Origin of the sequence: Nocardiopsis sp. NPDC007018, assembly GCF_040635075.1 — a bacterium.
Taxonomy (GTDB): Bacteria; Actinomycetota; Actinomycetes; order Streptosporangiales; family Streptosporangiaceae; genus Nocardiopsis.
Map to the genome: position 1 here is coordinate 56,451 of NZ_JBEYHA010000017.1, position 57,285 is coordinate 113,735.

Here is a 57,285-nt window from a genome sequence, read left to right on the forward strand (position 1 = left end):
CAGGCGAACGCCGTGTCCGCGAGGGTGAACACGAAACCGCCGTGGGTGATGTCGTGGCCGTTGAGCATGAGCGGCCCCACGACCATCTCCACCACCGCGTACCCGTCCCGGGCCTCCACGAGCCGCATCCCCAGGCCCTTGGAGGCCCGGTCGGCCTCGAACATCCGCCACGCGGTCTCGTTGCGCCCCTGCGGCGCGGAGGCGCTCACGAGTCGAAGTCCACGGTCACGGTGTCGGTCCGCGGCAGCGACTGGCAGGCCAGGGCGTACCCGGACGCCACCTCGGCGGGGGTGAGCGCGTAGTTGCGGCGCATCGTCACCTCGCCGTCGCACACCTTGACCCGGCAGGTCCCGCACACCCCGCCCTTGCAGGCGAAGGGCAGGTCGGGGCGGTAGCGCTGCGCGGAGTCCAGTACCGGCACCCCCTGGGGCAGGGTCAGCGTCGTGGTGCGCCCGTCCAGGACGAGGGTGACCTCGCTCGCGGGTCCCTCCACCTCGGGGTCCTCGTGGCGGGCCTGCGGCGGCGGCTCGGCTCCCTCGACGAAGAACAGCTCCTGGTGGACGCGCTCCGCCTCCACCCCGTGGCGGGCGAGCACCTCTCGGGCGTCGGTGACCATCCCATAGGGCCCGCACAGCCACCAGTGGTCGACCGCGTCCGCGGCGACGACGCCGGACAGCAGGGCGTCCATTTTGGCGCCGTCCAGCCTGCCGGTGAACAGGTCGGACTCGCGCGGTTCCCTGGAGAGCACGTGGACCAGTTCGAACCGGGGCCCGAACGCGTCCTTGAGGTCGGCGATCTCGTCGGCGAACATCACGGTGTCGCTGCGCCGGTTGCCGTACAGCAGGGTGACGCGCGAGTCGGTGCGGCGCAGCAGCGAGGCCGCCATGGACAGCACCGGTGTGATGCCCGATCCGGCCGCGACGAGCACGTGCCGCGCGGCCTCGGTGAGGTCGGGGCTGAACCGCCCGGAGGGCGCCCCCACCTCGATCTCGTCACCGGGCGCGACCTCGCGGACGAGCCAGGTGGAGAACAGGCCTCCGGTGACCAGGCGCACGCCCACGCGGGGCGCCTCCCCCACCGCCGAGCAGATGGAGTAGCTGCGCCGCTCCTCCACGCCGTCGACCACCCGGCGCAGGGTCAGCGACTGCCCGGGGGCGAAGGCGAACTCCTCGGCGAGGTCGTCGGGGACGTCGAAGGTGACAGCGGCGGCGTCGTCGCACAGGCGCTCGACGTCGGCCACGCGCAGCCGGTGGAACGCGGCGCGGCCGCGTACCGGGGCCCCGGCGGTCGCGGTGACGGGTGTGGTCACGGTCAGATCTCCTTGACGTGCTCGAACGGTTCGAGGCAGGCCCGGCAGCGGTGCAGCGACTTACAGGAGGTCGCGCCGAACCGGGACAGTTCCTCTGTGTCGGCCGCGCCGCACAGCGGGCAGCGCGGGACGGTGCGGGTGGGCGCCAGGGTGAGGGGGACGGGTCCGGCCGGTCGCCGGGGCGCCTCCCCCGGAGCCGAGATGCCGTGCTCGGTGAGCTTGCGCCTGCCCTCGTCGGTGATCCAGTCGGTGGTCCAGGACGGGGAGAGCGCGGTGCGCACCTCGACCCGGTCGAACCCGGCGGCCCGCGCCGCGCGGTCCACGTCCACGCGCATCTCCGCCATGGCGGGGCACCCGGAGTAGGTGGGGGTGATCCACACGGCGGCGGTGCCGTCCGCCTCGACCCGGACCTCGCGCAGGATGCCGAGGTCGGCGAGGGTGAGCATGGGCAGTTCGGGGTCGGTGACCGAGGCGGCGGCCGCCCAGAGCCGTTCGGTGGCCCCGTCGACCTCGGTGGGCTCGGTGTGTGCCGTGGTTACCATGTCGCCTCCGGGTGTTCCCGGGCCACGCGCTGGAGCTCCTCCAGCAGCGGGGCGAGGTGCTCGGTGTGCGCCCCGTCGCGCCCCGCGGTCGCCTGGCCGGGGAACGGCGCCGGGGCGGGCAGGGTGGCGGCGGTCAGCACCCGGGTGACCACCTCGTGGACCTCCTCGCGCACAGAGGCCGGGTTCACTCCCACACTCCGCCCCGCGAGGGCGGCTTCGAGGGGGTGCGTGGCGAACAGCTCCCCGGTGAGCGGCCACACGTCGTCGACGGCGGCGCGCATCCGTTCGTGGGAGTAGGGGGTGCCGTCTCCCAGGCGCAGGACCCAGGCCACGGCGTACTCGCGGTGGTAGGCGAGCTCGTTGACGCCCTTGGCGGCGATGGCGGCCAGGACCGGGTCGGCGCTGTCGGTGAGGCGGGTGAACAGCGCCAACCGCCAGCTGGAGAGCACGAGCAGCGTGGTGACGGCCCGGGCGAAGTCACCGCGCGGAGCCTCGGCGAGGCGCACGTTGCGAAACTCCTCGGGGTCCCGGTGGTAGGCGAAGGCGTCCTCGTCGCGGCCGCTGCCGTCGGCCTGCCCGGCCCGGGCCAGCAGGAGCCGGGCCTGGCCGAGCAGGTCCAGGGCGATGTTGGCCAGGGCGACCTCCTCCTCCAGTTCGGGGGCGTCGGTCACCCACTGGACCAGGCGCTGTGACTGGACGAGCGCGTCGTCGCCGAGCATCTGGCAGTAGACCGCCAGGTCGGCTCCGTCCACTCCCGCGGGAAGGGTGGTGTCCACGCCCGCGAGCGCCTCGGTGAATCCGGTGCCGAAGGCCCAGCGGGCGTCGCCGTCGTGCTCCTCGGTCAGTCCGGTGAAAATGTTCTCGCCACTCATGCTTGTTCCTCGAAGAATCGTGCCGACCCGTACCCGCCCTCCCGCTAGATGTGCGGGACGTCCTCGGGGATGGGGTAGAAGGTCGGGTGGCGGTACACCTTGTCGCCGCTGGGCGCGAAGTAGGGGTCCTTCTCGTCGGGACTGGACGCCGTGACGTCCTCGGCGAGCACGACCCAGATACTCACGCCCTCGTTGCGCCGGGTGTAGAGGTTGCGGGCGTTGTGCAGCGCCATGGTGGCGTCGGGGGCGTGCAGCGAACCCACGTGCACGTGGTTGAGGCCGCGTTTGCCGCGGACGAAGACCTCGTAGAGCGGCCATTCGGGGCGGGGCGGGGCGGCGTCGTCGTTCCTGCTCATACCGTGGCCTCCCGGGCGCTCTGGTGGTGCTTCCTGGCGTGGGCGGTGGCGGCCTCGCGGACCCACGCGCCCCTCTCGTGTGCGGCGCGCCTGCGGGAGACGCGCTCGGCGTTCTTGGGGCCGTCGCCCCTGATGACCCGCTTGAGCTCGTCCCAGTCCGGGGTCCCGAAGTCGTGCTGGCCGCGCTCGGCGTTCCAGACCAGGTCGGGGTCGGGCAGCGTGACTCCGAGCCTCTCCGCCTGGGGGACGGTCATGTCGACGAACCGCTGGCGCAGGTCGTCGTTGGTGTCGATCTTGATGCCCCAGGTCATGGACTGGCGGGTGTTGGGCGAGTCGGCGTCGGGGGGGCCGAACATCATCAGCGACGGCCACCACCAGCGGTCGACGGCGTCCTGCACCATGCGGCGCTGGCCCTCGGTGCCCTCCATCATGCGCATGAGGAGTTCGTAGCCCTGCCGCTGGTGGAAGGACTCCTCCTTGCAGATGCGCACCATGGCGCGGGCGTAGGGGCCGAAGGAGGTGCGGCAGAGGGGGACCTGGTTGCAGATCGCGGCGCCGTCCACCAGCCAGCCGATGACGCCGACGTCGGCGTAGCTGAGCGAGGGGTAGTTGAAGATCGACGAGTACTTCTGGCGGCCCTCGATGAGCCGTTCGGTGAGGTCGTCGCGGTCCACGCCGAGGGTCTCGGCGGCCGCGTACAGGTAGAGGCCGTGCCCGGCCTCGTCCTGGACCTTGGCCAGGAGGATGGCCTTGCGACGCAGGCTGGGCGCGGACGCGATCCAGTCGCCCTCGGGCTGCATGCCGATGATCTCGGAGTGGGCGTGCTGGGAGACCTGGCGGACGAGGGTCCTGCGGTAGGCCTCGGGCATCCAGTCACGCGGCTCGATGCGCTGGTTGGCGGCGATCCGGGCGTCGAACTCCGCCTGGAGCGCCTCGTCCGCGCCGGGGGGCGCTTCCTGGGCCGTGGTCGGCATTGATCATTCCCCATTCATAACCGAACGTTCGGTCAGTAATTAGTATCCCCGGAGCCGGGGGCCCGGCGCAAGCCCCCGGGACCCCGGAATCCGGGCAGGTCACCGTCGCCGCCCACCCCGGCTCCGGCGCACCGGCGGTCGACCGTGCGACGGAACCGGCCCCGCCCGCCGGTACCGGGCGGCACCGGCGGGCCCGGGCCGCTACCTCCCGGTGAAGACCGGCCTCTCCTTGTTCAGGAAGGACGAGACGGCGCCGACGTGGTCGGCGGTCACCCCGAGCTGGTTCTGGAGGTCGGCCTCCTCCTCCAGCAGCTCGCGTAGATCGCTCTGCCCCTCCGCCGCCGAACGCACCTCGCGTTTGGCCGCCACGAACGCCGCCGTGGGCCCCGAAGCGAGCTGGACGGCCACCTCACGGGCGCGCGTCTGCCACTCCTGGTCGTCCACGACCTCCGTGACCAGGCCCAGCTCCAGGGCGCGCTCGGCACCGAACACGGTGCCCAGCAGCATGAGCTCCATGGCACGCGCCTGGCCGAGCGAGCGCACCAGCCGGTAGGCCAGACCGGAGTCCGAGGCCAGCCCGATCCCGGTGAACGCGGTGCCGAACTTGGCGCGGCCAGCGGCCACCCGTACGTCACCGGCCAGGGCGAACCCCAGCCCGGCGCCCACGCACGCGCCGCCGATCCCGACCACGACAGGCACCTGCACGCTCTCCAGGGCCAGAACGATCCGGTTGTAGTGCTCGCGCACCGTACTGAGCGCCTGGTCGGGGGTCTCCTCCAGAATCCGCGCGTGCTCCGCCAGATCCTGCCCCAGGCAGAACGCCCGGTCCGAACCCAGGAACAACACGGCGCGGGCGGTGGTGGACTCCGCCGCCCGGGTCACCGCCTCCAGCAGCTCCTCCTTCGCACGCCGGGTCAGCCCCGGGCGGTTGAGCCTGATGGTGGCGACCCCGTCGACCTCGCCGAACTCCGCGGCCCTGTCCTCACTCACGCCTTGTCTCCCTTGTCCCAGAGGTGGAATCCCTCGCCGCTCTTGCGGCCGAGCCTGCCCTCGGCGACCTTACGGCGCAGGAGCTCGGGGGGCGAGAACCGGTCCCCCAGTTCGCCCGCCAGGTACTCGGCGATGGCCAGGCGGACGTCGAGCCCGACCAGGTCGGTGAGCCTGAGCGGGCCCATCGGGTGGCGGTAGCCGAGTTCCATGGCGGTGTCGATGTCGGCGGGCGAGGCCACGCCCTCCTCCACCATGCGGATGGCCTCCAGCCCCAGCATGACGCCCAGGCGGCTGGTGGCGAACCCGGGGGCGTCCCGGACCACGATCTCGGTCTTGCCGAGGGCGCCGACCCAGCCGCGCACCGTCTCCAGGACGGCGGGGTCGGTTTCGGGCGTGGTCACGATCTCCACGAGCTTGGAGGCGGGGACCGGGTTGAAGAAGTGCGTGCCCAGGAACCGGCCGGGACGCTTGAGGGCCGCCGCCAGTTCGGTGACCGACAGGGAGCTGGTGTTGGAGGCCAGGACGGTGTCCTCGCCCACGGCCACCTCGGCGGCGGTGAGCACCGCGATCTTCAACGCGGGCCGCTCCGGGACGGCCTCGACGACGAGGCCGGTGTCGGCGGGCAGCTCCGAGGCGTCGGTGACGGTGCCCAGACGGGCCAGGTAGTCGGCGGGGGCCGCCTCGATCTTGCCGCGTTCCCGGGCCTTGTCGAGCCCGGCCGACACCCGGCCCACCCCCGCCTCGGCGGCGTCCGTCGTGGCCTCGACCAGCACCACGCGCGCCCCGGCCATGAGGAACTGCTGGACGATCCCGGCGCCCATGGTGCCGCCGCCGATGACGGCGACGGTGTCGGGCACGCCCTGCGGGGTGATCTCGCTCAACGCTTCTTCCTCTCCAGGAAACGGGTCATACGGTCGTGCTTGTCGGCGCTCTCGAACAGCACCGCCTGGGTGAGGTCGTCGGCCAAGGGGTGCGCTCCCTCGGCGTCCAGCACCAGCTTGGTCATGCGCAGGGCGGTCGCCGATGAGGCGGCCATCCGGTCGATCAGGGCGTGCGCGCGCTCGCGCAGCTCCTCGGCGGGGACGACCTCGGCCACCAGCCCGTGGCGCAGCGCCGCCTCGGCGTCCAGGCGGTACCCGCCCAACAGCACCTGTTTGGCCACCGAGGCGCCCACGAGGTCCCTGAGCCGCCAGCACGCCCCCGCCCCGGCGATGATGCCCAGCCCCGGTTCGGGCTGGGCGAACACGACGGTGGGGGTGGCGATACGGATGTCGCAGGCGTAGGAGAGCTCCGCGCCCCCACCGAGCGCGAACCCGTCGACGGCCGCCACCGTGGGGGCGGTGAGGCGGTGCAGCCGCTCGAACAGACGGCTGTTGATCCCGGCCAGGGCCTCCTCACGGCCGCGTTCGCGCAGCTCGGCGATGTCGGCACCGCCCGCGAACACGGTGCCGTGGCCGGTCAGCAGAAGGGGGCGGGGATCGGCCTCGATCCGGGAGCACACCTCGTGCAGCTCGGCGATCATCCGCCCGTTGATGGCGTTGCGTGCCTCGGGGCGGTGCAGTTCCACCACCGCGCGGTCCTCGCACCAGTCGACGCGCAGGGTCTCGAAGTCCATGGTCGGGCCGTCCTCGGTGGGGTGGGGGGCGGTGCTCTCCGGCCCGGAGCGGTCCGGAGCGGTGCCGCCGGTGTCGGAACGCGGCGTCACGGGCGCTCCACCAGCAGTGCGGTGCCCTGGCCGACGCCCACGCACAGGGTGGCCAGGCCCCTCCGGGCGTCCTCGCGCTCCATGCGGTTCACCAGTGTGACGACCAGACGCGCACCGGAGGAGCCCAAGGGGTGGCCCAGGGCGATCGCGCCGCCGTCCGCGTTGACGCGTGACTCGTCCAGGTCGAGCCGTCGCAGCACGCCCAGCGCCTGGGCGGCGAAGGCCTCGTTGAGCTCGACCGCGCCGACCTCGTCCAGCGTCCACCCGGCCCGGCCGAGGACCTTGCGGGTGGCCGGAACCGGCCCCAGTCCCATGACCTGCGGGTCCACTCCGGCCGAGGCGGCCGCGACGACCCGGGCGCGGGGGGTCAGGCCGTACCTGCGCACGGCCTCGCCGCTGGCCAGGACCAGCGCGGAGGCGCCGTCGGAGAGCGAGGACGAGTTGCCCGCCGTGACGATGCCGCCCTGGCGGAAGACCGGGCGGAGCTGGGCGAGGCTCTCCATGGTGGAGCCGGGGCGCGGGCCCTCGTCCCGGGTCACCTCCTGGGTCTGCCCCTTGCGGCCGCGCACGGTGACGGGGACGATCTCGTTCGCGAACCGGCCCGCCTCGGCTGCGGCCACGGCCCGCTGGTGGCTCCGCAGAGCGAAGGCGTCGCACTCCTCACGGGTGAGGCCCTCCAGGGCGGCGACCTCCTCCGCCGTCTCGCCCATTGACAGGGTGTAGCGCAGCTCGTCGGGTGAGGCGCCGGGCGGTGTGTCGGCGTCGGCGTCGGCGAAGCGCGGGTTGGTGAAGCGCCAGCCCAGAGAGGTGTCGGCGACCTCGCCGGGCTTGGCCCAGGCGGTGCCGGGCTTGGCCATCACCCAGGGCGCGCGGGTCATGGACTCCACCCCGCCCGCGACCACGAGATCGGCCTCGCCCGCGCGGATGGCCTGCGCGGCCGAGGCGACGGCGGTGAGACCGCTGGCGCACAGCCGGTTGACGGTGTAGCCCGGGACCGAGGTGGGCAGCCCGGCGAGGAGGGCCGCCATGCGGGCGACGTTGCGGTTGTCCTCCCCCGCCTGGTTGGCGGCGCCGAGGATGACCTCGTCCACGGCCTCGCCGGGCACCCCGGCGCGGCGGACCGCCTCGGCCACCGCTCCGGCGGCGAGGTCGTCGGGTCGGACGGCCGACAGGGCGCCCCCGTAACGGCCCTGGGGGGTGCGCACCCCGTCGACCACGTAGACGTCGCTCACGAACGGCCTCCCTTGCTGGTGGCGGTGGCCTGTGCCACCGTCCTGTGTGAACTGATCAACACGTCTCCTTGACACGGCCACACGGAGACTGAATAAATGCATTAGTAACCGAACGTTCGGTCAGTAAGCAAGTCGGTCCCCTCCACGGACCGGCGAAGACCCACCTCGGCGCGGTCGCACCGCCAGAACGTGCGCCGCGGCTCAGCACGGCGGACCCCGCCCCCCTCTCACGGGACGGCCGACCGAGCCCGGCCCGGCGGAAACACCGTGCACAGTACCCGGAGAGGCCCATGGCAAGCCAGGACACCACCACGCAGTCGGCCGGAACCGCCCTCCAGAAGCGTCTCGGGCAGGCCCCCGCGCCCGAGACCCTGGACCCGGCCGAGCGCATGAGTGTCGACGAGCTGCGCTCCCTCCAGTTCGAGCGCCTGCGCTGGACCCTGGAGCACGCCTACACGAACGTGCCCCTCTACCGGCGCAAGTTCGACGAGGCCGGGGTGCGCCCCGAGGACCTCGGGTCACTGGAGGACCTCGCCCTCTTCCCGCACACCACCAAGGCCGACCTGCGCGACAACTACCCGTTCGGGATGTTCGCGGTACCGCAGGAGCGGGTCAGCCGCGTCCACGCCTCCAGCGGCACCACCGGCCAGCCCACCGTGGTCGGCTACACGCGCGAGGACATCGACACCTGGGCCACCGTCGTGGCGCGCTCGATCCGCGCCTCCGGGGGCCGCCCCGGCCACAAGGTCCACGTCTCCTACGGGTACGGCCTGTTCACCGGCGGCCTCGGCGCCCACTACGGCGCCGAGAAGCTCGGCTGCACGGTCATTCCCGCCTCCGGCGGCCAGACCGCCAAGCAGGTCCAGCTCATCCAGGACTTCCGGCCCGAGATCATCATGGTCACGCCCAGTTACATGCTGACCCTGATGGACGAGTTCGAGCGCCAGGGCATCGACCCCCGCACGACCTCGCTCAAGGTGGGGATCTTCGGCGCCGAACCCTGGACCGAGCGGATGCGCCTGGAGATCGAGGAGCGCTTCGACATCAACGCCGTGGACATCTACGGCCTCTCCGAGGTGATGGGGCCGGGCGTGGCCAACGAGTGCGTGGAGACCAAGGACGGCCTGCACGTGTGGGAGGACCACTTCCTCCCCGAGGTACTCGACCCGGTCACGCAGGACGTGCTGCCCGACGGCGAGAACGGCGAACTGGTCTTCACCTCGCTGACCAAGCAGGCCATGCCGGTCATCCGCTACCGCACGCGCGACCTCACCACCCTGCGCCCGGGCACGGCCCGCCCGATGCGCCGCATGGACAAGATCACCGGCCGCAGCGACGACATGATCATCCTGCGCGGGGTCAACGTCTTCCCGACCCAGATCGAGGAGATCGTGCTCGGCCTGGACGGGCTCGCCCCGCACTTCCAGCTGGTGCTCACCAAGGAGGGCCGCCTGGACCGCATGGCCGTCAGGGTGGAGGCGTCCCCGGACTGCACCTCCGACCGGCGCACCGTCCTGAGCCGGGAGATCACCGCGACCATCAAGGACCGGGTGGGCGTGAGCGTGACCGTGGACGTGGTAGATCCCGAGCAGATCGAGCGTTCGGTGGGTAAGTTCCGCCGCATCGTCGACCAGCGCCCCAAGGGGTGACCACGGGAACGCCCCCGGCCGCACCCACCACCGCCCGTGATCACAGGGCGTGCGTGGGGCGGTGGTCCCGGGGGCTGCTCCCCAACAGCCGCGCGAAGGCCGCGGAGAACGCGGCCGGACTCCCGTACCCCAGGTCCGCGGCCACCCGGGCGACCGCCTCCCCCCGAGCCAGGGCGGGCAGCGAACGCAGCACGCAGGCGCGCTGACGCCACCGCGCGAAGCCCATCCCGGTCTCGGCCCGGAACAACCGGTTCACCGTGCGCTCGCTCACGTGCAGCCGCCCCGCCCACCGCGCGAGCGGGTCGTGCACGCGCGGTTGCTCCAGGAACTCCTCGCACAGAACGCGTAGGCCCTCGTGGCGCGGCAGGGGAAGGTCCAACGGCAGCGGCACCAGGCCCCTCAGCTCGTACAACAACAGCTCGACCAGGGCCGCGTCACGCCCGTGCCGGTCGTGGCGCGGCTCGATGTCCACCGCCGCCGACAACAGCTCCCGCAGGAGCGGGGACACCTCCACCACCTGACAGCGGACCGGGAACCACGGCACCGAGGCGGGTTCCACGTACAGGCTCCGGGTACTGACCCCCTCCATCGTCACCTCGTGGTCCGTCCCGGCGGGCACGAGCACCGCGCGCTGCGGCGGCACGGTCCACGCCCCGTCGTCGGTGACCACGCGCATCACCCCGGTCGACCCGTACAGGAACTGGGCGCGGCGGTGCCGGTGCCGGGCCAGGACGAACCCGGGCGGGTAGTCGGTGCCGATCGCCAGCACGGGCCGGTCGACGTGGTCCACTTCGGCGATGGGGACGTTACGCACGGAAGCCGACACTAACGTGTCCGTTGCGCGATCGTTCCCGTCCACTCATCGAATGCGCGCCACGACCGTGGTCCCTACGGTGGTGCGGGTGCTCTCCTCGACCCTTCTCCTCCTGGCCCTGGGCTGCCTGACCGGCGTCACCACGGTGGTGTTCGGCTTCGGCGGCGGCTTCGTGACCGTCCCGGTCGTGTACGCCGTCACCCTGGCCCGTGCCGAACCGGGCGTGGACGCCATGGCGGTGGCCGTGGCCACCTCCACCGCCGTCATGGTGGTCAACTCCCTGAGCGCCACCTGGGCCCAGCACCGTGCCGGGCGGCTGCGCCGGGCGTATCTGTGGCCCCTGGCCGCGCCCATCGGCCTGGGGTCGGCCGCCGGAGCCCTGGCCGCCACCTTGGCGGGCGGCACGGCCCAGCACGCCCTGTTCGTGGCCTACCTGGCGGTGACCATCGCCGACAGCGTGCTGCGCCGGGGATTCCTCACCCCGTCGCCGGGGAGCACACCCCGAGTCCCGCGCCCCGGAGCGACCCGAGCGGTCGGGTTGGGGATCGGCGCCGTCACCGGGTTCCTGGGCGTGGGCGGCAGCGTCATGACCGTGCCCCTACTGCGCCGACGCGGCCTGTCCATGGGCGAGGCCACGGCGACGGCCAACCCGCTCACCGTGCCGGTCGCGCTGGCCGGGACCCTGGTGTACGCGCTGTGCGGTACCGGTGGCGCCGGGACCGCCCACGGGCACCTGGGTTCGGTGGACCTCGCGGCCGGTGCCCTGCTCCTCACCGGTTCCCTGCCCACCATCGCCGTGGTCCGCCGCGTCACGGGCCGGATTCCCGACCGCGCGCACGCCGTGTCGTACGTGATCCTGCTGACCGTGGTGCTGGTCGTGTTCCTGGTCCTGTGAGGTGGCGGTCCGCCCAGCAGACCCGGTGTGTTGGGGAAGCGGTGCTCTGTTGTCCCGCCCCGTGAGTCCTCTGGTGCGGCGCGTACGGGGTGACGGCCCCCGAAAACGGTTCGTGGCCCCCGACTCCGCCCCGATAGGTTGCGGCCACCACGATCCGCCAAAGGGGGAGACCCAGGTGAAGCACTCCAGCGAGGAGTTCGCCCGCATCGCCGAGCGCGGCACCGTCCTGCGCTGCCAGGTCGGCTCCGTCGTCCACGGCCTCAACCTCGAAGGCCAGAACGACCGTGACGAGATGGGGATCTGCGTCGAACCGCCCGAATACGTCATCGGCCTGCGCTCCTTCGAGCAGTTCATCCTCCGCGACCAGGGCGAACACGCCCGGTCCGGTCCGGGAGACCTGGACCTGACCGTCTACTCGCTGCGCAAGTGGACCCGTCTTGCTCTGGAGGGCAACCCCACCATCCTGCTGCCGCTCTTCGTCCCCGAGGAGGAGATCGTCACCCTCACCCCCGTCGGCCGCGAGCTGCGCGCCAACGCCCACCGCTTCCTGTCCCGGCGCGCGGGTGAGCGCTTCCTCGGCTACCTGCGCGCCCAACGCGACCGTATGGCGGGCACCCGGGGCGGCAGGCACACCAACCGTCCCGAACTGGTCGAGAGGCACGGCTTCGACACGAAGTACGCGTATCACATGGTCCGGCTGGGCCTCCAGGGCGTGGAACTGATGGAGTCCGGTGGCATCACCCTGCCCATGCCCGAGCCCGACCGGGACTGGCTCCTGGCACTGCGCCGGGGCGAGCACACCCGAGACGAGGCCCTGGAACGGACCGGGGAGCTGGAGGGACGCCTGGAGGATCTGTGCCGGACCTCCCCCCTGCCCGCGGCACCCGACACCGGCTGGGCCGACGCCTGGCTGGTCCGGTCCTATCAGCGGTTCTGGAACGAGAGCTGAACCACGCTGGTCAGAGCGGCGACCCGAGGCGGCGTCCCCGCGACGGAGAGATAGGGTGATCCACCGAAGAGGTAACATGCCGCGCCCGAGACTCCGGGTGTCCCGGTGTGCCGGGCGCCGGGGGAAACGGCCCACGGCGCCCGGGGGACGACACAGTGAAGGAAGCACCATGATCGGAACCATCGCGTTCGTGCTCATGATCGTCAGCCTGTCCATGATGATCATCTCGGGCCTCATCGCGACCCTCGTGAAGACCCGCTAGGGTCCGGACGTCCCGACACCGGGTTGACGGGTGCGCCACGCGTGCGCGCGGGCGCCCGTCACCCGTCGTCCGCCGACGGCGTGAGGTAGGGGGGATGCCAACGGAGCCGCCGCGTGACAGGGTGAAGGCGGCCCGTTACCGGGGCCACACCCCCGCTCGCGAAGGACCCCCATGCTCACCCTCCCCTCCGCCGCCACGGCGCTCCCCCGACGTACCGGGCCGGTTCTGACGGCCCTGATCCTCGCCGGTTCACTCCTGTCCGCGCTCTCCCCCGCCGCCCCGGCCGCGGCCGAGGACGGACCCGACACGGCGCGCGCCACCTGGATGGCACCGATCCCCGACGGCACCAGCCTGGCCGCGCTGTCGATCCCGGGCACCCACGACACCGGTGCCTGGACCGGCACCGTGTGGTCGCGCACCCAGGACCTCACGCTCTCCGAGCAGCTCGGCTCCGGGGTGCGTTTCCTGGACGTGCGCACCCGCCACTACCGGGACGCCTTCCCCATCCACCACGGTGTCGAGTACCTGAACCTGAACTTCACCGACGTGGTCACCGACATCGGGGCGTTCCTCGACGCGAACCCCTCCGAAACCGTGCTCATGCGGATGAAGAAGGAGCACACCGAGGAGGAGAACACCCGGAGCTACGAGGAGACCCTCGACCACTACATCGAGGAGAACCCGGACACCCGGGACATCCTGGGAGAGCGGCTGTGGGTTCCCGAGCAGGGCGTCGACCGCGTGCCCGACCTCGGCGAGGTCCGGGGGCGGATCGTCATCGTGCAGGACTTCGCGGCCTCCCGTGACTACGGCGTCCACTGGAACGGCTCCTCGCTGGACATCCAGGACGACTACCGCGTGCCCACCCTCTTCGACATCCCCGCCAAGTGGGACAAGGCCCGCACGCACTTCGACCGGACCGCCGACGGCGCCGACGAAACCCTGTACGTCAACCACCTCAGCGGCAGCGGAGCCCCCTGGGCCAACCCCCGCGAGGTCGCCTGGGGCGGGCTGGGCATCCGGGGCGTGAACCCGCGCGCCGTCGACCACCTGCGCCCGGTGTCGGCGCCCCGTACCGGCGTGGTGGTCATGGACTTCCCCAGCCAGGAGCTGACCGACCTGGTCATCGCACACAACCCCGGCTGAGTCGTCCGCGCGCGGGCCGTCGGTGCGGATCACCCGTTCCGCACCGGCGCTCGCGCGGGCCCCGAAGACGCGGGGACCTCAGGTCGGACGCACGGCGAGGGGGTGGTAGACGCGCTCCAGATCCCCGAGGGCGTCCGTGACGGCCGCCCCGAGGCTGTTGCGGATGTGGGAGCGCACCAGAGCGGCGGCGGCCGTACCGTCACCGGCGACGACGAGTTCCAAGATCCTGTGATGCTGGTTCAGGTCGAGGGTGCGCGGCTCGGCGCCCGCGGGCAGTTCCAGGCCGATCCGCCGGTAGCGGTCGGCCTTGTCCCACAGGTCGTCCAGCAGCCCGATCATCACCTTGTTGTGGGAGGCGGTATAGATGGCCCGGTGGAAGGCCCGATGGGCGGCGATGGCGTCCTCTCCCCAGGTACGGGTGACCGGCAGGAGCGCGTCGGCCGCCGACCGCATCGCGGCGATCTCCCCCTCCGTCCTGCGGAGGGCGGCGAGCTCGGTGGCCGACGGTTCCAGCGAGAAGCGGGCCTCCAACAGTTCACGCGCCTCGGAGGCGCTCATGGGAGCCACCCGCACGTCACGGTGAGCGTCCATCTCGACCCACCTCTCACTGACCAGGCGCCTGATCGCCTCGCGCAGAGGGGTGATGCTCATCCCCAGCTCCTCGGCCAGGGCGTACTGCGACAGACGTGACCCCGGGACGAGCTCTCCGACGGTGATACGGCGACGCAGTTCGGTGTAGGCCAGCCCGCCCTTGCTGGAGAAGGCGTTCTCGCTGGTCATGGTGACCTCTCTCCTCTTTTCCCCACCCACGGTCTTGTGACCCCCGTCTCATTCAGCTTAGACTCCGCCCCGTACTTATAAGAGCCTTATAAGTCCCTGCCGCAGAGAGAAGTCCATGAGAATCGTTTCCGCCCATGCCGGCACCATCCCCATCAGCTCATCGATGCGCAACGCCTACATCGACTTCAGCAACATGGACTGCACGATCCTCGCGCTGGTCAGTGACGTGGTGGTCGACGGCAGACCCCTGGTGGGCTACGGCTTCAACTCCAACGGCCGTTACAACGCCACGGCCATCCTGAACGAGCGGGTGCTGCCACGGTTGCGCAACGCCGCCGCGGAGGAACTGCTGGACGAGCACGGCGCGCTCTCCCCCGCCCAGGCGTGGGAGGTCGTGATGCGCAACGAGAAGCCCGGCGGACACGGTGAACGCTCCGTCGCCGTCGGCGTGGTCGACATGGCGCTGCACGACCTCGCCGCCAAGGCCGCGGGGGTGCCGCTGTACCGGTGGATCTCCGATCACTACGGGGACGGCGACCCCGACGAGGACGTCTTCGTCTACGCCGCCGGCGGCTACTACGCGCCCGGCAAGACCCTGGACGACCTGCGGGACGAGATGCGGGGCTTCCTCGACGCCGGGTACGAGATCGTCAAGATGAAGATCGGCGGCGCCGACCTGGCCGAGGACCTCAGGCGCATCGAGGCGGTCATCGACGTCCTGGGCGGTGACGGCTCCCGCCTGATGGTCGACGTCAACGGGAGGTTCGACCTGCGTACCGCCCTGGACTACGGCCGAGCCATCGACCAGTACGGCCTCTTCTGGTACGAGGAGGTCGGCGACCCGCTGGACTACCGTCTCAACGCGACGCTGTCGGAGGAGTACCGCCATCCCATCGCGACCGGCGAGAACCTCTTCTCGTTGCAGGACGCCCGGAACCTCATCCGCTATGGGGGGATGCGCCCGGACCGCGACTTCATCCAGGTCGACCCGGCACTGAGCTACGGGCTCACCGAGTACCGCCGTGTCCTGGCCATGCTCGACCAGCACGGCTGGTCCTCCCGCCGGTGCGTCCCGCACGGCGGGCACCAGTTCTCCCTGCACATCGCCTCGGCCCTCAAACTCGGCGGCAACGAGTCCTACCCCGGAGAGTTCCAGCCGACCGGTGGCTTCACCGACGACGCGGTGATCACGCACGGCCGCGTGGCGCCGGGTGAACTCCCGGGCATCGGGCTCGAAGGCAAGGCGGAGTTCCACAAGGTCCTCCGGAGCCTGCACGACTGACCGACCGAGAGCGAGGGCGCCGGACACGGGCGGCCGACCCGCCCTCACCCGGGCGGCGTCGAGGCGACGCGCACCGACTCCCTGACCACGAGTGCCGCCTGGGACCCGGTTCCACCCCCGAACCGATCTCCGCAACCACGCCGAGCCGAAGAACCAGAGAAGGTACCGCAATGGCACACTCCTATCCGCATTCCCTCTGGTGGAGCCTGTGGGTGTCACACCGGCAGATCAAGGACCTACTGACGTTCTCCAAGCGCGGGACGCCGCGACGGAAGGTGCCGGTGCCGTCCGCGGCGGGCGGGGGCGCCGGTGCCGCCGAAGCGCCCGGCGATCCCGGGCCCCCGGAGTCGGACCAGGAGGCCGACGGCTCCGACCCCGGGTACACGCCCGCGCGGCTCATCGGCCTGGTCCTCGGGCCGCTGCTGTTCCTGATCACGCTGCTGGTCTTCGAACCCGCGGGGCTCTCCCCCGAGGGCAGGGCGGTCCTCGCCACCACCCTCTGGGTCGCTACCTGGTGGATCACCGAGGCGATCCCCATCCCGGTCACGTCCCTGCTCCCCATCGTGCTCCTGCCGCTCACCGGCGCGCTGGACGGGGACACCGTGTTCTCGGCCTACGGCAACGACATCATCTTCCTCTTCCTGGGCGGGTTCTCCATCGCGATCGCCATGGAGAAGTGGAACCTCCACCAACGGATCGCCCTCACCATCGTCTCGGCGATCGGCACGAGCCCGCGCCGGATCATTCTCGGCTTCATGGTCGCGACCGGATTCCTGTCGATGTGGGTCTCCAACACGGCCGCCACGATGATGATGATCCCCGTGGGGCTGGCGGTCGCCTACCAGGCCGCCCGTTCGCTGCGCGGCGGGGAGTTCGCCGACGACCTGCCGAAGTTCGAGAAGTCGATGGTCTTCGGCATCGGGTACGCGGCCACCATCGGCGGCCTCGGAACGCTGATCGGCACACCGCCGCTGGCCATCCTCGCCGCGACCTCCGGAGAGCTCTTCGGCCAGACCATCTCGTTCGGCGGATGGATGATGTTCGGCGTCCCGATCGCCGCCCTCCTCCTCGCCTTCACCTGGTTCTACCTGACGGGCATCAAGTTCAGGGTCGGGTTCAAGCACCTTCCCGGCGGCAAGGAGATCATCCGGGAGGAGAGGAGGTCCCTCGGCAGGACGTCCACCGAGGAGAAGGTCGTGTTCGGCGTCTTCCTCACCGCCGCGTTCCTGTGGGTGACCCGCTCCTTCCTCTGGGAGGACCTCCTTCCGGGCATCAGCGACGGAGTGATCGCGATCGCCGCGATGGCGGCCCTGTTCACGTTGCCGACCCGTGGTCGCAGGGACAAGAGAATCCTCCAGTGGGAGGACTCGAAGCGCATCCCCTGGGGCATCCTCCTGCTGTTCGGTGGCGGACTGGCCATCGCGGCCGGGTTCGTCGAGACCGGCCTCTCCTCGTGGATCGGCGCACAGCTGCGCACGCTCGACGGGATCAGCGTGGTGCTGATCATCATCATCTCCACCGCGCTCGTGCTGTTCCTCACGGAGATCACCTCGAACGCCGCGACGGCGACGATGATCCTCCCGGTCATGGCCGCCTTCGCGGTCTCCCTGAACATTCATCCGTACGCGTTGATGGTCCCCTGCGCGATGGCCGCGAACTGCGCGTTCATGCTCCCGGTGGGAACCCCGCCGAACGCGATCATGTTCGGCACCGGGAAACTGACGATCATGGAGATGGTCAGGGCCGGGTTCTGGTTGAACTGGGTCGCACTGGCCCTCATCGCCGGGAGCGTCCTCTACGTCCTGCCATGGATGTGGGGCATCGATCTGATGACCGTGCCCCCCGGCTTCCTGTGACCGGGCCGGCGGCGGTCTCCCGAACCGCGCGGTCACGACACGCCGGCCACGAACGGTGTCCCGGCTGACGCCGTCGCCCCGCCGTGACCGCCACGAGGGCTGGTCAGCCCGGTGGCGTGCGGCCCGAGCGGCGGCACGACCCGCCACCGTCAGCGGCACCACGCCGCTCGGGAACCGACCAACCGCACGACCCCGGCCCGTGCCCGCGCCACCCGCATCGTGGGGGTGACGCGGGCACGACGCTGATGGTCGCCGGTGCGGATCACCCACCCACCGCGTTCCGCCCCGGCGCTCTCCGGAGTACGGACTCAGACCCTTTCCTCGTGCGTGAACTCGGCATGCTCTCTTGGAAAGAGTGCGCGCCCCGAAGCCCCACCTTTATGTCGTAGATTTCCTACTGACACAGTCCACCCTGAACTCGGGCCCCCTGGTGGAGCTTCCCGTCGCCGTGCGGGCTGGCGCCGGTTGACTGCTGGTACTCGTGCCGATGCTCCTCCGGAACCGGTTGGCTCGGGCCCGCTGGTCATCGCGCTCGCCCCGCTTCCGATGGATGGCCCGGCACACGGAGCGGGCCGAGCTGCTTCGAAGCTCGTTCTTCTGAGCGGCCTCCGCGACCGGCGGCGCCCGGCCACGGGCCGCAATCTCTGTCCGTGCGGCCACCAGTGCACGGCCATGAACGCCTTGCTCACCCGGAGTTCGGGGTTCCCTCTGTGATCCGGTGACATTTCCGGCCCATCGGACACGAGTTCTCGTTCGGGCGACGGTGCTCCCCCGCCGCGCTGACACCCGCGTCCGCTCGCCCTCCCACCGCGCGGCACGCTCCGCACCGTCGACTTTCCGGACATAGGGGGCGGGTATCGGCGTTCCGTGGGTACGCGGGTGCCCGTCTCCCTAGGCTCACTCCGACATACCCCCCGTTCGCGGAAGCCCCTCCCCTTCCGCCTAGGAGAGTCATGCCACCGGAACCGGAGTCCGAGCTCCCCCGCAACCCGTACCGCGCCCTGGTCCTGTTGTCCCTGGCCGCCCTGTCCGGCCACCGGGACTCTCCCGGCCTGCTGGAGGAGGCGCACCGTCTGGTGACCGGCGCCCTGCCGCGCGGCCGCCGCCATCCGCGCCCGCGCGAGTACGCCAGGACCCGACGGCGGGTCCTGCGCAGATCGCTCCACCCCCGCCGCTGGCACCCGCGGGGACGAGCGGGACTGCGGGTCACGCCCGTGGACGGGAGCGGCGGCGAGGTCCGCGCCCTGGAACCCCTGGAGGGCCTGGACTCCCCCGCCCGGGCGGCCTACGTCCTGATGCGCCTGGAGGGCCTGGACGCGCGGGGCACCACGGCGCTCCTGGCGTCCGTCGGGGTCCGCGACGCCGCGGGCGCGGTGGACCGCGCCCGAGCCCTGCCGGCCACACCGCCCCTGCCCGACCCCACCGTCGTGCGGGTGAGCGGCCGGGGTTCCTGGCTGCACCGGCGGGGGCTGCTGACGGCCGCCGGAGGACTCGTCCTCGCGGTGATGGCCCTGGGGCTCACCACCGCCGACCCGGACGGGGGTACGCACTTCGCGACACCGGTCTCCTCCTCGCCCCGCCTGGCCGGGGCCACCGCCCCGGACGCGTGGCGGGAGAGCTTCCGGCTCGACCTGACCTCCTGGCACCCCCGCGGTGACGCCGTGGACGACGGCGCCCTCACCCGGCGGGCCCTCACGGCCTGGTCCGAACAGGAGGCCGAGGAGCGGGGGGTGGCCCCCGGCGAGCCCCGGATACTGTTCGCGGGCACGGTGGCCGACCGTGAGGTGGTGCTGCTGCACGACGGCCCCCGGGTCGCCCGCTACACCCGCCGGGACGCCGGGGACGGGCGCGCCGCCACGGAACTGGTGGAGGTGTACGCCGAGCCCGGCAACGGAGTGGCCAACTGGCCCGCGCTGCGTCTGGCCGACACCGACGAGGGCACCCACTACCTGTTGCCCCCGTGGGTGACGGAGGCGGACTCCTCTCCTCTGGGAGGGGCCGAGCCGGAGTGGACGCCGGTCGACCAGCGGGACGGGGTGACCGGGGCACTCGCCACCGGCGACCACTGCGGTGCCGGACCGGTCCTACGCCTGCGGGCGCCCGAGGTCGCGCACGGAGAGCCCTACGCCGCCGTCGACCTTGGCGGCTGGGACACCGCCCATCTGGGGTACATGCCGCCCCCGCCCTCGGAGATCCGGCGCCTGGGACCGCACGAGGTCCTGGAGTCGGAGCGCGGTTTCGGCCTGTGGGGAGACCTGGCGTGCGCGGGCGAGCTGCCGGAGGAGCCCGTGCGGACGGCCACCGCGTGGGAGTTCGCGGTCCAGGAGCTGCCCGGCGGCGGCGAGGGCAGGTGGGTCTGCGTGCGCTTCGGCGGGCACGACGGCGGCGGGCTGGCCCGCGCGGTACTGGTGACGCGGACCTCCGAGGGCACCCGGGCCGCGGTGGCCGGTGAGCGCGAGGGCGGCTGGGCGTGCAGCAACCTCGACCGCCAGGTGGCGGCGGGCACGTGGTGGCGCGACGACGAGAGCCGCTGGCACTACCTGGCCGCGGCCTCGCGCGAGGTCGACTCACTCTCCGTGTCTGGCGGGGCCGAGGGCGAGGCGGAGGACGGCGAGGGGGTGCTGGCGGTCTCCGGGCCCCGTTCGGAGGAGCCCCCCGCGGCACCGACCTCCCTGACCGCCCTCGACGCGCGCGACGAGGAGATGACCGTCCTGTCGCCCTGAGTCGGCGCCCCCGCCCCAGGGGGCGCCCCACCGGCCACCCGCCGGGCGCCGCGTCCCCGGCGCCGTGGCCGATTCCGGCCATCCTCACGTGAGGGTGCACGTGCAACGGTACCGACGGTGGTATCACTGGGAACAGAGTCCCCCACCCGGTCGGGGACGCCAGCGCTCCGTCAACCGGGTGTACCAGGTCGGGTTCGCTTTGCCGCGAACCTCCCGCGATCCCATGGCGCGGCCGCACCGGAGACGGACGCGGCACCGCGTTCGGCCACGCGCTGTAGTTAGGGTGAACGTATGTCGATTTGGGCGCGGGGAGACCGTACCGGGCGGGTCGGGGAGGCCCTCCTGATGCTGGAGGGTCAGGGGATCATCGACGGGCTGGAGTTCCTGCCCGCCGAGGAGAAGCCCTACCGTGTGCGCATCCCGGCCGGGATCGTGCACATGGACGAGGACGAGGCCTCCATGTTCGCGTTCGGGGCGGTCGTCGGCTCGTTCGGCAAACTGGCCCGGCAGCGGTCCTGAGCCCCGGGGCCCGGACCGCGGGCCTACCTGCGGCCCATGACGCGCAGAATCGCGTCGAGCAGCAGGTCCCGCACCATCGCCCGGTGCTCGGGGGTGCCCGGAACCGTCAGCTCGTTGTTGAACGTGGACAGGCACAGCCCCACGGTCATCTCGGCGAGCGGCAGGGCCGGGCGCCCGTCCCTGGGCAGTTCCTCGACGAAGCGCGCCACCTCGATCGCCTCGCGGACCGCCTCGGTCCAGGGTTCGGTGCGCTCGCGCCACCACAGGCTCTGCTCCCCCGGTTCCGAACCCAGGCCGGAGGCGGCGGCCAGCAGGGCTCCCGACTCCAGCCACAGCGCCATCCAGGCGTCCACGAGGCGTCCCATGTAGCCGTCGATGGACTCCATCCGGCCGAAGGTGAGGTCCACCTGGGAGGCGAAGGCGGTCAGGCGCACGTCGACGGCGGCCTGGAGTACCTGGTTCTTGTGGTTGTAGTACCGGTAGACGGTGGAGCGGTCGATGTCGACGCCCTCGGTGATCTCCTTGTACGTGATCTGGCTGAACGGTTTGGCACGCAGTAGTTCCACCAGGCTGTTCTGCAACTGGAGCATGCGCTGAGCGGCCCTGAGGCTCCCGCTGGTCCCCGAACCCGTGTCCCGCGGCAGCGTCATACCCGATCCGTCCGTCATGAGCCTGCGCGGCCCCCGTGTGCCAACGCCCACCAGCTTGCCCCAGATCGGAACGGATGCCAACACGCCGTTGGGCTGCCAGGGAACCCTGTGGGCGCGGGGTCCGGGTACCACTCGGCCCCGTGTCCGGGCCTCCCCTCCCCCGCGCACCACGGGCCGGTCCGCTGCGGGCCCCGGCGCCCCTACTCCCGGCGGGCCCGGTGCGCGGCGACGTGGTCGCGGTACCAGTGGTAGCTGTCCTTGGGGTGGCGTTCCAGGCTGTCGTAGTCCACGCGCACCAGGCCGAACCGGCGCTCGTAGCCGTAGGCCCACTCGAAGTTGTCCAGCAGCGACCACACGAAGTAGCCCCGCACGTCCACTCCCGCGCGGATCGCGCGCCCGAGGGCGTCGAGGTGCTCGTTCAGGTAGGCGATGCGGTCCGTGTCTCGGACGCGGCCCCCGGCGTCGGGCTCGTCCGGTTCGGCCGAGCCGTTCTCCGTGACCAGGATCGGCGGCAGCCCCGGGTACCGACGGTCGAGGTCCACCAGCAGCTCCTCGAAGCTCTCCGGAACCACGGGCCAACCCATGGTGGTGGTCCGGTACCCGTCGAGGTCCACCTGTTCGGCGCCCACGTCCACGGCGGTGCGCAGGGCAGGGTCGGGTTCGGTGTGCGGGGCGGCGCGGAACATGAGCGGCCGGTAGAAGTTGACTCCGAGGAAGTCCAGGGGGCGGCCGATGGTCTCCAGGTCCCCTTCCTCGCGATGGGGCATGTCGGCCAGCGGCCCCCAGACCTCGCGCTCGTTGTCTGGGTAGGCACCGGTGAACAGGGGGTCGAACCAGGTCCGGTTGTGCAGGGTCCGCACGCGTTCGACGGCGGCGCGGTCGGCCTCGGAGCCGGTGGCGGGAATCAGGTGGTCGGGGTTGAGCGTGATGCCGACCTGGCCTGCCCCGGCGTCGCGGAGCTCCGCGACGGCGTGGCCGTGGGCGAGGAGGAGGTGGTGGGCGGCGGCCAGGGCGCCGGCGCCCTCCCGGGTGCCCGGCGCGTGTCGGCCGACCGCGTGCCCGACGAAGGCGCTGCAGAAGGGCTCGTTGAGGGTGATCCAGCGGTCGACGCGGTCGCCGAGGCGGTCGGCGACGATCCTCGTGTAGTCGGCGAAGCGGTGCGCGGTGTCACGGACCCGCCAACCGCCCGTCTCCTCCAGTGCCTGCGGCAGGTCCCAGTGGTAGAGGGTGAGGACGGGTGCGACTCCCGCCTCCAGGAGGGCGTCGACGAGGCGGTCGTAGAAGGCCAGGCCCCGGTGGTGGGGGCGGCCACGGCCGTCGGGCTGGACCCGGGGCCAGGAGACCGAGAACCGGTAGAGGTCCACGCCGAGCCCGGCGATCAGGGCGACGTCCTCGGCGTAGCGGTGGTAGTGGTCGCAGGCGACGTCGCCGCTCTCGCCCCGGGCCACGCGCCCGGGCGTGCGGCAGTAGGCGTCCCAGATGGACGGCCCTCGGCCGTCCTCGGCGGCCGCCCCCTCGACCTGGTAGGCGGCGGTGGCGGTGCCGAACAGCAGGTGCGGGGGCAGGTGTGGCGCGTTCATGGGTGGGCCCTTCGTTGTGGGAGCGCTCCCAGTCTGACTTCCCGCCCGCCCCCGGGGCAACCCCCCGCGAACCAGGACCGCGCGGGGGCCGTCACAGTCCCGTGTGCGCCCCCGCGACCGCAGGCGCACAGGGAAAGGGAACCCATGAGCTACACCGACTACTCGCAGATCTTCTTCAGCAGGGACGGTCGCCAGGACCGCCGAATCCGCGCGCTCCAGGACGACCTCAGCAACGCGTACTCGCAGATGCATCGCGAGCGCAGCCGGATGCGGTCCGAACTGAGCCGGGTGCGGGGCACTTTGGAGCAGCGGTTGGACCGGGTGTCGGCGACCCTGGACGCCTTCATCGAACTCAGCGACGTGCGCGCCACCCTGTCGATGTTCGACCACGCCGCCATCGCCCGCCACCGCACCCTCCAGCTCCTCGACGGCACCCCGATGCCCAGCCTGGATCTGCGGGACGTCCCCGGGTACTGGCTGGTCCCGGCCGCCCGCGGCCTGCACTCCCTGCTGGCCGACGACGTCTCGCGCGCACGCCTGCACTTCGACGAGGCCTCCCGGATCGACGCCCCGCGCGCCCGGAGCTTCGCCGCGCTCTCCTGTGCCCTCACCCGCGCCGAGCACGCCCGCAGCCTCGGGGAGAGCGTGTCGGCCGACCTGCTCCCCCGCCTTCCCGGCCCCGACACCCAGGTGACCCGCGGCCAGCGCGCCCTGTGGATGCTCACCGCCGACGGCTCCTTCGGCGACGACGCCCGCGAACACCTGCTGCTGTCCACGCTGCGCGGCTGGTCGGCGGAGGGCGAGCGGGCTCCCGCGGTCGACGCGTGGTCGGTGCCCGACACCGGCGGCCGGGTCCGGGGGCCCAACGGCAGGAACTCCCCGCGCGTCTCGGCCACCGCCGATCCGCAGCGAAGGGCCGCCCGTGGGCTGGCCGAACTACGGGAGCGGATCACCGGGATCACCGCCCCGGACGGCGGGATCGGCTCACCCGAGGCGCTCAGTCCGGACCGGGACAGCTCCGACTTCCTCTGGGAGACCCTGCGACTGCTCGTGGAGGAGGGCAGCCGGGAGGAGGCCCCGCTCCTGGTCGAGGCCAACCGCCTGCGCGCGGTGATCGAGAACAACGGCGAGGCGGGCACCCCGGCCGCCTGGGGCGACGACGTCGGCACCGCGGGCTCCCTGCTGTCGCGGGACCTGACCCGGGAGGACGCGCCCCCGCACCGCCGGACGTTCTCGCTGGTACTCCTGCGCACCGCCGTCCTGGACACGGCCCAGGACCTGGCCGCTCGGGCGGGGGAGCAGTTCCCGGCCGCGACCGACCTGCGGCTCCACGGGACGACGGTCACCCTCACGTCCTCCGGCGCCGACCGCCAGCAGGTGGAGGAGGCCCGACGGCGACTGCGTCAGCGGGCCGCCTCCGAGGGCGGCACCGGCGGGGTCCTGTGGGGCGTGGCCGCCGTCACCGGCGTCATGCTGCTGTTGTCCCTGGCGACCGGTAACGCCGTCCTGTGGACCCTGACCGTGGCGGGGGCGGCCGCGGCCGCCTACGTCTTCTTCGCGGCCGAGCGGGAGAAGGGCGACGCCGAGGCCGTGCTCCGGCTCCAGGAGCGCAAGCTGGACCAGCAGGTCGAGGAGGCGGTCCAGGAGTGGCGCCGGACCCGGGTCGAGGCCGAGGAACACGCCGCCGAGGCCCACCGCGAGCTGGAGGCGATCCGTTCCCTGCTCGACCCGTGAGCCCCGGCGCCGAGGGCCTCACAGCCAGTCGTTGCGCCGGAAGAGGAGGTAGAGCAGGAGCGAGGAGAGGAACATGAAGGTCAGGACCAACGGCCAACTGAACACCCAGTGGAACCCGGGCTGCGGGGCGATGTTCATCCCGAAGATCGACGCGATGAGCGTGGGGACGACCAGGATGCCGCCCCAGGACGACACCTTCTTCATCGCCTCGTTCTGGGCCCGGTCGACGAGGTTGCTCTCCACGGTCATGATGTTGCCGAGCAGCTGACGGAAGCCCTCCACGTGGTCCTGGGCCGAGGCCACGTGGTCGGCCACGTCGCGCAGGTGCTCGCGCAGCTCGTCGCGGTGGCTCTCGCCCGGCTTGGGCATGTTCGGCCCGAACCGTTCGGGGCGGTCCAGCGGGGCCATGATCTCCTCCAGGACCCGCCCGAGCGGGTCGACGGCCCGTTGCAGCAGGATGATCTCCCGGGCCAGCCGGTAGGTGCGCCGGGAGGCGTTCCTGGCTCCCGACAGGACCGCGCTCTCCACCTCGTCGATGTCCTCCTGAAGGGCCGCGACGACGGGAGCGTAGTCGTCCACCACCCGGTCCAGGACGGCGTAGATCACGCCGAGGGCGCCGTGCCCCATCAGGTGCGGGTTGGCCTCCAGCCGTGCGCGAATCCGTTCGACGTCCACGGAGGGGTCGTGGCGGACGGTGATGACCACGTCGCTCTTGCCGAAGACGTGCACCTCGCCGACCCGCACCGTCTCCTCCCGTTCGTCGTAGGCCGCGGGGCGCAACACCAGGAAGAACACGTCGCCGTAGATCTCGGCCTTGGGCCTTTGGTGGGCGACGATCGCGTCCTCCACCGCCAGACGGGGCAGGTCGAACTCGCGGGCGGCCTCCAACAGCTGGTCGCGGTTGGGTTCGGTGAGGCTGACCCAGACCCCGAGTGAGGGGTCGGCCCGCACGGCGGCGTGGGCCTCGGCGAGGGTGGCCGCCTCGTGCTGGCGTTCACCGGACCGGTACAGCGAGATCCGGCACTCGCCAGGTGGCGCGTCCGTCGGGAGCGCCGCCTTCGCGCGTCCCAGCGCCATGGTGCGTTCGGGCGCGGAATCGGTCATGGTGTGCCCTTCCCTGCCTGGCCTGACCTGCCCGATCCTGACGCGGGCGGGGCCGTGGAGACGGCCCGACACGCCGGGTCGCCGGGGAGGGCTCACGGCGGCGGCTCTCCGGGGCCGGGCCGCCCCCGGGCCCGGTCCCGCAGCCCCGAGGCCCGCAGGGTGATGTTGAGCCGTCCCTCCAGGCCCAGAGCGGGGTCGGCGGTGCCCGGTCGCGTACGCGGGACCCCGTGGAAGGCCAGACGGGAGGGGCCTCCGAAGACGAACAGGTCGCCGCTGCGGAGTTCGACGTCGGTGTAGGGACGGGTGCGGGTCTCGGTGTTGCCGAACCTGAAGACGCAGGTGTCGCCGAGGCTGATCGAGACCACCGGCGCCGGGGAGCGTTCGTCGCGGTCCTGGTGCATGCCCATGCGCGCGTGGGCGTCGTAGAAGTTGACCAGGGCCACGTCGTAGGGGTCGCCGTCGTGGGGGGTGCCGTAGGCGTCCCGAACGGCGCGCGCCGCCAGGTCGCCGAGCAGGTCCGGAAAGGGCTGGACGGGGGTGCCGTCGGGGAGCCGACGGGCGTAGGAGGAGCCGCCGCGGCGGCCCGCCCCCGGGCCGCCCTCCGCCTCCGGTCCAGGGGCGTACGGGTTGGGTCCGGGGCTCCAGTGCCACCCGAGGGAGGTCATCGAGACGCTCATGACGCCGCCGCGCGGCATCGGATGGCGGCGTGTTCCGGCCGGTCCCCGGGCCCACCCCCGGCACCGGCGGACCAGGTCGGCCTGGTCCCGCGCGGGAAGCCAGCCGGGCAGGTGGACCGCCCCCGGGGCGACGGTGACCGGGGGTCGTGCGAACAGCGCGTCGTCCATGGGACCATCATGCCCGTTCGCGACGGCGTCCCCGGCGCGGGCGGTCCGGACCCGGAACCGGGCGGGCCCGCGGGTCAGCGACGCAGGAGGTCGCGGATGTTGACCACCAGGAGCACGACCACGATGAGCACGATCGGGACGGTGACGGCGATACGCCAGTCCGCGACGAAGGCCGCCACCACCCCCACGACCAGCCCCACGACCACCGCCGCGATCGCGATGCCGGTCAGGTACTGGACGAACTTGCGGCGGGCGACGGAGTCGATCGCGGCGAACGCGAGCACCACGCCGAGCATGGCCCACAGCGTCATCTGGCCGTCGAGCAGGAACAGCGTCAGCGCCAGCGAGATGAGCAGCAGCGGTGTGCTCAGCGCGACCCACAGGTGGAGGAAGCGGTTGGCGCGCTGCTCACCGGAGGCGTAGGGCATGTGCGGCGCCCTCAGGTGGCCCGTGGGTGAGGGCACGAGCGGCGTGTCGCTGGCCAGGGCCCGCAGGAGGGTGTCGCGCTCGTCGGCGAGCAAGACGCGCTTCTCGTAGACCTCGGCGAGCTCCTTCTCCAGGACCTCGATCCGCTGGGCGTACTCGCGGGCGCGCGGCCGGGAGGCGGCCTCCCGTTGCAGGGCCATGCGGGCGGAGTCCAGTTGGCGCAGGCCGTCGCGACGGCTGACGACGTCGCCGTCGAGCCCGCGCAGGCGCGTCTCCAGGCCGCGCACGTGGGAGCGGAGTTCGGAGCGGGCGGCGCTCTCGGTCGGTGCGACCTTCTGGAGTCCGACCCACGCGAGCGGGTCGGCCCAGGAGCGGCGGATGGTGCCGTCGCGTTCGTAGCGGGGGCCGCTGGGGGCGCGCTCCCCCTCGAAGAAGTCGCGGGTGTCGCGGCCCCACAGGCCGCGGAAACCGTTCACCCAGGGGGTGTCGTCGTCGATGAGGACGGCGTTCCACTCGCGGTCGCCGCCAGGGCCGAGGCGCTCACCGTCACCGCGCGCGTAGTCGACGAAGGGCACGCCGATGCCGTGCCGGTTGATGGCCGCGTCGGCGCGGAACAGCCGCTCGGAAATCCGCCGCCAGCCGCGTACCAGACCGCGCAGGAAGGAGGGGTCGACCTGGATGAGGTAGTCGCCGGGGAGCATCTGGTGTGAGTGCGAGCCCGCTCCGACGTAGATGACCGGGTGCGACCCGTCCCGGTGCAGGTCCGGGTCGGCCCAGGAGCGCCGCAGGTCGTCGCCGTGGTACTCGTGCGAGGACGCGCCGACCCAGACCGGGCGCGTGGTGCCGTCGGGGTTCTCCACCACGTAGACGGTGACGCGCTCCCAGTCGGCCTCGTGGTCGTTGACCCCGCCGTAGATGGTGCGCCAGTCGTTCATCGCGTAGAAGAACCAGTACTGGAGGACGACGTAGCCGCCTTCGCGGGTCACACGGCCGTAGTAGGTGGCTCCGCCGTTGTCCACGCGCTCGCGGTAGCGGGTGACCGCCGCGAAGGTCACGCCGCCGGGGACGGCGCCCCGGATGAGCAGGGAGAGCTTCATGAGGATGTCGAGGACGCGGCCGAGGACGCCGACGGCGGCGAGGCGGCCGCTCTTGGGGATGACCGAGCGGGCCATGCCCCTGAACCGGCGGGCCTCCTCCCGCAGGGACTCCTCCTGGACGAAGCGCAGGTGCTTGTGGCGGCCCGGCCACTCCTCCTCGGCCCGGGCGAGCCGGTCGAGGGTGAGCTCTCCGGCGGGGACGATGACGCTCTCGCGTCCGCCGGGCTCCTCGATCCAGAGGCTGCAGTTGCGTACGTAGGCGTCCACGTCGGTGGGGAAGAAGAGTTCCCCCTTGGTGCACATGAGCACGGGTTCGTGGGCGCGCAGGAGTTCGAGGTCAGATGTGGCCGCCATGATTCGGACCAAGGTAGTACATGGAGGGGCGGCCGCGCGCGCCGAGGAGCGGTTCGGCGCGGTGGCGCGCGTCATGTCGCCGCCGCGCCGGGAGGGCCGTGGCAGCGGGCCCGACGCGCGGTCGTCCACACCACCGGCGGACGTCACTTGCCCGAACGGAAAGTGAGTGCGAGCATAGAAACATGACAGCGATCGAAGGAGCCCCCATGCGCCGCGAGGACGCCTACGACGCCCTGGAGCGGGCCCGGTTACTGGACGCGAGGATTCGCCCGAGGGGCCGTTGGTACACGCTCTACGGTGTCGTCTTCGGCCTGACGAGCGCGGTCCTTCTGCTGATCGTCGGGATCACCGGGACGGTCACGGGGGTCGTGGTGGGCCTGGCGCTCTACGCGGCCGTGCTCGGTGCCCTGATCGTCTACAGCGTGCGCCAGCCCGTGAAGCCGTTGGACTACGCCAGGCTGCACAACTGGGGCATGGCGGGGTGGACCCTGGTCTACACCGTCGCGATCGTGGCCGGGTCGGTGTTCTTCCGGGGCGAGCCGCTGTGGTGGGTGCCGATGGCCGTGCTGAGCGCCGTCCCCACGACCGTGGTCGGGCTCGTCGTCCTGCGCCGCAGCGGGAGAGGCCGGTGAACCACCCGCGCAGCAGACTGGACGAGGTGATCCACTCCCCCGTCCGGTTCTCCATCGTCGCGGCACTGGCCTCGGCCAGCCAGGTCGAGTTCCGGGTCCTACGGGACACGGTGGAGGTCAGCGACTCCGTGCTGTCCAAGCAGATCGCGACGCTGGAGGAGGCCGGGTACGTGGGGGTGAGCAAGTTCCGGGTCGGCCGCCGGACCCGGACCTCCCTGACCCTCACCCCTCAGGGGAGGGAGGCCTTCGAGCAGCACGTGCGGGCCCTGCGGGACATCGTCTCGGGCGCGGACCTGCGCCTACCCGCGGGCCTGCACCTGCCGGAGACCACCTGAGCCGTACCCGGCCGCGAGGCGTCGCGCCGCTCCCCGCGCGGCGGCGCCCCGCGCTCGGGACGGGCTGGCGGTTCCCCGCCGCGCCGCCCCCGGTAGGCGCACGGCGCGTGAGCGGCCAGGTGTGAGGACGCCCCCGGCTCCCGCCTCGCCGCGCGGGAAACGGGCTGGCGGTTCCCCGCCGCGCCGCGTCCGCCCTCTTGGGGGCACGCGGCGGGGAACCGGGTTCGGGCGGCCCGTGAAGGCCGGTGGGCGGGGCCCGGACGCCGGGGAGGACGACGGGGTCACGGAGCGCTCGGGGCGGCGGACGCCACCGGCTCGGCCCGCCCGGCGCCCGGCCCCGTGCCCGGGTCCGCGGTGAGCGCGGTCCCGGACTCCTCGGCGGCGCCCACAGTCACTCTCGGACACTCGTCGGTAGGCGGGGCGCCCGCCCCGGCCTCCCCTGCCGCCCCGGCGGGGGACCGGCGCACACGCACGGTCTCGCGCCGGGGGACGGCGGGGCGCGATCCGCGGTCGCCCCGCGCGGCACCCACGCCCGCGACCACCACCAGCCCCATGCCCACCAGCTGCACGGCGACGGGCGCCTGACCGATGACGATCATGCCCATCACCAGTGCCACGGCCGGTTCGAGGCTGCTGAAGGTGCTGTAGGCGGTACGGCTCATCCGCTGGAGGGCGACCATCTCCAGCAGGAACGGCACCATCGGGAAGAGCAGGGCGATGAGCAGGGTGAACGCGATGAGCCCGAGGTCGGGCTCGGCGACGGCGGCCGGCGCCCCCAGCGGCGCGGTGACCAGCGCGCCCACGGTCATCGCCAGGGCCAGGCCGTGCACCGCGCCGAACCCGGCCCCGACCCGCTGGGTGAGGACGATGTAGCCGACGACGCAGACGGCACCGGCCAGCGCGAAGCCGATGCCCGCGAGGTCGAGTTCGCTCTGCCACGGGCGGGTCAGGCAGACCACGCCGACCACCGCCGCGACGATCCACACGAGTTCCCTGCGGCGGCGCATGGCCGCGACGGCGACCACGAGGGTGCCGAGGAACTCGATGGAGGTGGCGGTGCCGAGCTCGATGCGTGCCGTCGCCTCGGAGTAGAAGAGCATCATCCCCGCGCTCGCTGTGCCCAGGATCACCACCGCACCCAGCTCTCGCGGGGTCGCCGCGCGCACGGCCCGCCACAGGGAGGGGCCGCCCAGTGCCAGGAGCAGGAGCGCCGCCCACGTCAGCCGGAGCCAGGTGACCGTCGCCGGGCTCGCCTGGTCGAAGGCGGTCACGGCCAGGGCGCTGCCCGTGTGCAGCGTGAACATGGCGACGAGCAGCATCAACGGTGCCGGGACCTGAATCCGGGCATGACGGGGCGAGGTGAGGAAGGAGCGGATCACCCGACCATTGGACTCATTTCATTCGTTTCTGTCCACGGACTGATGGTTGATGAACCATGTACTTTTGGTTGATGGACTTCACCCGGCTCCGCCTGCTCGTCGAACTGGAGCGACTCGGCACGATGGCGGCCGTGTCCGAGGTCACAGGCATGAGCACGTCGGCCGTCTCGAAACACTTCGCCGTCCTGGAGAGGGAGGCGGGCGTGCCGCTCCTGGCCCCGGACGGCCGCCGGGTGCGCCTCACCCCGGCGGGGCGCCGACTCGCCGAGCACGCCGTGGACATCCTCGCCCGGGTGGAGGCCGCCCAGGCCGAGTTCGACGGCGACACCGACCCCGTCGGCCGCGTCGACCTGGTGATGTACACGTCGGCCGCGCCCGTCGTCCTGCCCGCCCTGCGCCGCCTGCGCCGCGACCACCCCGGGATCGACATTCGCCTCACCGAGTACGAGTCGGACCAGGCGCTGGATCTGCTCCAGGACGGAGGGGCGGACCTGGGGGTGGTGTACCAGTACAGTCTTCTCCCCCGGGAATTCCCGGGCACGCTGACGGTGTACCCGGTGGGCACCGAGGCCCTCCTGCTCTCCCAACCCTCCCAGGGCGCGGACAGCCGGACGCTGACCCGGCGCCGCCTGCGCGAACTGGCCGACGCCTCATGGATCGCCAGCCCCTTCCGGGGCGACGAGGAGGCCCTCCTCCAGCGGATGTGCGCCGACGCCGGGTTCACCCCGCGCATCCGGCACCGGGTGGACACCCTGGAGCTGTTCGAGGAACTGGTGGCCACCGGGGTGGGTGTGGGGGTCGTGCCCAGGTTGTCGACCAGTACGCGGCGCGGGGTGGCCCACGCGCCCCTGGGCGAACTGGGCGGGGTGCGGCAGGTCTACCTCGCGGGGCGCACCGGCGGCTGGGCCTGGCGCCCGATCCGCGTCGTCGCCTCCTATTTGCACCAGGCGGCCGAGGACGTCCTCGACGAGGTGCCCGCCCTGCCCTTCTGAGCCCGAGGGCGCGGACGGCCGGCTGCGCCCGACCGGTCAGCCCGCGATGGCGAAGGGTCCGACCGAGGGGACCGGAACCTTGCTGGCGGCCTCACGGATCGCGGTGAGCAGCGGTTCGGGGGTGGACCCGGCCCGCGACAGCACGATGATGTGGCGGCGCGCGGTCTCGCGCACCCCGCGTACGACGATCTGCGGGTGGTTCAGCCCGGTCCAGGCCAGTCGCGGCATGAGGGCGACCCCCAACCCCGCCTGGACCATGGAGAACACCGCGCTGAAGTCGTCGACCGTGTGCACGACCCGCGGCTGGAAGCCGGCCTGGTTGGCGGCGGCGGTCACGCACGAGTTCCAGGCGGTACCCGCTCCGGACATGATCCAGTCCTCGTCGGCCAGGTCCTCCGCCAGGTGCAGGCTGGTACGCGTGGCCAGCGGGTGCTGGTAGGGCAGGATCGCGTCGAAGAGCTCGACCATCACCGGGTCGCCGCGAAAGTCCGGGTCGCCCGCCGGGGGCAGGTGGCTGGTGGACATGGTGACGGCCACGTCGAGTCGGCCGGAGCGCACCATCTCGGCGCTCTCCTCGGGTTCGGCCTGGACGACCTCGAAGGTCCAGCCGGGGTGGCTGGTGCGCAGCCGGGCCAGGGCGGGGGCGACGAGGTCGCTGATGCCGGTGGAGAAGGAGCCGACCCGGACGACACCGCGGTCGCCGTCGGCGTACTCGGCGAGGTCGGCGGCGGCGCGCTCCATCTCCGCGAAGATCACGTGCGCGCGCTTGAGGAGCACCCGGGCGGCACCGGTGAGCAGGAAACGGCGGCCCTGGCGTTCGACGAGGGGGACCCCGGCCTCCTTGGCCAGGGCGGCGAGCTGTTGGGAAACCGCCGACGGGGTGACGTTGAGCGCCTCCGCGGTGGCGGCCACCGTGCGGTGGTGGTCAAGGGCCTGAAGGAGCTGCAACCGCCGAACGTCGATCATGCGTTCCAATTTAGGACAGAACGGACAGGTTTCGATCGTGTTCCGGTCTGATGACCCGCACTTTGATGGTGATTCCGTACACATCGTCCACCGGAGCCCGGGCCGACACGTGAGAAGCCGCGGCGAAGAAAGATTCGATATTTTTCCTTCATGGGCATGTCGTGCACGCTTTTTTTCCGTGTCGCACCTGTTCCGATTGATACCGGCACGTACAGTCAGATCCACAGCTCAACCAAGGAGGCGCAGAGCGCGACTCCCGGGGGATCGCACCCCCTGCTGGTGGAACGGGTGAGAAGAACATGCAAACTTCGCTGATGACCAAACCTCGTTCGTCGAACGTCGGCGTTCTCGGCTTCCGTTACCTCGGCGCCCACGAGGTGGAGGAGCTGGCGGACCTGTGGGGCGCCCTGCACCAGCAGCACCGGGTGAGCGCACCGCACCTGGAGGACATCATCAGCGCGGTGAGTCTGGACGAGTCGTGGCGTCGCCGCAGGTCCCAGTACCTGGCCTGGCTCCGCGACCCCGACACCATGGCGATCCTCGCCGAGCACGACGGCGACCTGGCCGGGTACGCCATGGTCACGGTCCGCGAGAGCGCCCAGGGCAGCTGGGACCGGGGCGAGCGGGTCGCCGTGGTGCAGACCTTCGCGATCGACCCCGAGTACACGGGTCTCGGCGTGGGCTCCAAGCTCCTGGAGGAGGTCCGGCGCCAGCTCGCCTCGATGGGCGTCCGGGACATCGAGTTCTCCGCCCTGGCCACCGCCTCCGAGGACATCAGCTTCCTGGAGCAGGAGGGCTTCCGCCCCTTCGTCACCACGATGGTGTGCCGCGTGGACGGGTTCGGCGCCCACGATTAGACACTCCCGACCGACCGCCTCCGGCCGCCGTCGCCCGCCGGGTCGGTACCGGTCCCTTGATCCAGCCCCCGCGCGGTCCTACCCACGTCCCGCGCGGGGGCTTCTCGCGTCCGGCGACACCCCGCGACACACCCCGGCACAGGCGGGGCGCGAACCGCTACGCTCGGGCCCGTGGCCTCCTCCGACTCCAGCACCTGCATCTTTCCCGGCTGTTCGCGCCCGGTCCCCCGCGGCTCCTCCCCGGGTCGTCCTCCGCAGTACTGCGACCTGCCCGAACACACCCGCTGGCGGGCGTGGAAGGAGCGTCAGCGCCTGGCGCAGGAGGCGGAGAACGCCGAGGAGGCGGCCCGGGCCGAACCGGACGAGCGGGCCCAGCCCGCGGCGCCCGCCCGCGCCGAACCCGTGACCGCCGCCCGGCTGCGCGCCGACGACCTCCTCACCCGGTTCGCCGTCCAGGCCGAGCAGCTCGGCGCCACCCTGGAGTCGGCCACCGAGGCCTTCGCGACGATGTCCGACCCGGCCGCGGCCGAGGCCCAGGTGGAGGCGGCCCGGCTGGCCGCGGCCCGACAGGTGTCCGAAGCCGACTCCGCGCGGCTGGAGGCGGAGAACCGCCGCCGCGAGGCCGAGGCGGCCCGCCGGTCCGCGGAGGAGACCACGGCCGCCGCCGTGTCCGCCACCCAGGAGGCCGAGCGCATGGCGGAGGACGCCCTGCGCCGCAGGGACGACGCCGAGACCGAACGGGACCGGCAGGCGGAGGTGGCCCGTACCGCCGCGGCCGAACGCGACGCGGCGGTCGCCGAGGCCCACGCCGGGCTGGCCGCGGCCGAGCGCCGGGTCACCGAGACCTCCGAACGGGCCCGTACCGAACTCCTGCGGGAGAGGGCCGAGTCCGCGGAACTCCTGGAAAGCGTCCGGGCGGAGGCCGACGCCCTGCGCGCCGAACTGGCCGAGCAGTCCCGCCGCCGGGACGAGGCCGAACTCGCCGAGCGCGGTGCCCGGGCCCGGGCCGAGGACGCCGAGGAGCGGGCCGGTCGTCACGCCCGGACCCTGGAGGAGGAGCGCTCCCGCTTCGACACGGAGCTGGACCGCGCCCACCAGCGGCTGGAGTCAGACCGCGTGGCCGCCGGAGCGGAGCGCGCCAGGCTCACCGCCGAGCTGGAACGGCTGACCCACGAGCTGGAGGCCCAGCGCCGCAACGCGGAGATCACCCTGACCGAGGCCCGTGAGGCGGCGGCCGCGCGCCTGTCCGTGGCGGAACAGGCACGGGACCGCGCCCTGGAGCGGGCCGAGCGCGCCGAGCGGTCGGAGGCCCAGCTCAGGCAGGCTGCCGAGACCGTACCCCCGAGTGCCTGATAGCGCACATCCGCCACCTACGTGCCCTTTCGTCACGATGTATCGGCTTAGGATGGCCACGTGCGAGATCTGGGAACCACTGGCGAGACCGGCCCGATGAACCTGGGCGGGAGCGAGTCCGCGAGAGCCCCGGAGCGCGTCACGGTGGGTGAGCGCCCGCGACCGCGCGTCGACCTCAAGGCGGTCTTCGGCCTGGAGGCGGGCCCCTGGGCCTGGACGACCGCGCTCCAGGCGGCCGTCGCCATGACGGTGTCCTTCGCCCTGGCCTCGGTCATCTTCGGACCCCAGGTCGGCACGCTGGCCGCCCTGGGCTCCATGACCGTCCTGTACGAGAAGAAGACCCCCTACGCCTACCGTGCGGCCGCACTGGCCCTGGTCGGCCTGGGCTTCGTGGCGGCGGTCACCGTCAACTCGCTGGCGGCCTCGCTCTCGCCGTGGGCGGCGGTGGCCTCCATCGGGCTGACGGCGGGGATCGCCACCTGGGTGTGCGCCGCCTGGCGGGTGGACAAGCCCGGCACCATGTTCTTCGTCCTGGTCGCCACCATCTCCACGATCGCCCCCGGCGGTCTGGCCGAAGTCCCCCTGCACGCGCTGGTCGCCGCCCTGGGCGCCGCGGTGGGGTGGACGGTCTCGATGTCGGGCGCGCCGTTGCGCGCCCGACACCCCGAGTACAAGGCGGTGTCCGCGGCCTACCGCGAGCTGGCCACGCTGTTGCGCGCGGTGGGAACCGCCGAGCTCGACCACGCGCAGCACGCGGCGTCGGTCGCGCTCGCCGACGCGTGGCGGATCGTGCTCCTCGGCCAGACCCGCGGCTACCGCACCACGGCCGAGGCCGCCCGGCTGCGGGCGCTGCTGCGCTGGGTGTCCGACATCCACCTGGCCGCGACCCAGGTGTGCATGGCCCGGCCCACGCCGCTGCCCCAGGAGGCCGCGGAGTTCGCCGACCGGATGGCGTTGGCCGTCGCCGACCCGGCGGGCGCCCCCGACCCCGACTCGTTGGACGAGCTGCGCCGGGGCATGCGCCCCCGTTCCCTGGAGGCGCGGCTGTACAACCTGCTGTCGCGTGCGGCCCAGTCCGCGCGACGCGGGTCCGAGGACGAGGAGGACTCCCGGCGCACCGCCGACCTGCACGACGACCGCTACCCGGCGCTGTGGAGCTCGCTGCGGTCGAGCCTGAGCGGCGACTCCCTGATCCGCCCGACCGCGCTGCGCATGTGGTTGACGGTGACCCTCGCGGGCGCGTTCGGGCTGTCCATGGGGCTGGACCACTACTACTGGGTGGCCCTGACCACCACCGCGGTCCTCCAGGGCGGCAACGTGGTGCTGACCCTGAACCGGTCGGTGCAGAGGTCGCTGGGCACCCTGCTGGGTGTGCTGGGCGGTGTCGCACTGCTCGGCTTCGACCTGCCGCTGGTCGTGGTGATCGTCCTGGCCGGGCTGCTCCAGGGCGCCACGCAGCTGGTGGTGGGCCGCAACTTCTTCTACGGCTCGGTGCTGTTGACGCCGATGGCGCTCATGCTGTCGTACACCGCCAACCCCTACCCGGTGGCCGAGCTGGCGGGGTCCCGGATCATCGACACCCTGGTGGGTTCGGCGTTCGGCATGGCGGGCGCTCTGCTGCTGTGGCGCAGCGCGTCGGCGACCCGGCTGCCGCAGGCCATCGCGAAGGTCCTGGAGAGCACCCGGCAGTGCATGATGGCGGTGCTCGACCAGGACGTGGAGATCACCGAGGAGCGCCGCTACCGGCTGCGCCGCGACATGCGGGCGGCCCTGGTCAGCCTGCGCGGTGTGTACGACAGCGCGATCGGCGACGTCCCCCGCGCGGCCTCCACCCGCCCGCTGTGGCCGGTGGTGGTGGCCACCCAGCGCATCGGCTACCTGGCGCTGGCCGCGCTGTCCCAGGACCGCAGCCCGGACCCGGCGGGCACCATCACCCTCCAACGCGTGGACCTGGCCTTCCACGAGCTCATCTCGGCCATGAGGGAGCGACGCACGCCGAGGCTGGGCGCCCTGCCCCGGCTGCCCGCCTACCCGAGGATCAACATGGAACTGCGGGCGCTGGCCAACGCGATGACCAGCGCGGTGGCCCAGGACGAGCGCTCCGCCCAGCAGGAGGCCGAACGCCGGGCCCAGCGCGAGCGGCGCCGCGCCCAGAAGGACGTGGACGCCGACCTGTAGGGGGCCGGGCCCGGAACGGCGCGCCTCAGGGGACCACGGCGAAGGCCCGAACGGGGAAGGCCGCCATCCCCCTGACCTTGGCGGGGACGGCGTGGAACCGGAACCCCTCCTCCGGCAGCCGGTCGAGCAGGCACAGGTGGGTGACGATGGGGACGCCCGCGGCGAGGAGCACCGCCTGGGCGGGCCTGGCCCCCTCGGTGGCGGGGGCGGTGTCGTCGACGCTGACCGAGTCGATGCCGACCAGGACGGCACCGGCCTCGACCAGGGTCTTGGCGGCCGTCTCCGTGAGGTGCGGGTGGTCGAACGACCCGTAGGCCTCGGTACGCCAGTGCCGGTCCCAGCCGGTGCGGACCAGGACGGCCCGGCCCCGTAGATCGAGCCCGGCGAAGGACTCGGGGCCGATCCCGCGCGCTCCGGTGGCAACGACCACCACCCCGGGCAGGTCGGCGACGCGTTCCAGGTCGAGGTCGGCGGGGTCGGCCCCGTCCCGGTACCGGTGCGCGGGGATCTCGACGTGGGTACCGGTCGCTCCGACCAGGGTGACGCGACCGCTGCTGTCGCCGTGCCCGGGGACGCCCCCCGCGACGGTGGTGCTCTCCTCGACCACCGGTCGTGGCAGGCCGGGGCAGGTGCTCATCCCGTCGGTGATCTGGTGGCTGACGTCGACCAGTTGCGCCATGGCTGTGTTCCTCGCTCGCGTCCGGAGGGGACCCCCGACCGGGATCAGAGGTCTAGACCATCACCCTAGCGCGCGTGCCCCAGGTCACGGCAGTGGTCGACGGCACCGAACTTCGACGGACCTGCGCCGACGGCCCGTCCCGAACCCGGATAGGCTCTGGTGGCGCGTCGCGGCGGCCGCCCCCTGCCGGAGCCCGCACGCCCGCGCCGTCCCCGCGTATCCCGCGAACCACCGAGAAGGGGCTACCTGTGTCACCGTACGGAGCGGCCAAGGCCGTCGTCGCACCCGTCACCCGCGTGGTGTGGCCCCAGAGGGTGGAGGGCGCCCACCTGGTTCCGGAGGACGGGCCGGTGATCCTGGCCTCCAACCACCTGTCGAACATCGACCCCCTCTTCCTGGGCCTGGCCTGTTCCCGCCAGGTGCGGTTCATCGCGAAGAAGGAGCTCTTCGACGAGAGCACGTTCCCGCGCAGGCTCCTCTCGCGCGCCCTGAAGCTGCTGGGGCCGGTCTCGGTCGACCGCCGCCCGGGGCAGAGCTCGCAGGAGGCGATGAACAACAGCGTCGAGGTCATCAAGGGCGGCGAGGTGTTCGGCATCTTCCCCGAGGGCTCCCGTTCCCCTGACGGGCGCCTGTACAAGGGCCAGACCGGCCTGGCGTGGCTGGCGCTGAGCACGGGGGCGCCTGTGGTGCCGGTGGCGCTCACGGGGACCGACCGCATCCTCCCGCCCGGCCGCAGGGTCCCGTCGTTCAACCGTGTGGGCGTGCGTTTCGGGGAGCCCGTCGACCTGTCACCCTGGGAGGGGAAGGCGGACCGGGCCAAGGCCCGGCGCGAGTCGACGGACGCGATCATGGCGGCGATCGCGAAGCTGTCCGGGCAGGAGCAGATCTCCCGGTACGCTTCCTCAGTCAAGGCGGAGCTGGAGAAGTAGTGACTTTCCCCACAGGCCGCTCGGGGCTGAATCGGCCTTGACGGGGCGTTGACCCCAGACTGAAGGCCCCTTGCGGCGAGGTCGGACCCGGCCCCCGCCTGGAACGCGGCCTCGGGGCGGCGGCGCGGAGCCCTTCCCCTCCCCGGCGGGAAGAGAAGAATTCCCTACCCTTATAGTAGGTTTTTCCGATGGCGACATCGGATAGATTAGGCAAGCCTTACCTATGGCGTCCGACCCTGGCGCGAAGACTTGGAGCTGTGCGATGACGCGACCACTGCGAGTGGGAATCGTTGGTGCGGGCCCCGCGGGAATCTACGCCGCGGACCTGCTCACCAAGGACGAGACCCTGTCCTCGTGCGGCACGTCCGTCAGCATCGACATCCTCGACAAGCTGCCCTCCCCCTACGGCCTGGTCCGCTACGGCGTGGCCCCGGACCACCCCCGGATCAAGCAGATCCAGGGTGCCCTGCACAAGATCCTGGACAAGCCGGAGATCACCTTCTACGGCAACGTCGAGTACGGCGTGGACCTCAAGCTGGAGGACCTGCGTCGGCACTACGACGCCGTCGTCTTCGCCACCGGCAGCGACCGCGACCGCCCCCTGGACATCCCCGGCGTGGACCTGCCCGGCAGCCACGGCGCCGCCGACTTCGTCTTCTGGTACGACTCCCACCCGGACGTGGCCCCCTCCTGGCACGTGGACGGCACCAGCGTGGCCGTGATCGGCGCGGGCAACGTGGCCGTGGACGTCGCGCGCATCCTCGCCAAGGACGCCGACGACCTGCTGTCCACCGACATCACCGACAACGTGTACGAGGGCCTGCGCGCCAAGCGGATCACCGACGTGCACGTCTTCGCCCGCCGGGGTATCGCCCAGTGCAAGGCCACCCCGATGGAGCTGCGCGAGCTCGACAAGCAGCCCGGCGTCGAGGTCCTGGTGTACGCCGAGGACTTCGAGATGGACGAGGGCAGCCTCCGGGCCTGCGAGGAGTCCAACCAGGTCAAGACCAACGTCAAGGTCCTCCAGAACTGGGCGATCCGCGACGAGCGCGGGGCCGAGCGCCGCCTGCACCTGCACTTCCTGCACTCGCCCGTGGAGATCCTCGGCGAGGACCGGGTCAGCGGCATCCGCACCGAGCGCATGGAGCTGACCGGGGACGGCAGCGTCAAGGGCACCGGCGAGTACGTGGACACCGAGGTCCAGGCCGTCTACCGGGCCATCGGCTACCTGGGCTCGCCCCTGGCCGACCTGCCCTTCGACGAGGAGCGCGGGGTCGTCCCCAACTCCGGCGGCCGCGTCCTGGACCTGGACGAGCGCCACGTCGACGGCGTCTACGCCACCGGCTGGATCAAACGCGGCCCGGTCGGCCTCATCGGCCACACCAAGGGCGACGCCCTGGAGACCGTGACCAACCTGGTCGCGGACCGTGAGACCTTCACCCCCGCCGCGGAGCCCGACCCCTCGGCCTTCCGCTCCCTGCTCGCCGAGCGCGGTGTCGAATACACCACCTGGGAGGGCTGGCAGCGCATCGAGGCCCGCGAGGAGGAGCTGGGCGCCGAGCGCGGCCGTAAGCGCCTCAAGCTGCTCACCCGCGAGGAACAGACCAGCGTCGCACGCCAGGCCTAAGGGCGTGTGAGCTTCCCGGCCGGTCCCGTACCCCTTTGCGGGACCGGCCCTTCGTTCTCCCCCGTGCCACACGTGAGATTGCGCATGGGGTTCTCCTCCATCGCGTGGAACAACTCCTCGGACGTATGGGTTAGAGTCACTGTTGGTCGGTGTGGTAGCAAGTGTCCCCCGGGCCTCAACAATTGCCTTCGCGGAATACCGCGTCCGGCACCCGCCCTTCGCGGACGGGCTGATCGGACGGCCAGGAGCCCCGTTGTGCCCCGCGCCGAGAGGCGACCGCCATGCCGACCTCATCCTCGTGCCCCGCTCCCACCGAGGTGGGAGCGGGGCATCGTGGTCTCTCCAGGAAAACGTAACGAAGGACGGTCAGGCGTGGACGAACGGTCCCCCCGGCAGCCGGATTCCTCCGGGCCGCCCGAGGATTCCGACGGTACAGAGGCGCGTCGACCGCGCCCGGAGAACCCCTACCGCATCCCGGAACGGCCCTCGGGCGCCCGCCCCTCGGACACCGGGAACTTCGGGCTGGGACACCCGCGCCCGATGGACCCGCCGGTGGCACCGGCGCCCGAGCCCGGCACGTACTCCGAGCCCTGGGGCTCCCCCGTGCACGATGACGGGGCGCCCTCACCCGACCCGCGCGAGGAGGCGGACGCCCCCTACCGGGGCACCCACCAGGCCTCCGGCACCGGGTCCGCCACCGACGACTCCCACGAGCCGTGGGGGACTCCCGTCGCACCGCGGCCCTCCGAGCGGGACCGGGGTGTCACCGGCGACCCCGAGGGCTCTGTGGCGGGCTGGTCCGGGTCGCCCGAACCCCGGGAGCCGTGGGGCGCTCCGTCCGACGCGCGGCCCGCCGTCGAGGACCGGGGTCCGCTCGACGCTCCCGCCCCGTGGGAGACCTCCGCGCCGTCCTCCTCCAGCGAGGACTGGAACACCACCGCCCCGGCCGAACCCACCACCAACAGCTGGGGCACCCCCGAACCGTCACCCGGCTCGCGCGAGTCCTGGGACACCACGGCGGACACACCCTCCTCCCCCGCACCGTGGGACACCTCCGCACCGCCCTCCTCCAGCGAGGACTGGAACACCACCGCCCCGGCAGAGCCCGCCACCGGCGGCTGGGGCACCCCCGAACCGGCGGACGACACCTCCGGCGGGTGGAACGCGCCCTCGGGACCGCAGGCCTCCCTGTCCGGGAAAGGGGACGTCCCGTCGGGACCGCAGGAGGCTGCGCGGGCCTGGGACTCCCCGTCCGACACACCGTCCGGCGGCTGGGGCACCCCCGAACCGTCACCCGGCTCACGTGAGTCCTGGGACACCACGGCGGACACACCCTCCTCCCCCGCGCCATGGGACACCTCCGCACCGCCCTCCTCCAGCGAGGACTGGAACACCACCGCCCCGGCGGAGCCCGCCACCGGCGGCTGGGGCACCCCCGTACCGGCACCCGGTACCCGGGACGAGTGGGAGTCCCCCTCCGGCGCGCCCTCGGCTGGAGGGGGCTGGGGCACCCCCGTACCCGCACCGGGGACCCGGGAGGGCGCCGACGCCTCCGACGAGGAACCCTACGAGCCGTGGGGCACACCGGTCGCGCCCAGGCCCCGCGACACGGCCGCGCCCGTCTCCCAGGAGGGGTGGCCGCAGACCGCCCGGGGCCACGAGGCCCAGGGCGGCCCTCCGGGGTCTTGGGAGACCCCGTACGCCGGGCAGCCCGCCTACGAGGGCGACACCCCCTACCCCGGTACCGCCTCCGAGCCGCCCTCAGGGGACGAGCCCCAGCCGCAGGGCCGCGACGGCGCGGGCGAGGGCTACGAGTACCTCTACGGTGCCGCGGGCGCCCCGAGCGGCCCCGAGGGTCCGCGCGGCCCCGGAGGACCCGACGACGGCCATGACTATGACGGCTACGACGACGGCCCCCCGCCCAGGAAGTCCAGGCGGGGTCTGGTCATCGGCGTGGTCGCGGCCGTGGTGGTGCTGGCGCTGGTCGGCGCCGGAGCCGGTTGGTACGTCTACACGTTGCCGCAGCCCGAGGAGGCCACGGCCGAGTTCGAGGCGGCCTGGGAGGAACAGGACTACGGCCGTCTGGCCGCCGTCACCCGGGGCGCCGACGCCGAGGCGATCCTCGGCGGAATCGACTCGGGTCTGGGCGTGAGTGGCGTCGACGTCGAGATCGGCGCGCCCACCACGGACGGCGGTACCGGAAGTGCCCCCTACGAGGTGACGCTCTCGCTGACCAACGCCAGCGACTTCGGTTGGGAGGGCGAGCTGCCGTTGGTCCGCGAGGACGGCGCGTGGCTGGTCGAGTTCTCCCCCGAGGTCGCCTACCCCGGGCTGGCTGAGGGCCAGACCCTGACCCGCACGGCCGTGTGGGGCGAGCGCGGCCAGGTCCTGGCCGCCGACGGCACCCGCCTGGACGCCCCCGACGTGTCCGGATCGATCCAGATGATCGTGGGCGAGCTGGGTGAGGCCGACGAGGAGGACGTCGAGCGGTTGGGTCCGGCCTACAACGTGGGCGACACCATCGGCAAGACCGGTCTCCAGCGCACCTACGAGGAGCGTCTGGCCGGTGAGGCCGCCACCACGATCGTCATGGTGGACACCGCCGAGATCGAGGACGGACAGGCCCCGGAGGTGACCGAGGAGAACACCGTCGCGTCCCTGGACGGCTCCGACGGCGAGTCGATCACCACCAGCTTCGACATGGGCGTCCAGAGCGCCGCCGCGAACGCGATCATCGACGCCGACGACCCCGCCGGTCTGGTGGCGGTGCGCCCCTCCACGGGTGAGGTCCTGGCGGCGGTGAACGTCCCGGGCGGGTTCAACCGGGCCTTCGAGGGCCAGTACGCGCCGGGTTCGTCGTTCAAGATCGTCACCTACAGCGCGCTGCTGGACAACGGCCTGTCGGTCGACGCGACGATGGACTGCCCCGAGGAGTACGAGCTGGGCGGGTGGCCGTTCCGCAACGCGGGCGGTGCCGAGTACGGCCAGCAGTCGGTGACCGAGGCGTTCGCGACGTCCTGCAACACCTCCCTGGTGCACGAGATCGGTCAGGTCCTCAGCCCGGAGACGCTCCAGGCCAGCGCGGAGCAGTTCGGCATGAACGCCCCGCTGGACCTCGGCGTGAGCACGCACGAGCCCAGTTTCCCGCCCGTGGACAGCACCACGATGATGGGCGCCCAGGGCATCGGCCAGGGCCAGATCCTCACGTCGCCGCTGCACATGGCGACCGTGCCCGCCGCCGTGGCGGACGGTTCGTGGCGCGCCCCGGTGCTGGTCACCGAGCCCGCCCGGGACGACCTGCGCGACCCCACGCCCATCGCGAACGCGCAGGCCCTGCGTCCGATGATGCGGGCGGTGGTCACCGAGGGCACCGCGAAGGACGCCGGTTTCCAGGGTGAGGTGTTCGGCAAGACGGGAACCGCCGAGTACGGCACCGCCGACGACGCGGACGAGGACGGCGAGCTGCCCAGTCACGCGTGGATGGTGGGGTACAAGGGCGACGTGGCCTTCGCCCTGGTGGTCGATGGCGGTGGCGGCGGCGGTTCGGTCGCCGGTCCGCTCGCGGCCGCGTTCACCAACGCGCTCTAGCCGCGGACGCGGTCGGCCCCGTCCGGGAGTTCCGGGCGGGGCCTTGGCCGTGGTGGCGCCGCGGCCCGGTTGTCGGTGGTCGCGGCGGCCCGTTTCAGTCGGCGGGCGCGGGTATGCGGTCCGCCGTGCCGCCCTCCGGCGCCGGGTCGGCGTCCTGGGAGTTCTCGGCGGGGCGCGGTGTGTCCGGCTGCTGGGCGCTCGGCGTGAGCACGAACAGCAGGACGAGGAGACCGGCGGTGACGGCGGCGATCAGTCCGCAGGCGACCCAGGGTCTCCAGCTCGTCAGGCCGGGGTCGACGGGGGCGTCGGGATCATCGCTCCCGAAGGCCTCCAGGCGTCCGGCCAGGGCCGGAGCCTCCTCGCTGAGCTGTCGCTCTATTTCCGCGAGGATGCGTCGTTCGTGCTCTCGCAGGGACATGGAACCCTCCTCGGTCACTGAGGGAAGGACTGTCGTCGCCGGATGTTCTACAGTCTCCCCCGCGAGTAGGCCGGATATCCAAGGGTCCGTCGGATTTCCGTACCATTTTTTCACGTTTGACGTGGAATGAAGCGTTTGTTCCGTGATGTGAGAACGGTGTGTCACGGACGCCGCTGGGAGACCGGGCGGCCTCCTCCGTGGCCGCCCCCCGCCCGGCGCCGACCTCACCCCGGATAGCACTCCACCTCGGTCGCCTTCACCCCCGCCCACACCGGATCGCCCCGGGACAGCCCCAGCTCCGCCAGGGCGGCCGGAGTGATGTCCGCCGCCAGGGCCAGCGTGCCGCCCAGGTGCACGCGGACCTGGTCGCCGAAGCGCTCGATCCCCTCCACCCTCAGGCGCCACACGTTGCGCGTGCTGCCGTGGGGGTGTTCCGGGTACAACGCCACCGCGCGCGGCGGGAAGGCCACCAGAGCCGGGCCCTCGTGGGGTTCGCGGACCGACACCCGGGCGGTGTCCGCCAGAGCCGCCCGATCCCGGTTCCGCGCCCCCGCCTCCTCGGCGGGTTCCAGGCGCACCGTCCGCCCCTCGCCCACCCCTCGGAAGAGGTTGAGCCCCACCAGCCGGGCGACGTAGGAGGTGCGCGGGCGGCGTGCCACCTCCGCGGGATCGCCCCGCTGCACGACCCGGCCGTCCTCGATCACCGCGATGCGGTCGGCCAGCACCATGGCGTCGAGCGGGTCGTGGGTGACCAGCACCGTTACCCCGTCGAAGTCCTCCAGCAGGTGCCTCAGACGCGCCCGCACGTCGATCCGGGTGCTGGCGTCCAGGGCGGCCATGGGCTCGTCGAGCAGGAGCAGGCGCGGCCGGACCGCCAGAGCACGGGCCAGCGCCACCCGCTGGGCCTGCCCGCCGGAGAGCTCGCGCGGTCGGGAGCGGGCCTGGTCGGCCAGGCCCATGTGGTCGAGCAGCGCCGCCGCCCGGGCACGGGCTCGCGCTCGGCCCTCGCCCTGGCAGCGCGGCCCGAAGGCCACGTTGTCGAGGGCGCTCAGGTGCTCGAAGAGGAGGTAGTCCTGGAAGACCATGCCGATGGGCCGGTGTTCGACCGCGGTGGTGGTCTCGTCGGCGCCGTCCAGGAGCAGGCGCCCGCCGGTCAGCGGGACGAGTCCGGCCAGGGCGCGCAGGGCCGAGGACTTGCCCGCCCCATTGGGGCCCAGCAGGGCGATGATCTCCCCCGGTCGCGCGGTCAGCGCCACGTCCAGGGTGAAGTCGCCGCGAGTCAGCCGCAGCTCGGCGTCGAGCCCGCTCGCCGGGGGGTCCGGGGAGGTCCGCTTCACGACGCGTTCACCCACCTCTCGCGCAGGGTGGCCAGGACCACCAGGGACACCAGGAGCAGGACCAGGCTGAGCACGATGGCCGCCTCGGGGTCGCGCTGCATGGCCATGTACACCGCCAACGGCATGGTCTGGGTCGTGCCGGGAAAGTTCCCGGCGAAGGTGATGGTGGCGCCGAACTCGCCCAGGGCCCGCGCCCAGCAGAGCACCGCTCCGGCCCCGATGCCGGGCAGCACCATCGGGAGGGTGACGCGCGTGAAGACGGTGACGCGGTCGGCACCCAGGGTCGCGGCGGCCTCCTCGTAGCGCCGGTCGGCGCCGCGCAGGGCGCCCTCCACGCTGATGACGAGGAAGGGCATCGCCACGAACACCTGCGCCACGACCACGGCGGCGGAGGTGAAGGGAAGGGTGAGGCCGAACCAGTCGTCGAGGTAGCGGCCCACCAGCCCGTTGCGCCCCAGGACCAGCAGGAGCGCCACGCCGCCCACCACCGGGGGGATGACGAGCGGGACGGTGACCAGGGCGCGCACGAACCGGCGTCCGGGGAACTCGGTCCGGGCGAGCAGCCAGGCCAACGGGACGCCGAGGAGGAGGGACACGACGGTGGCGACGGTGGCGGTGGACAGCGACAGCCACAGGGCGGTGAGCACCGCCGGGTCGGTGACGCGCTCCCCCATGGTGGCCCAGGGCGCGCGCACGAGCAGCCCTGCGAAGGGCAGGACGAGGAAGAGCACGCCCGCCACCGCCGGGACCACCAGAATCCAGGGCGCGCGCCCGGGCCGGGGGCGGGAGGACGTCGCCGCGCTCACGGGGTCGCGAAGCCCGCGTCGCGCAGGACGGCCGCGCCGTCGTCGGAGGTGACGGCCTCGACCCAGGCGGCGGCCAGGGCGGTGTCGCGGGACGCGGACAGGACGCCGAGCGGGTAGTCGTTCACGGCCTGGTCGGCCTCGGGGAACTCCAGCCCCTCCACCCGCCCCTCGGCGGAGAGGACGTCGGTGGCGTACACGAGCCCGGCGTCGACCTCGCCGAGCTCGACCTTGGTGAGGACGGCGCGGACGTCCTCCTCGTAGGTGACCGGGGTGATCTCCAGACCGGCGGCGTCCAGAACGGCGTCGGTGGCGGCCCCGCAGGGGACCTCCTCGGCGCAGAAGGCCGCCTGCACGCCATCCCCGGCGAGATCGGCCAGGTCGACGATCCCGGCGGGGTTGTCCGGTGGCACGGCGATGCGCAGGGTGTTGGTGACGAAGACCAGACCGTCGTGTCCGTGCTCGTCGGCCCAGTCGGTGTCCAGGCCCTCGCCCTCGACCACCTGGTCCATGGTGGCGGTGTTGGCGGCGGCGAACACGTCGGCGGGCGCCCCGGAGTTGATCTGCTGGGCGAGTTCACTGCTGCCCGCGAAGTTGAAGGTGACCTCGACGCCGGGATGGCGCGCCTCGAAGTCCTCGGCGATCTCGGTGAAGGCGTCGGTGAGGGAGGCGGCGGCGAACACGGTGAGCTCCCCGGACAGGGTGCCGCCCGAGGGCCCGGAGGGGTCGCCGGGGCCGGTGTCCTCGGTGGCGCAGGCGGCCAGCGCGACCAGGCCGAGCAGGGCGACGGCCCCGGCGACCGGTCGTCGGGGGGCGCTGCGAGGGGTGGTCTCACGCATGGTGGTCTCCGGTGGTCTCGACGATGACGTTGGTGGACTTCACCACGGCCGTGGCCGTGCTGCCGACCTCCAGGCCGAGCTCGTCGGCGGCCTCGCGACTCATCAGGGAGACCACCCGGTGCGGTCCGGCCTGGATCTCGACGCTGGCCATGACCTCGTCCCGGATCACGTGCGTGACCAGGCCGCGGAAGCGGTTGCGCGCGGAGGAGACGCGGCGGCCGGGGTCGTCGTCGGCCCCGGCGCGCATGAACGCGGCGAGTTCGGCCCCGTCCAGGTGGCGGCGGCCGGAGGGGGCGCGGGTGGCGGCCAGGCGACCGGAGTCGACCCAGCGGCGGACGGTGTCGGCGCTGACGCCGAGCAGGTCGGCCGCCTCGCTGATCTGGATGGTCGGCATAGGACGAACCTACTCCTCGCACCTACGAGGTTTCTAGGGTGAAAGAGCTGGCACATCCGCACTTTTCCGGCTGGTTCCCGGCGGATGTGCCAGGAAGCCCCGATGGTTGCCGCGCGGGATGGGGTGCGCGGAGGGCCGGACAGCACCACGGGCCCGCCCCCGTGTGGGGGCGGGCCCGTGGGTCCTTCGAGGTCAGCCGCGCGGGTCGGCGATCTCGCTGACCGGCCCCTCGGCCCGGTAGTCGTCCAGGGCGGTGACCACGTACCCGGCGCCGTCGTCCAGCGGGGCGGTGTCGGTGAGGGTCGGCTCACCGGTCATGCCCACCAGGCTCTCCGGGGAGAGCGCGGCGCAGTACGCCCCGTCGTCACCGGCCTCCAGGGCCTGGGCGGCCTCTGCGGACAGGCGGTAGACCGCGTAGAAGCGCGCGTCCTCGATGGCCTGCCACTCCACCTCGACCCCGCCGTCCGCCTCGCGGGCGGAGACGCCGGTGGGAGCGCCGACCTCGGTCCGCGCGCCCTCGGGAGCGTCGATCACCGGGGGCAGAGCGGGCTGGCCGTAGTGGGCCTCCTTGAGGTGGTCCACGGCCTCCGGGTTGTCGCGCATGCTCTTGATCGAGAAGTAGACGTCACCGGCGACCTGGTCGATCTCGCCCGAGTAGTCGAGCTGGGTGCTGAGCGCGTCCTCGTCCTTCCAGCCGCTCTCGCCGAGCCGGTAGGCGCCCTGACCCACGTACAGGTCCACGTCGGTGCCCTCGACCTCGTCGGCCCACCAGTCGGTCATGGCCTCGTAGTCGGCGGTGGAGAAGCCGCGCTCCCAGTACAGCTGGGGCGCGACGTAGTCCACGGTCCCCTCCTGAATCCAGGTGCGGGTGTCCGCGTACTGGGCGTCGTAGGACTGGAGCCCGGAGCTGGGCGAGCCGCTCGGGTCCGTGGAGTCGTTGCGCCAGATACCGAACGGGGAGACGCCAAAGCTCACCCACGGCTTGGTCTCCTGGATCTGGCCGTGCACGTCGCGCATGAGCTGGTTGACGTTGTCGCGCCGCCAGTCGCCGCGGTCGTCGAAGTCGCCCCCGTACTCCTCCCAGGTGGCGTCGTCGTCGAAGGTCGCGCCCTCCTGCGGGTACGGGTAGAAGAAGTCGTCGAAGTGCATCCCGTCGACGTCGTAGCGTTCGACGACGTCCATGATGACGGAGGTGACCCACTCCCGGACCTCGGGGTTGCCCGGGTCCACGTAGGCCTCCTTGCCGAAGTCCACCAGCCAGTCGGGGTTCTGCTTGACGGGGTGGTCGTCGGTGAGGTTCTCGACGTCGGGGTCCTGGAGGCCGACGCGGTACGGGTTGAACCAGGCGTGCAGCTCCAGGCCGCGCTTGTGCGCCTCCTCCACGGCGTACTCCAGCGGGTCGTACCCGGGGTCGCCGCCCTGCTCGCCGGTGAGGTAGCGCGCCCACGGTTCGAGGTCGGAGTCGTACACGGCGTCGGCGGTGGGCCGGGCGTGCAGGAACACGGCGTTGAGGCCCATGTCGACGGACTCGTCGAGCCACTCGTCGAGTTCGGCCTTCTGCTCGTCGGCGGACAGGCCCGGCTCGGAGGGCCAGTCGATGTTGCGGACAGTGGTGAGCCAGGCCCCGCGCATCTGGCGCTTGTCGCCGTCGTCCCCGCACTGGGCGGGGGCTGCGATGCCCTCACCACCGGGGACCGCGGCCTCGGCCCCGGTCTGGGCCGGGTCCTCCTTCGCGGAGCACCCGGCCAGCAGCACCGCCGCGGCGGCCGCGGCCGCCGTCCACCGTGCTCCGGCTCGGGGCGAGGTCAGGGCCCGTGCGTTCCAACGCTTCAACAAAAGTCCCTCCGGGAGGTCCGCGCGCCTGCCGTCCCCCTGGCGGCACGCCGCGACCCAGAGTAGAGCAAGATGTCAATTTTCGGACACGATTCGGGCAAGTTGTGGATAACGTCGCACAACGCGCCCAACGGGAATCTTTTGCCTGGTCAACGAAGCGTCGCCCCAGGCGCCCTTCCCGGCAGGCCACACCCCCTTCCGGACACGATCCCCGCCGGGTCCCTGGGGGCGGACCCGCGGGAGCCCTGCTCCGAGACGCCCCGACGTGGGCCGGCCCAGGACACAACGTCCCAGGCCAGGTCCTAGAATCGGGTCCCGTGAACGCCGTGCCCCACCCCCAGAAGCCGAGCCGCCCGATCCCCGACGCCAGGAAGCTGTACGTCCGAACCGTCGCCCTGCGTGACCGTGCGGGCAGCGGCCTGGTGGGACGTCTGCCCGCCGGGGTCCCACTGGCCTGGCTGACCGGGGACGACGGCATCGTGGGCTGGGGCGAGGCCGCCCGGTTGGAGTGCGCACCGCTTCCGGCGGGCACCGAGCCCACCGACACCACCCGCTTCGACGACGCCGCGCGCTGGTTCGACTCCCTGCTGGAGAACGCCGAGGTCCTGGACGAGGTCGGCCTGCCCGGCACCGGTCTGGTCACCTTCGGCACCTTCACGTTCGCCCCCACCTCCTCAGGTTCGGCACTGATCGTGCCGCGTGTGGTCGTGGGGCGCCGTGCGGGCCGTACCTGGCTGACCACCGTCTCCGACGCCCCCGGAACCCACCCCGGGGAACTGCTGCGCCCCCGTTCGGCCCCGCGCCCGGTGGGCCCCGTGCGGTGGCGGCCCGGGTCGCTGACCCGCGAGGAGTGGATGGACGCGGTCGCCGGGACGGTCGATCGCATCCGCGCCGGCGGGCTGGAGAAGGCCGTGCTGGCCCGCGACTCCTTCGCCGACGCCGACGCCCCCATCGACGTGCGGGTGCTCCTGGAGAGGCTGCGCGCACGCTTCCCCGCCTGCTTCACGTTCTCCGTGAACGGCATGGTGGGCGCCACCCCCGAACTCCTGCTGCGCCGCGAGGGCGACCAGCTCACCTCGCTGGTCCTGGCCGGGACCCGCCCCCGGGGCGAGGACGCCGAGGCCGACCAGCGCCTGGGCCAGGAGATGCTGTCCTCCGCCAAGGACATCGAGGAACACGGGCTGGCGGTGGACTCGCTGCGCGTGGCCCTGGAACCGCTCTCCGAGGAGCTGGCGGTGCCCGCCTGGCCGCACCTGCTCAAGCTCGCCAACGTGCAGCACCTGGCCACCCGGGCCCACGCCCGGCTCTCCGCCGGGGTGTCGGCCCTGGACGCGGTGGCCGCCCTGCACCCCACGGCCGCCGTGGGCGGCACCCCCACGGCGACGGCGATGCGGCTCATCGCCGAGGTGGAGGGCATGGACCGGGGCGGGTACGCAGGTCCGGTGGGCTGGCTGGACGGCGCTGGGAACTCCGAGTGGGGCATCGCCCTGCGCTGCGCCCACGTGGACGGCGCCCACGCGCGGCTGTACGCGGGAGGCGGGATCGTGGCCGGTTCCGATCCCGCCTCCGAGGTCGCCGAGGCCGAGTCGAAGTTCCGTGTGATGCGCGAGGCCCTCACCGACCCCGAGGGCTGAGGGTCCGGGAGCCCCCGGCCCGGTCCGCGGTCGGTCCGCTCCCCCGCCCGAACGGCGGGGTCACGGGGCCGGAACCCGTCGTTCACACTCTCGGAACACGCGGGCGTGATACTGCCGACCGTGAACGTTGAAACGGTCCCCTGGGACCACCCCGAGGCAGCCGCCCTGCGTGCGGGCCAGCGGCGGGAGATCGCCGCCCGCTACGGCACCCCCGACTCCGAGCCCGGCACCCCGCCCTCCGCCTCCGACATCGCCGTGTTCGCGGTGGTGCGCGACGGGGGCGGCGCCGCCGTGGGCTGCGGGGGCCTGCGCGACCTGGGCCGGGGTGCCGGCGAGGTCAAACGGATGTTCGTGCTCCCGGACCACCGCGGTTCCGGGGCGGCCCCCGCCCTGCTGCGGGCCCTGGAGGACTGGGCCCGCGTACGGGGCTGGGAACGCCTGCTGCTGGAGACGGGCGACCGCCAGCCGGAGGCGGTGCGCTTCTACACACGCGAGGGGTACAGCCCCGTCGCCCCGTTCGGCGCCTACGCGGACGCGCCCGGCTCCCTGTGCTTCGAGCGGGCCCTGTAGGGGGTCCGGCACACGCGGAACCGGCCCCGGTTCCTCCCCCACGACAGAGGGAACCGGGGCCGGTGGTCCGCTCCGGGCCGACGCGGTCGGCCCGGTCAGGCCCCCAGGGGGCGCGGGTCAGCTGCCGATGTCGCGGCCGCCCTTGTGCCAGGCGCACACCACGGACGGGCGGGGGAAGTCCCCGTCCGGCCAGACGCTGGTCGGCTGCTCGGCGGTCCCGTTCTCACCCGGGTGCTGAGGGGCGAGGAAGACGGTCTTCTGGTCGTCGGTGATGAGCGGACCGCAGGTCTCGGCCTCGATCGGAACGGTGGCGAAGGTGCGCAGCTCGCCCCGGAAGCGCCCCTCGACCGGGACCACGTGCAGGGCGTCGTTGATGCCCAGGCTGCCGGGCTGGCCGTCGGTGGAGATCCACAGGTTGCCCTGCTTGTCGAACGCCACATTGTCGGGCGCCGAGATCGGCATGACCTTGGACTTGTCGTACCCGGCGAAGTAGGTGGACTCGTCCTCGGGGTCGCCGCAGACGATCGGGACCACCCAGGTGAACGTGGTGGCGGCCGAGTCGGCCCCGTCCTCGATGATCTCCAGGATGTGCCCGTACTTGTTGGGGCCGCGCGGGTTGGGCTCGTCGGCCTGGCCGGGCTCGCGGGCACTGTTGTTGGTCAGCGCGCAGTAGACCTTCCCGGTCACCGGGCTCGGTTCGAAGTCCTCGGGGCGGTCCATCCTGGTGGGGCCGACCCGGTCGGCGGCCAGACGGGTGTGGACGAGCACCTCGGCCACGGAGAAGCCCTCGACGAAGCTCTCGGTGTCGCTGCACAGGGGAATCCACTCCCCCGTGCCGTCGAACTCGCCGTCCGAGGGCAGCGCGCCCGTGCCGTCGATCTCCTCCCGGGGGCTGTTGCCCTCCAGGCGGGCCACGTACAGCGTGCCGGTGTCCAGCAGTGTCATGTTGTGCTTGCGGGAGCCCTCGACGTACTTCTTCGCGCTGACGAACTTGTAGATGTAGTCGAAGCGCTCGTCGTCGCCCATGTACGCGGCGACACGGCCGTCCTCGGTGAGGTTGACGTTGGCGCCCTCGTGCTTGAAGCGGCCGAGCATGGTGCGCTTGGCCGGGGTGGAGTCGGGGTCGTGCGGGTCGATCTCCACGATGTAGCCGAAGCGGTGCGCCTCGTTGGGGTGCCTGGCCAGGTCGAAGCGCTCATCGACGCGGTCCCAGCGGCGGCCGTCGTAGCCCGTGGAGAAGCCGTAACGGGCGTAGGACTCGGTCGCGGGGGCTCCCACGAAGTACTGGTTGAAGTTCTCCTCACCGCTGAGGATGGTGCCCCAGGGGGTGGTGCCGCCCGCACAGTTGTTGAGCATGCCCAGGACCCGGGTGCCCTCGGGGTCGGCCCCGGTGCGCAGGAGTTCGTGCCCGGCGGCGGGACCGGTGAGCCGGAACTCCGTGCCAAGGTGGACGCGCCGGTTGAAGGGGCGCTCGCCCTCGGAGAGCACCCACTGGCCGGTGCCGTCCACCCGCTCCAGTTCCACCACGGAGCCGCCGTGGGCGGCCATCGCGACGCGAATCCACTCCAGGTCGGCGTCGGCGCCGCCGGAGTACCCGCGAAACATCAGCTCCTCGTTGGTGTACTCGTGGTTCACCCAGAGCAGGCCGCTGTCGTCGTCGAGCGGGAGGAAGCCGACGTAGTCGCAGTTGTAGCCGAACTGTCCCGCCTGCGCCTCGGCGGTCTGGTTGTCGAAGTCGAAGGCGGGCGCGTCGGGGAGCACGGGGTCGCCCCAGCGGACGATCACGTGGTGGTCGTAGCCCTCGGGAACGGTGACCGCGTCGAGGTTGTTGGGCCGCACGCTCTTGAAGGTGGGCCGGGGCGAGGGGTGCGGGCGGTGGGGGCCGCGGTCCGCGGCGGCGGGGCTCAGGGCCGCCAGGCCCAGGGCGCCGGCGCCCGCGCCGACCGCCGCGCCCCTGAGGGCGGCGCGCCGGGAGAGCACGCCCTGGAAGACGTCACCGAAGTACGGGTTGTCACTCCTGTTGGGAGCGGGGTGGAAGCAGGCGTTGCCGCACCGGTACTCGCAGGTCTTGGGGGAACGTCCTCCTCCGACTCCGAGCAGGGGCAGGAGGCGGCGGCGGGGCGCGGATGGGGTCACACGTTCTCCTCGGGGATCGTGACCGCTGACGTGGTCCCGGCCGAGCCGCTGGGCTCGGGCGCCGGGGCACGACGCGATCGTGCAGGAGGTCCTGCCTGGTCGCTCACGACCTTGGCCGAGCTTTCACACGCCGTGGTGAAAGCCGGGTGAACGCGTCGCCAACTCCCCAGGCACGCCCGGGGGCATCACCGTGCAAAGTCGTACGAACACGCTCCGTCGGACCTTTGTCGCGATCCTCGCTCACCGGGCCGATCACGTCCAGATGCCTCGCCCGACATCGTGGACCGCTTTCCACGATGTGGGCCCCCTGCGTCACGGGAGCCCCGGGGGCAACGCGTTCGCCCCTGTGCCGCGTCGTGGTTCAGTGCCCTGTGCGCCCCACCGGTACCACCAGCGGCCCTCCGGAGACCGGGTCCTCGGTGACGACGGCCTCCAGGTCGAAGGCCCTCCTCAGGAGTTCGGGGGTGAGCACCTCCGAGGGCGGTCCGATGGCCACCACCCGCCCGTCGCGCATGGTGACCAGGGTGTCGGCGTAGCGGGCGGCCAGGTTGAGGTCGTGGAGCACCATGACGATGGTCCGTCCGCCCTGCCGGTGCAGGTCGCGCACGAGGTCGAGGACGTCGACCTGGTGGACCAGGTCCAGGAACGTGGTGGGCTCGTCCAACAGGAGCAGGTCCGTGCCCTGGGCCAGGACCATGGAGATCCAGGCCCGCTGGCGCTGGCCCCCGGACAGTTCCTGGAGCGGGGTGTCCGCGAACTCCAGCAGACCGGTGCGCTCCAGGGCGGCGGAGACGGCCTGGTGGTCGTCGCCGGACCACTGCCGGTACCACCGCTGTGACGGGTGGCGCCCGCGCGCGACCAGGTCGGCGACGGTGAGGCCGTCGGGGGCGACGGGCTGCTGCGGAAGGACGCCGAGCACCTGGGCGACCTCGCGGGTGGGTACCCGGTGGATGTCGCGTCCGTCGAGTTCCACCACCCCCGCCCTCGGGCGCATGAGACGGCCCAGGGCGCGCAGCATCGTGGACTTGCCGCAGCCGTTGGGACCGATCACACAGGTGACGGTCCCTTCGACGATGTCGACGTCCAGGCCGTCGACGATGGCGCGCTCGTCGTAGGCCAGGGTGAGGCCGCGCGCGCTCAACCGGGTCCGGTGCGCCTGGGGGCCCACGGCGGGGGCGACACCCGGAAGGGGCCTGGGATGGGTCTGTTCGGTCGTCACGCCTGGACCTTTCGATTGCCGTGGACGAGCAGGTACACGAGGTAGAGGGCGCCCAGGCAGCCGGTGACGATGCCCACCGGGAGCTGGACGGTTCCGAAGAGGTTGCGGGCGACGAGGTCGGCACCGGCCACCAGAGCCGCGCCGACCAGCGCCGAGAGCAGCACCGGCGGCCGGGCGGCGCGCCCCAGCCGAAGGGCGATCTGGGGGGCCGCCAGCGACACGAACAGGATGGGTCCGGCCGCGGAGGTCCCGAAGGCGGCGAGGAGCACGGCCAGCACGAGCATGCCGGTGCGGGCCGTCTCCACCCGCACGCCCAGGCCGCGTGTGACGTCGTCGCCGAAGGACAGGGCGTCCAGGGTGCGTGCTCCGACCAGGGCCAGCGGCAACAGCACGGCCAGGGCGACCGCCACGGGCAGGGCGTGCGCCCAGGTGCGCATCGAGAGGCTGCCCGCGATCCACACCATGGCCCGGCCGCTGTCGTTGACCTCGCCGAGGGTGAGCATCCAGAGGGTGAGGTTCATCAGGACGGTGGACACTCCCACGCCCACCAGGAGCAGTCGGAAACCGTCGATCCCGTTCCGCCAGGCCAGGGCGTAGCAGAGCACGCCGGCTGCCAGCCCGCCCACGAGGGCGAGGGCGGGGACGCCGACCTGGGCGAGCGGGCCGCTGACGATCCCGTAGCTGCCGCCGAAGGCCATCACCGCCACCACCCCCGCACTGGCCCCGTGGGTGACGCCGAGCAGGTCGGGGCTGGCCAGCGGGTTGCGCATGATCGCCTGCGTGATCGCTCCGGCCGCGGCGAGCGCGGCCCCGGCCAGGAGCCCCACCACGACGCGGGGCATCCGCACCCGCCAGATGGTGAAGTGGTCGTCGTAGGTGGTGCCGACGATGTTGGCCCACACCTGGCCGGGGGCCACGAACACGTCTCCGGCCGACAGGTTCAGGCCGGTCAGGACGACGATCGCCAGCGCGGCGAGCGCGCCCGTGGCGAGCAGGCGGGGGCGGAGCCGGATGGCGACCGGTCCGAGGATGACCGCGCGGGCCCGGCGCGCCAGGGGGTCGCGCGGGGGTGGGGGTTCGAGGGTGGCGGTCACAGCGCGAACAACCTCCTGCGGCGGACGACGTGGATGAAGAAGGGGGCGCCGACCAGGGCGAGGACCACCCCGACCTGGAGTTCGCCCGGCGGTGCGAGGAACCGGCCGAGGATGTCGGCGGTCAGGAGCAGGACGGCGCCCATCAGGGCCGAGTAGGGGATGAGCCAGCGGTAGTCGGAGCCGACCACGCCCCGGGCCAGGTGGGGGACGATCAGGCCGACGAAGGCGATGGGGCCGCAGGCGGCGACGCTGATGCCGGTCAGGAGGGTGACCGCCGTCAGGCCGACGAGGCGGGCCCGGCGGACCCGGAAGCCGAGGGCGCGGGCGGTGTCCTCGCCCAGGGCCAGGGCGTTGAGGGCTCGGGCGTTGGCCAGGGCGAGCACGGCGCCGAGCGCGACGACGGGGAGCATCTGGGGGATGATCGAGGGGTCGCGGCCGGAGAGCGATCCGACCCGCCAGAAGCGGAAGTTCTCCATGGTGGACTGGTCGAGCAGGACCAGTCCCGAGGCCAGGGAGTAGGCCATCCAGCTGACGGCGGTCCCGGCGAGCGCCAGGGTGAGCGGGGTGGGTCCGCGTCCGGGGACGGAGGCCACCGCGTAGACCAGGACCACGGCCGCCCCGGCTCCCGCGAAGGCGAACAGGGCCTGGGTGCGCAGGTCGGTGACGCCGAGGAAGTACAGGCCCGCGACCACGGCGAGGGCGGCTCCGAAGGTGACTCCGAGGATGCTGGGGTCGCCCAGGGGGTTGCGGGTGTGGCCCTGCATGAGGGCTCCGCCCAGGCCCAGGCTGATCCCGGCCAGGAGGCCGAGCACGGTGCGGGGCAGGCGGATCTCTTGGACGATGGTGTC

General features: G+C 72.5%; 50 protein-coding genes (2 of these 50 running past the window's edge). 20 read left to right on the forward strand and 30 right to left on the reverse strand.

The genetic code is table 11. The features are described from left to right. The 10 genes from paaI to ABZ635_RS12190 all read right to left on the reverse strand — a co-directional run. Positions 1-164: the 5' end (the start) of a hydroxyphenylacetyl-CoA thioesterase PaaI gene (paaI, locus tag ABZ635_RS12145; RefSeq protein WP_357763150.1), read on the reverse strand. 214 nt of this gene lie to the left of the window's left edge; 164 of the gene's 378 nt are visible here — the first part of the coding sequence; it begins with the start codon at positions 162-164; its stop codon lies beyond the left edge, outside the window. Between the two features lie 41 nt (positions 165-205). Then, entirely contained in the window at positions 206-1,309 is a 1,104-nt protein-coding gene (gene paaE / locus ABZ635_RS12150) for a 1,2-phenylacetyl-CoA epoxidase subunit PaaE (protein WP_357762983.1), read from the reverse strand. A 2-nt stretch (positions 1,310-1,311) separates the two neighbouring features. Next, positions 1,312-1,851: a 1,2-phenylacetyl-CoA epoxidase subunit PaaD gene (paaD, locus tag ABZ635_RS12155; RefSeq protein WP_357762986.1), complete on the reverse strand. Its 540-nt coding sequence runs from the start codon at positions 1,849-1,851 to the stop codon at positions 1,312-1,314. After that, positions 1,845-2,723: a 1,2-phenylacetyl-CoA epoxidase subunit PaaC gene (paaC, locus tag ABZ635_RS12160; protein ID WP_357762988.1), complete on the reverse strand. Its 879-nt coding sequence runs from the start codon at positions 2,721-2,723 to the stop codon at positions 1,845-1,847. Before paaC ends, paaD begins: the two co-directional genes overlap by 7 nt. A 44-nt stretch (positions 2,724-2,767) precedes the next feature. Continuing rightward, a complete protein-coding gene (paaB, locus tag ABZ635_RS12165; RefSeq protein ID WP_357762991.1) occupies positions 2,768-3,079 on the reverse strand; it encodes a 1,2-phenylacetyl-CoA epoxidase subunit PaaB in 312 nt (103 codons plus the stop codon). Continuing rightward, positions 3,076-4,053: a 1,2-phenylacetyl-CoA epoxidase subunit PaaA gene (paaA, locus tag ABZ635_RS12170; protein ID WP_357762995.1), complete on the reverse strand. Its 978-nt coding sequence runs from the start codon at positions 4,051-4,053 to the stop codon at positions 3,076-3,078. Before paaA ends, paaB begins: the two co-directional genes overlap by 4 nt. Positions 4,054-4,254: 201 nt before the next feature. Next, positions 4,255-5,043: an enoyl-CoA hydratase-related protein gene (locus ABZ635_RS12175; protein ID WP_357762998.1), complete on the reverse strand. Its 789-nt coding sequence runs from the start codon at positions 5,041-5,043 to the stop codon at positions 4,255-4,257. Beyond that, positions 5,040-5,924, reverse strand: a complete 885-nt coding sequence (locus ABZ635_RS12180; RefSeq protein WP_357763001.1) for a 3-hydroxyacyl-CoA dehydrogenase family protein — start codon at positions 5,922-5,924, stop codon at positions 5,040-5,042. Before ABZ635_RS12180 ends, ABZ635_RS12175 begins: the two co-directional genes overlap by 4 nt. Continuing rightward, positions 5,921-6,658 (reverse strand): enoyl-CoA hydratase/isomerase family protein, encoded by a 738-nt coding sequence (locus tag ABZ635_RS12185; protein WP_357763153.1) that lies wholly within the window; start codon positions 6,656-6,658, stop codon positions 5,921-5,923. The genes ABZ635_RS12180 and ABZ635_RS12185 overlap by 4 nt, the downstream gene beginning before the upstream one ends. Before the next feature lie 86 nt (positions 6,659-6,744). Next, complete coding sequence (locus ABZ635_RS12190) at positions 6,745-7,980, reverse strand: thiolase family protein (RefSeq protein ID WP_357763004.1); 1,236 nt, start codon at positions 7,978-7,980, stop codon at positions 6,745-6,747. Between the two features lie 290 nt (positions 7,981-8,270). Here ABZ635_RS12190 and paaK point away from each other — a divergent pair, with 290 nt between their 5' ends. Then, the gene (gene paaK / locus ABZ635_RS12195) at positions 8,271-9,629 is read left to right on the forward strand and encodes a phenylacetate--CoA ligase PaaK (RefSeq protein WP_357763007.1); all 1,359 of its coding nucleotides are present in this window, start codon (positions 8,271-8,273) and stop codon (positions 9,627-9,629) included. Positions 9,630-9,669: 40 nt separating this feature from the next. Here paaK and ABZ635_RS12200 read toward each other — a convergent pair whose 3' ends face one another. Continuing rightward, positions 9,670-10,443 carry a helix-turn-helix transcriptional regulator gene (locus tag ABZ635_RS12200; RefSeq protein WP_357763010.1) on the reverse strand — a complete coding sequence of 258 codons (774 nt, stop codon included), beginning with the start codon at positions 10,441-10,443 and terminating at the stop codon, positions 9,670-9,672. Between the two features lie 52 nt (positions 10,444-10,495). On the opposite strand from ABZ635_RS12200, the gene ABZ635_RS12205 reads away from it, so the two are divergent. The 3 genes from ABZ635_RS12205 to ABZ635_RS12215 all read left to right on the forward strand — a co-directional run bounded on the left by ABZ635_RS12205 (position 10,496) and on the right by ABZ635_RS12215 (position 13,695). Further along, positions 10,496-11,338 carry a sulfite exporter TauE/SafE family protein gene (locus ABZ635_RS12205; protein ID WP_357763013.1) on the forward strand — a complete coding sequence of 281 codons (843 nt, stop codon included), beginning with the start codon at positions 10,496-10,498 and terminating at the stop codon, positions 11,336-11,338. A gap of 175 nt (positions 11,339-11,513) precedes the next feature. Beyond that, positions 11,514-12,287: a nucleotidyltransferase domain-containing protein gene (locus tag ABZ635_RS12210; protein WP_357763016.1), complete on the forward strand. Its 774-nt coding sequence runs from the start codon at positions 11,514-11,516 to the stop codon at positions 12,285-12,287. Between the two features lie 433 nt (positions 12,288-12,720). Continuing rightward, positions 12,721-13,695 (forward strand): phosphatidylinositol-specific phospholipase C, encoded by a 975-nt coding sequence (locus ABZ635_RS12215; protein ID WP_357763019.1) that lies wholly within the window; start codon positions 12,721-12,723, stop codon positions 13,693-13,695. A gap of 78 nt (positions 13,696-13,773) precedes the next feature. On the opposite strand, the gene ABZ635_RS12220 is transcribed toward ABZ635_RS12215, so the two are convergent. Beyond that, complete coding sequence (locus tag ABZ635_RS12220) at positions 13,774-14,475, reverse strand: GntR family transcriptional regulator (RefSeq protein WP_357763022.1); 702 nt, start codon at positions 14,473-14,475, stop codon at positions 13,774-13,776. A 115-nt stretch (positions 14,476-14,590) separates the two neighbouring features. On the opposite strand from ABZ635_RS12220, the gene ABZ635_RS12225 reads away from it, so the two are divergent. The 4 genes from ABZ635_RS12225 (at position 14,591) to ABZ635_RS12240 (ending at position 20,855) form a co-directional block, all read left to right on the forward strand. Continuing rightward, complete coding sequence (locus ABZ635_RS12225; protein WP_357763025.1) at positions 14,591-15,757, forward strand: enolase C-terminal domain-like protein; 1,167 nt, start codon at positions 14,591-14,593, stop codon at positions 15,755-15,757. Between the two features lie 170 nt (positions 15,758-15,927). Beyond that, on the forward strand, positions 15,928-17,613 hold the full coding sequence (locus ABZ635_RS12230) for an SLC13 family permease (protein ID WP_357763028.1): 1,686 nt from the start codon (positions 15,928-15,930) through the stop codon (positions 17,611-17,613). A 953-nt stretch (positions 17,614-18,566) separates the two neighbouring features. Further along, positions 18,567-20,336, forward strand: coding sequence for a hypothetical protein (locus tag ABZ635_RS12235; protein ID WP_357763031.1), 1,770 nt, complete (start codon positions 18,567-18,569; stop codon positions 20,334-20,336). Positions 20,337-20,627: 291 nt separating this feature from the next. After that, positions 20,628-20,855, forward strand: coding sequence for a hypothetical protein (locus tag ABZ635_RS12240; RefSeq protein WP_357763034.1), 228 nt, complete (start codon positions 20,628-20,630; stop codon positions 20,853-20,855). 23 nt (positions 20,856-20,878) lie between these two features. Here the strand turns inward: ABZ635_RS12240 and ABZ635_RS12245 are convergent, their stop codons facing one another. Next, complete coding sequence (locus ABZ635_RS12245; protein ID WP_357763156.1) at positions 20,879-21,445, reverse strand: TetR/AcrR family transcriptional regulator; 567 nt, start codon at positions 21,443-21,445, stop codon at positions 20,879-20,881. A gap of 260 nt (positions 21,446-21,705) precedes the next feature. Further along, positions 21,706-23,085: a GH1 family beta-glucosidase gene (locus tag ABZ635_RS12250; protein WP_357763037.1), complete on the reverse strand. Its 1,380-nt coding sequence runs from the start codon at positions 23,083-23,085 to the stop codon at positions 21,706-21,708. Between the two features lie 144 nt (positions 23,086-23,229). Here ABZ635_RS12250 and ABZ635_RS12255 point away from each other — a divergent pair, with 144 nt between their 5' ends. Further along, positions 23,230-24,819 (forward strand): hypothetical protein, encoded by a 1,590-nt coding sequence (locus tag ABZ635_RS12255; RefSeq protein ID WP_357763040.1) that lies wholly within the window; start codon positions 23,230-23,232, stop codon positions 24,817-24,819. A gap of 18 nt (positions 24,820-24,837) precedes the next feature. Here ABZ635_RS12255 and ABZ635_RS12260 read toward each other — a convergent pair whose 3' ends face one another. The 3 genes from ABZ635_RS12260 to ABZ635_RS12270 form a co-directional block, all read right to left on the reverse strand. Further along, the gene (locus tag ABZ635_RS12260) at positions 24,838-25,923 is read right to left on the reverse strand and encodes a magnesium and cobalt transport protein CorA (protein ID WP_357763042.1); all 1,086 of its coding nucleotides are present in this window, start codon (positions 25,921-25,923) and stop codon (positions 24,838-24,840) included. A 92-nt stretch (positions 25,924-26,015) separates the two neighbouring features. Beyond that, complete coding sequence (locus ABZ635_RS12265; protein ID WP_357763045.1) at positions 26,016-26,768, reverse strand: alpha-ketoglutarate-dependent dioxygenase AlkB; 753 nt, start codon at positions 26,766-26,768, stop codon at positions 26,016-26,018. A 74-nt stretch (positions 26,769-26,842) separates the two neighbouring features. Beyond that, a complete protein-coding gene (locus ABZ635_RS12270) occupies positions 26,843-28,645 on the reverse strand; it encodes a hypothetical protein (protein ID WP_357763048.1) in 1,803 nt (600 codons plus the stop codon). 182 nt (positions 28,646-28,827) lie between these two features. On the opposite strand from ABZ635_RS12270, the gene ABZ635_RS12275 reads away from it, so the two are divergent. Together ABZ635_RS12275 and ABZ635_RS12280 are read left to right on the forward strand one after the other, a co-directional pair. Then, the gene (locus ABZ635_RS12275) at positions 28,828-29,277 is read left to right on the forward strand and encodes a hypothetical protein (protein ID WP_357763051.1); all 450 of its coding nucleotides are present in this window, start codon (positions 28,828-28,830) and stop codon (positions 29,275-29,277) included. Then, positions 29,274-29,612, forward strand: a complete 339-nt coding sequence (locus tag ABZ635_RS12280; protein WP_357763054.1) for a transcriptional regulator — start codon at positions 29,274-29,276, stop codon at positions 29,610-29,612. The genes ABZ635_RS12275 and ABZ635_RS12280 overlap by 4 nt, the downstream gene beginning before the upstream one ends. Before the next feature lie 281 nt (positions 29,613-29,893). On the opposite strand, the gene ABZ635_RS12285 is transcribed toward ABZ635_RS12280, so the two are convergent. Beyond that, positions 29,894-30,991: an EamA family transporter gene (locus ABZ635_RS12285; RefSeq protein WP_357763057.1), complete on the reverse strand. Its 1,098-nt coding sequence runs from the start codon at positions 30,989-30,991 to the stop codon at positions 29,894-29,896. A 71-nt stretch (positions 30,992-31,062) separates the two neighbouring features. Between ABZ635_RS12285 and ABZ635_RS12290 the strand changes: the two genes are divergently transcribed. After that, positions 31,063-31,983, forward strand: coding sequence for a LysR family transcriptional regulator (locus ABZ635_RS12290; protein WP_357763158.1), 921 nt, complete (start codon positions 31,063-31,065; stop codon positions 31,981-31,983). A gap of 36 nt (positions 31,984-32,019) precedes the next feature. On the opposite strand, the gene ABZ635_RS12295 is transcribed toward ABZ635_RS12290, so the two are convergent. Beyond that, entirely contained in the window at positions 32,020-32,949 is a 930-nt protein-coding gene (locus ABZ635_RS12295; protein WP_357763060.1) for a LysR family transcriptional regulator, read from the reverse strand. 314 nt (positions 32,950-33,263) lie between these two features. Here ABZ635_RS12295 and ABZ635_RS12300 point away from each other — a divergent pair, with 314 nt between their 5' ends. From ABZ635_RS12300 to ABZ635_RS12310, 3 genes are all read left to right on the forward strand, one after another. Beyond that, positions 33,264-33,806, forward strand: a complete 543-nt coding sequence (locus ABZ635_RS12300) for a GNAT family N-acetyltransferase (RefSeq protein ID WP_357763063.1) — start codon at positions 33,264-33,266, stop codon at positions 33,804-33,806. Between the two features lie 171 nt (positions 33,807-33,977). Further along, the gene (locus tag ABZ635_RS12305) at positions 33,978-35,159 is read left to right on the forward strand and encodes a hypothetical protein (protein ID WP_357763066.1); all 1,182 of its coding nucleotides are present in this window, start codon (positions 33,978-33,980) and stop codon (positions 35,157-35,159) included. A 96-nt stretch (positions 35,160-35,255) separates the two neighbouring features. Then, the gene (locus ABZ635_RS12310) at positions 35,256-37,337 is read left to right on the forward strand and encodes an FUSC family protein (protein ID WP_357763161.1); all 2,082 of its coding nucleotides are present in this window, start codon (positions 35,256-35,258) and stop codon (positions 37,335-37,337) included. A gap of 25 nt (positions 37,338-37,362) precedes the next feature. Here the strand turns inward: ABZ635_RS12310 and ABZ635_RS12315 are convergent, their stop codons facing one another. Then, the gene (locus ABZ635_RS12315; protein ID WP_357763069.1) at positions 37,363-38,016 is read right to left on the reverse strand and encodes a cyclase family protein; all 654 of its coding nucleotides are present in this window, start codon (positions 38,014-38,016) and stop codon (positions 37,363-37,365) included. A gap of 248 nt (positions 38,017-38,264) precedes the next feature. Here ABZ635_RS12315 and ABZ635_RS12320 point away from each other — a divergent pair, with 248 nt between their 5' ends. The 3 genes from ABZ635_RS12320 to ABZ635_RS12330 all read left to right on the forward strand — a co-directional run bounded on the left by ABZ635_RS12320 (position 38,265) and on the right by ABZ635_RS12330 (position 44,160). Then, complete coding sequence (locus ABZ635_RS12320) at positions 38,265-38,945, forward strand: lysophospholipid acyltransferase family protein (protein WP_357763072.1); 681 nt, start codon at positions 38,265-38,267, stop codon at positions 38,943-38,945. Between the two features lie 280 nt (positions 38,946-39,225). Beyond that, positions 39,226-40,572, forward strand: a complete 1,347-nt coding sequence (locus ABZ635_RS12325) for an FAD-dependent oxidoreductase (protein WP_357763164.1) — start codon at positions 39,226-39,228, stop codon at positions 40,570-40,572. A 552-nt stretch (positions 40,573-41,124) separates the two neighbouring features. Further along, positions 41,125-44,160 carry a penicillin-binding transpeptidase domain-containing protein gene (locus ABZ635_RS12330; protein WP_357763075.1) on the forward strand — a complete coding sequence of 1,012 codons (3,036 nt, stop codon included), beginning with the start codon at positions 41,125-41,127 and terminating at the stop codon, positions 44,158-44,160. Positions 44,161-44,254: 94 nt separating this feature from the next. Here the strand turns inward: ABZ635_RS12330 and ABZ635_RS12335 are convergent, their stop codons facing one another. From ABZ635_RS12335 to ABZ635_RS12360, 6 genes are all read right to left on the reverse strand, one after another. Next, a complete protein-coding gene (locus ABZ635_RS12335) occupies positions 44,255-44,578 on the reverse strand; it encodes a DUF3040 domain-containing protein (RefSeq protein WP_357763078.1) in 324 nt (107 codons plus the stop codon). A 224-nt stretch (positions 44,579-44,802) separates the two neighbouring features. Then, positions 44,803-45,915, reverse strand: a complete 1,113-nt coding sequence (locus ABZ635_RS12340) for an ABC transporter ATP-binding protein (RefSeq protein WP_357763081.1) — start codon at positions 45,913-45,915, stop codon at positions 44,803-44,805. Continuing rightward, positions 45,912-46,721, reverse strand: a complete 810-nt coding sequence (locus ABZ635_RS12345; RefSeq protein ID WP_357763084.1) for an ABC transporter permease — start codon at positions 46,719-46,721, stop codon at positions 45,912-45,914. The genes ABZ635_RS12340 and ABZ635_RS12345 overlap by 4 nt, the downstream gene beginning before the upstream one ends. Beyond that, the gene (modA, locus tag ABZ635_RS12350; RefSeq protein WP_357763087.1) at positions 46,718-47,557 is read right to left on the reverse strand and encodes a molybdate ABC transporter substrate-binding protein; all 840 of its coding nucleotides are present in this window, start codon (positions 47,555-47,557) and stop codon (positions 46,718-46,720) included. Before modA ends, ABZ635_RS12345 begins: the two co-directional genes overlap by 4 nt. Next, positions 47,550-47,951 carry a TOBE domain-containing protein gene (locus tag ABZ635_RS12355; protein ID WP_357763090.1) on the reverse strand — a complete coding sequence of 134 codons (402 nt, stop codon included), beginning with the start codon at positions 47,949-47,951 and terminating at the stop codon, positions 47,550-47,552. Before ABZ635_RS12355 ends, modA begins: the two co-directional genes overlap by 8 nt. Before the next feature lie 192 nt (positions 47,952-48,143). Further along, a complete protein-coding gene (locus tag ABZ635_RS12360; protein WP_357763093.1) occupies positions 48,144-49,784 on the reverse strand; it encodes a family 10 glycosylhydrolase in 1,641 nt (546 codons plus the stop codon). A 317-nt stretch (positions 49,785-50,101) separates the two neighbouring features. Here ABZ635_RS12360 and ABZ635_RS12365 point away from each other — a divergent pair, with 317 nt between their 5' ends. Both ABZ635_RS12365 and ABZ635_RS12370 read left to right on the forward strand, forming a co-directional pair. Further along, positions 50,102-51,418 (forward strand): isochorismate synthase, encoded by a 1,317-nt coding sequence (locus ABZ635_RS12365; protein ID WP_357763097.1) that lies wholly within the window; start codon positions 50,102-50,104, stop codon positions 51,416-51,418. A 120-nt stretch (positions 51,419-51,538) separates the two neighbouring features. After that, complete coding sequence (locus tag ABZ635_RS12370) at positions 51,539-51,988, forward strand: GNAT family N-acetyltransferase (protein WP_357763100.1); 450 nt, start codon at positions 51,539-51,541, stop codon at positions 51,986-51,988. Between the two features lie 117 nt (positions 51,989-52,105). Here the strand turns inward: ABZ635_RS12370 and ABZ635_RS12375 are convergent, their stop codons facing one another. The 4 genes from ABZ635_RS12375 to ABZ635_RS12390 form a co-directional block, all read right to left on the reverse strand. Next, positions 52,106-54,124 carry a PhoX family phosphatase gene (locus tag ABZ635_RS12375; RefSeq protein WP_357763103.1) on the reverse strand — a complete coding sequence of 673 codons (2,019 nt, stop codon included), beginning with the start codon at positions 54,122-54,124 and terminating at the stop codon, positions 52,106-52,108. A gap of 361 nt (positions 54,125-54,485) precedes the next feature. Further along, entirely contained in the window at positions 54,486-55,292 is an 807-nt protein-coding gene (locus ABZ635_RS12380) for an ABC transporter ATP-binding protein (RefSeq protein WP_357763167.1), read from the reverse strand. Positions 55,293-55,339: 47 nt separating this feature from the next. Then, positions 55,340-56,437, reverse strand: coding sequence for an iron chelate uptake ABC transporter family permease subunit (locus ABZ635_RS12385; RefSeq protein ID WP_357763106.1), 1,098 nt, complete (start codon positions 56,435-56,437; stop codon positions 55,340-55,342). Beyond that, positions 56,434-57,285, reverse strand: the 3' portion of a protein-coding gene (locus tag ABZ635_RS12390; protein ID WP_357763109.1) for an iron ABC transporter permease. 225 nt of this gene lie beyond the right edge of the window; 852 of the gene's 1,077 nt are visible here — the last part of the coding sequence; the start codon falls outside the window, past its right edge; the stop codon is at positions 56,434-56,436. Before ABZ635_RS12390 ends, ABZ635_RS12385 begins: the two co-directional genes overlap by 4 nt.

What these genes read in the sequence shown, in the direction of transcription:
- paaD (WP_357762986.1), bottom strand. Translation starts at nt 1,851, where the DNA reads ATGGTAACCACGGCACACACCGAGCCCACCGAGGTCGACGGGGCCACC.
- paaC (WP_357762988.1), bottom strand. Translation starts at nt 2,723, where the DNA reads ATGAGTGGCGAGAACATTTTCACCGGACTGACCGAGGAGCACGACGGC.
- paaB (WP_357762991.1), bottom strand. Translation starts at nt 3,079, where the DNA reads ATGAGCAGGAACGACGACGCCGCCCCGCCCCGCCCCGAATGGCCGCTC.
- paaA (WP_357762995.1), bottom strand. Translation starts at nt 4,053, where the DNA reads ATGCCGACCACGGCCCAGGAAGCGCCCCCCGGCGCGGACGAGGCGCTC.
- ABZ635_RS12185 (WP_357763153.1), bottom strand. Translation starts at nt 6,658, where the DNA reads ATGGACTTCGAGACCCTGCGCGTCGACTGGTGCGAGGACCGCGCGGTG.
- paaK (WP_357763007.1), top strand. Translation starts at nt 8,271, where the DNA reads ATGGCAAGCCAGGACACCACCACGCAGTCGGCCGGAACCGCCCTCCAG.
- ABZ635_RS12205 (WP_357763013.1), top strand. Translation starts at nt 10,496, where the DNA reads ATGCGCGCCACGACCGTGGTCCCTACGGTGGTGCGGGTGCTCTCCTCG.
- ABZ635_RS12215 (WP_357763019.1), top strand. Translation starts at nt 12,721, where the DNA reads ATGCTCACCCTCCCCTCCGCCGCCACGGCGCTCCCCCGACGTACCGGG.
- ABZ635_RS12220 (WP_357763022.1), bottom strand. Translation starts at nt 14,475, where the DNA reads ATGACCAGCGAGAACGCCTTCTCCAGCAAGGGCGGGCTGGCCTACACC.
- ABZ635_RS12225 (WP_357763025.1), top strand. Translation starts at nt 14,591, where the DNA reads ATGAGAATCGTTTCCGCCCATGCCGGCACCATCCCCATCAGCTCATCG.
- ABZ635_RS12230 (WP_357763028.1), top strand. Translation starts at nt 15,928, where the DNA reads ATGGCACACTCCTATCCGCATTCCCTCTGGTGGAGCCTGTGGGTGTCA.
- ABZ635_RS12235 (WP_357763031.1), top strand. Translation starts at nt 18,567, where the DNA reads ATGCCACCGGAACCGGAGTCCGAGCTCCCCCGCAACCCGTACCGCGCC.
- ABZ635_RS12240 (WP_357763034.1), top strand. Translation starts at nt 20,628, where the DNA reads ATGTCGATTTGGGCGCGGGGAGACCGTACCGGGCGGGTCGGGGAGGCC.
- ABZ635_RS12245 (WP_357763156.1), bottom strand. Translation starts at nt 21,445, where the DNA reads ATGCTCCAGTTGCAGAACAGCCTGGTGGAACTACTGCGTGCCAAACCG.
- ABZ635_RS12250 (WP_357763037.1), bottom strand. Translation starts at nt 23,085, where the DNA reads ATGAACGCGCCACACCTGCCCCCGCACCTGCTGTTCGGCACCGCCACC.
- ABZ635_RS12255 (WP_357763040.1), top strand. Translation starts at nt 23,230, where the DNA reads ATGAGCTACACCGACTACTCGCAGATCTTCTTCAGCAGGGACGGTCGC.
- ABZ635_RS12260 (WP_357763042.1), bottom strand. Translation starts at nt 25,923, where the DNA reads ATGACCGATTCCGCGCCCGAACGCACCATGGCGCTGGGACGCGCGAAG.
- ABZ635_RS12265 (WP_357763045.1), bottom strand. Translation starts at nt 26,768, where the DNA reads ATGGACGACGCGCTGTTCGCACGACCCCCGGTCACCGTCGCCCCGGGG.
- ABZ635_RS12270 (WP_357763048.1), bottom strand. Translation starts at nt 28,645, where the DNA reads ATGGCGGCCACATCTGACCTCGAACTCCTGCGCGCCCACGAACCCGTG.
- ABZ635_RS12275 (WP_357763051.1), top strand. Translation starts at nt 28,828, where the DNA reads ATGACAGCGATCGAAGGAGCCCCCATGCGCCGCGAGGACGCCTACGAC.
- ABZ635_RS12290 (WP_357763158.1), top strand. Translation starts at nt 31,063, where the DNA reads ATGGACTTCACCCGGCTCCGCCTGCTCGTCGAACTGGAGCGACTCGGC.
- ABZ635_RS12295 (WP_357763060.1), bottom strand. Translation starts at nt 32,949, where the DNA reads ATGATCGACGTTCGGCGGTTGCAGCTCCTTCAGGCCCTTGACCACCAC.
- ABZ635_RS12300 (WP_357763063.1), top strand. Translation starts at nt 33,264, where the DNA reads ATGACCAAACCTCGTTCGTCGAACGTCGGCGTTCTCGGCTTCCGTTAC.
- ABZ635_RS12310 (WP_357763161.1), top strand. Translation starts at nt 35,256, where the DNA reads ATGAACCTGGGCGGGAGCGAGTCCGCGAGAGCCCCGGAGCGCGTCACG.
- ABZ635_RS12315 (WP_357763069.1), bottom strand. Translation starts at nt 38,016, where the DNA reads ATGGCGCAACTGGTCGACGTCAGCCACCAGATCACCGACGGGATGAGC.
- ABZ635_RS12335 (WP_357763078.1), bottom strand. Translation starts at nt 44,578, where the DNA reads ATGTCCCTGCGAGAGCACGAACGACGCATCCTCGCGGAAATAGAGCGA.
- modA (WP_357763087.1), bottom strand. Translation starts at nt 47,557, where the DNA reads ATGCGTGAGACCACCCCTCGCAGCGCCCCCCGACGACCGGTCGCCGGG.
- ABZ635_RS12355 (WP_357763090.1), bottom strand. Translation starts at nt 47,951, where the DNA reads ATGCCGACCATCCAGATCAGCGAGGCGGCCGACCTGCTCGGCGTCAGC.